The following is a 48489-nucleotide window of genomic DNA, read 5'->3' on the forward strand; positions in this document are numbered from 1 at the left end:
GCGATGGCTTCGGTGACGAGGCGGTCGATCTGTGCCCAGGTCACCGACTCCACGGCGATCGCGAGCTGGTGGTCCACCCAGGCTGCTGCCCGTTGGGTGAGGGGGTGGGTGAGCTCGGCGATCCGCAGCGCCCGCCAGGGGGCGAGGTTGCCGTCGAGGACCGCGGTGTAGAGCTCGGGGAGTCGCCAGGCGCACTCGAGGATCTTGCCGACGTAGAGCCGACCACCGTCGGGTGTGCGGCCCAGCACGGCGATGAGCTCCATCAGCGCGAACTCCGACACCAGGGGTGTGCCGGGGCCGGCGATGGGGATGCCGGTGTCGAGGAAGCCGTCCCGGACCGTGGCTGCTTCGTCGGGCTGGTCGACGGTGTTGGCGTGGGCCCATGCCACGATGTGCTTCCACTCGCGGATCTCGAGGTGGGCTCGGGCCTCGGCATCGTCGGCGATCCACGACAGCAGCGATGCTGTCGAGACCTTCGACGAAGGGCTGGTTCCGAGCTCCATGACGGGATTCTTCCGGAGACCACCGACACTTTGATTCGCCGGAAACCCGCCTGTGGACTGGGGATTCTCCAAGGATCTACGATCCACAGCCCGCCTTCAAGGCCGGTGGTTTCGAGGCTCCTCGCTGGCGCTCGTCGCACCTCAACCACCGGGAGACCGGCGCCCAGAAAGACCAGCCCACGACCGCCTACGCGACCGCGAGCCGAAAGGCGGACCCGACCACCTCCCCAGCCCTCCTCGTCGCTGCCTTTCGGAGCTGTACCGGCTACGCGACCGAAGCCCGCCGACACCGACCGCTCCGCCTACGCGACCGCAGGCCGACAGGCGGCCCCGACCACCCGCCCAGCCTCCTCGTCGTTGCCTTTCGGAGCTGTAGCGGCCGCGCGACCGCTAGCCCACCGGGACCGACCCGCGCTCCTCCTGCGCAACCACTGGCCGACCACCGCAGCGAGCGCTACGCCGCACCCGGCGACCCCCTCCCAACGTGCGCCAGGCCACGGCCGCTGTCCACCAAGGCCTCGCCAAGGAGGCGGGAGGGCGAGGTCGCGGTACGCTTCGCGCAAGAACTCAATCACGTCCCTGGCGGGGGAAGCCGGTCCAAGTCCGGCGCTGACCCGCAACCGTAGGCCGCCCTCGGGTGGCAAGCCGGAGTACCTGCCACGGATGTCCTGACACCAACGCTGTCGTGGAAAGCAGCGGGATGTCACCACGTTGGTGCTCCCGCTCGTGCAGCGGGAAGGAACGAACATGCACCCCATCGCTCGCCGGGCGGCCTCCGCCACCGGAGCGCTCGCGCTCGTCGCCGGGCTCGGCCTCGCGGCCTGCTCGCAGGAGAACGACGGCAAGGCCGCGGACGAGGCGCCCGCGGGCGCGACGAACGGGTCCACGGAGCCGGGCGAGCCGACCGAGGCGGCGCTGGCCGGCGCGGCGTGGCTCGAGGGCGAGCTGCAGGGCGGCCTGCTGCACAACCGCGAGTTCGGGACCGACGACCACAGCACGACGGTCGACCTGGCCTACGCGCTGCGGGCGGTCGACCCGGAGAGCCCGGCGCTGACGACGATCACCGAGGCGCTGGCCGAGGGTGCGGAGGCCTACACCAGCCCGGGCAAGGACGTGTGGTCCGGCTCGACCGGCAAGCTCCTGTCGTTCGCCGTCGACCAGGGTGCCGACCCGCGCGACTTCGGCGGCCTCGACCTGGTCGCGCAGCTCGAGGAGCGTACGGCGGACGAAGGTCCCGCGACCGGCCGGATCAGCGACAAGAGCGAGTTCGGCGACTACGCCAACGGCTTCGGCCAGGCGTGGGCCGTGCGCGGCCTGACGCTCGCCGGGTCGGACGAGGCGGACGCCGCCCGCGGCTTCCTGCTCCAGCAGCAGTGCGACGGCGGCTTCTTCCGGCTCTACTTCCCCGAGGCAGACGCCGAGGAGCAGGCGTGCGCCGACGCGAAGCCGGAGCCCGCGGACACCACCGCACTGACCTACGTGCTGCTCCACGACCTCGCCGAGGACGACGAGGAGCTGGCCGCGGCGCTGGCCGAGGGCATCGACTACATCCTCAGCCAGCAGGCCGAGGACGGCTCGTTCTCCGGTGGCGACGGCCAGCTGGTCCCGAACGCCAACAGCACCGGGATGGCCGGGTGGGCCCTCCTCCTCGCCGGTGAGGACGAGGCGGCGGCGAAGGCCGCGGCCTGGGTCCGCGCGCACCAGCTCGGCGAGTGCGAGGGCAAGGTCGGCGCCGACGCCGGCGCGATCGCCTTCGACGACCTCACCCTGGCTGCGGCGGGCAAGCGCGGCCTGACCGCGAAGACCGAGTACCAGTGGCGCCTGGCCACCGCGCAGTCGGTGCCCGCCCTGCTCGCGCTCGACGAGGACGCCCCGGAGGCGCCGTGCCCGGCCGCCTCCTGAGCCTGCTCCTCGCAGCGCTCGCGCTCCCGTCCCTCGCCGCGGCACCCGCCGGTGCCGCGGCGGGGGGCGCGTGCGCGCCCACCGAGGTCACGGTCGTCGTCGACTTCGCCGAGCTCGGTGGTGGCAGCCGGACCGTGTGTGTCGAGGGCGGCGGCCCGGCGAGCCAGCTCTTCCACGACGCCGGCTTCCCGACCGAGGACTCCCCGGCACCGGGCATGAACGGCTTCGTGTGCCGGGTCGCGGGGAAGCCGGCGAACGGCCCGTGCACCAGGGGCGACGCGTACTGGAGCCTGTGGTGGTCGCCGCCGGGTGACGAGCCGGAGTGGTCCTACGCCAGCCTCGGCGTCACGTCGCTCGACCTCGACCCGGGCTCCTTCCTCGCCTTCGTCTGGCACGAGGGCGACGGCGACGTCACCCCGCCCGGGGAGACCGCCCCGGCGGAGAGCGCACCCACCGCAGCAGAGGTCGAGGCTGCGGCGGACAACGGCCGGGACGACGACGACGACGGCTTCCCGTGGCTGCTCCTCGCCGGTGGCGTGGTGGTCCTCGGCGCCGCCGCGGTCGTGCCGATCAGGCGGGCGCGGTCGTGAGGATCGCCCGCGACCTGCACCCCGTCGCCTGGTGGGCCTGGGCCCTCGGGCTCGCGGTCGGGACGTCGTTCACGACCAACCCGTTCCTGCTCGGCCTGCTGCTGGCCGGGATCACGCTGACGGTGCTGTCCTGCCGCTCCGACCAGCCGTGGGCCCGCTCCTTCCGGCTCTACGTGTGGCTGGGCGTCGTCGTGGTCGCCGTGCGCGTCCTGTTCCGCATCCTGCTCGGCGGCAACACCCCGGGCCACGTGCTGTTCAGCCTGCCGACGATCGCACTGCCCGACTGGGTGGCCGGCATCGACCTGCTCGGCCCGTTCACCCGCGAGGAGCTGCTCGCGTCGACCTACGAGGGCCTGCGCCTGGCCACCCTGCTCATCGCGGTCGGGGCCGCCAACGCACTGGCGAACCCGAAGCGGTTGATGAAGTCGCTGCCGCCGGCGCTCTACGAGATCGGCACGGCGATGACCGTGGCGATCAACATCCTGCCCCAGCTCGCGGACAGCGCTGCCCGCGTGCGTGCTGCCCAGCAGCTGCGCGGCGGCCCCGAGGGACGCTTCCACCGGGTCCGGGGCCTGCGCCGCCTCCTGGTCCCCGTGCTCGAGGACGCCTTCGAGCGCTCGCTCGCCCTGGCGGCCGGCATGGMCSCCCGCGGCTACGGCCGGGCCGGCGCCGCGACGCCCGCCCAGCGTCGTACCACCGGCGTGCTCATGGTCACCGGCCTCCTCGGCGTGGTCGTCGGCGTCTACGCGATGCTCGACTCCACCGCGCCGCGCCTGCTCGCCCTGCCGATGCTCGCGGCCGGCATGGCCGTCGCGCTCGCCGGCTTCGTCTCCGCCGGCCGTCGCGTCGAGCGCACCCGCTACCGCCCCGACCGCTGGCGCCTGCCGGAGCTCGTCGTGGTCGCCTCCGGCGTCGTCACCGGCGCCGGACTGTGGGCCCTCGCCCGGTGGGACACCTCCGTCGCCCACCCGGGCGTGCTCGCGGTGCCCGCCGTCACCGTGCCCGCGCTCCTCGCCGTGCTCACCGCCGTCGTCCCGGTGTGGGTCGCCCCGCCGCCGCTGACGACTCGCAACCGCGAGGCCAACCGGGAGGCGGTGGCCGCATGATCGAGCTGCGCGACATCCGCCTCGTGTACGACGACAGCCCGGTCCCGGTGCTCGACGGCGTCGACCTGCGCATCGAGTCGGGCGAGCTGGTCGTCCTCGCCGGTCCCACGGGCGTCGGGAAGTCGACGCTGCTCGGCGTGGTGGCCGGGCTGGTGCCGGGCTTCACCGGCGGCACGCTGAGCGGCGACGTGCTCCTGGACGGGGTCAGCGTGCTCGGCCAGCCGTCGCGCGAGCGGGCGCACGCGATCGGCTACGTGGGCCAGAACCCGCCCGCGTGGTTCGTCACCGACACGGTCGAGGAGGAGCTCGCCTTCGGCATGGAGCAGCTCGGCCTGGCGCCCGCGACGATGCGCCGCCGGGTGGAGGAGACCCTCGACCTGCTCGGCATCGCCGACCTGCGCCACCGCGACCTGCGCACCCTGTCCGGCGGGCAGCAGCAGCGGGTCGCCATCGGGTCGGTGCTGACCACCCATCCGCGCCTGCTGGTGCTCGACGAGCCGACCTCCGCGCTCGACCCCACCGCGGCGGAGGACGTGCTGGCGATCCTCACCCGGCTGGTCCACGACCTCGACGTGTCGGTGCTGCTGGCCGAGCACCGCCTCGAGCGGGTGCTGCCGTTCGCCGACCGGCTCTGCGTCCTCGGTGCCGACCCCGACCGCCCCGGCGCGGTGCGGGTCGGCGACCCCGCCGACCTGCTCCACGACGCCCCGACCGCGCCGCCGCTGGTGGAGCTCGGCCGGCTGGCCGGGTGGGACCCGTTGCCGCTGACCGTCCGCGCCGCCCGGCGGCGCGCCCCCGCGCTGCTCGAGCGGCTGCCGTCCGCTCCGCAGCGGACCGAGGTCCACCGCCTCGTCGTCAGCCACGGCCACCAGCCGGTGCTCCGCGAGGTCGACCTGACGCTGCGTCGTGGCGTGGTGACCGCGCTGATGGGCCGCAACGGCGCCGGGAAGTCGACGCTGCTGTGGACCGTGCAGGGCCGCCACGCGCCGGCTCGCGGCTCGGTCCGCGTGGCCGGCGACGACCCGGCCGGCCTGCGCCCGGAGCAGCGGCGCGCCTCGACGGGGCTGGTGCCGCAGACCCCGGCGGACCTGCTCTACCTCGAGACCGTGGCTGAGGAGTGCGTCGCCGCCGACGCCTCGGCCGGTGCCGCCGCCGGCACCTGCGCCGGCCTGCTGGAGCGGCTCGCCCCCGGCATCGACCCGGCCCGGCACCCGCGTGACCTGTCCGAGGGCCAGCGGCTCGCGCTCGCGGTGGCCATCGTGCTCACCGCGCGCCCGCCGGTGCTGCTGCTCGACGAGCCGACCCGCGGCCTCGACTACCCGGCCAAGCACGCCCTCGCCGAGGTGGTCCGCGAGCTCGCCGCCGAGCCCGGCTCGCCCCGGGCGGTGCTGGTCGCGACCCACGACGTCGAGTTCGTCGCCCAGGTCGCCGACGAGCTCGTCGTGCTCGCCGAGGGCGAGGTCGTCTCCCGCGGCCCGGTCGCCGAGACCGTCGCCGAGTCCCCGGCCTTCGCGCCGCAGGTCGCCAAGGTCCTCGGCAACGGCTGGCTCACCGTCGCCGACGTCGAGCACGCACTCGCCGCCCAGCAGGGGGTGTCGTGACCGGCGTCGCCGTCCCGCTCGCGCCCCGGTCGCGGCTGGTCCTCGCCATCACCTCGGTGATCGGGCTGCTCATGCTCGCCTGGCCGCTGCTGCTCGACATCGACCCCAGCACCGACCGCGTCGACCCGCCGTTCCTCTTCCTCCTCCTGCTGCCGCTCGTGCTCGCCGTCGTCGTGGCCGAGATCAGCGAGGGCGGCATGGATGCCCGCGTCCTCGCGCTGCTCGGGGTGCTGAGCGCGGTGAACGCCGTGCTCCGCCTCGTCAGCGCCGGCACGGCGGGCCTGGAGCTGGTGTTCTTCCTGCTGATCCTCGGCGGGCGGGTGTTCGGCGCCGGCTTCGGCTTCGTGCTCGGCTGCACGTCGCTGTTCGCCTCGGCACTGATGACCGCCGGCGTCGGGCCGTGGCTGCCGTTCCAGATGCTCGTGGCCGCCTGGGTCGGCATGGGCGCCGGCCTGCTCCCGCGCCGGGTCACCGGCCGGGGCGAGGTCGTCATGCTGGTCGTGTACGGCGTGGTGTCGGCCTACCTCTACGGCCTGCTGATGAACCTGCAGGGCTGGCCGTTCATGGCCGGCATCCGGGTGCCCGGCCAGGACTCCAGCGAGCTGTCGTACGTCCCCGGGGCCCCGGTGCTCGAGAACCTGCACCACTTCCTCGTCTACACGGTGCTGACGTCGACCGGAGGCTGGGACACCGGCCGCGCACTGATGAACGCGCTCGCCATCGCCGTGCTCGGCCCGGCGGTGCTGACCACGCTGCGCAGGGCCGCGCGCCGCGCGCGGATCACCCGCGTCGAGGCGCCGGTCGCGGCCGACCAGCCCGACTGACCAGCGCGACTGACCAGCGCGACTAGGGCTCGATCAGCAGGATCCGGTCGTCCTCGGCGGCCGGGGTCCCGCGGCCGTCCTTGTTGCTGGTGGCGAGCCACAGCCGCCCGTCGGCGTCGCGGGCCACGGTGCGCAGGCGGCCGTACTCGCCGCCGTCGTCGCCCTCGAAGTAGGCCGTGGGGTCGCTCGCCTGGCCGGCGGCGACCTTGACCCGCCACAGCCGCTCGCCGCGCAGGCCGGCCATCCACAGGTAGCCAGCGGCGTAGGCGAGGCCCGACGGCGACGCCTCGTCGGTGCCCCAGGTCAGCTGGGGCTGGGCGAACCTCCTCGGCCCGCCGGTGCCCTCGACCCGGGGCCAGCCGTAGTTCTCGCCCGGCAGGATGCGGTTGAGCTCGTCGGCCTTGCTGTCCCCGAACTCCGAGGCCCACAGCGAGCCGTCGGGGTCGAAGGCCAGGCCCTCGACGTTGCGGTGGCCCCACGACCAGACCTCGGTGCCGAACGGGTKGTCGGGCGCCGGCCGGCCGTCCGCCGTGATCCGCAGGATCTTGCCGGCCAGCGACCTCCGGTCCTGGGCCAGGTCGCGGTCGCCGACCTCGCCGGTCGAGACGTAGAGGTAGCCGTCGGGGCCGAAGGCGAGGCGTCCGCCGTCGTGGTTGGTGCCGGCCGGGATGCCGGTCAGCACGGGCTCCGGCTCGCCGAGCCGGTCGTCGCGCAGCTGGGCGCGCACGACCCGGTTGTCCTCGGCGGTGGTGACGTAGAAGTAGACGAGGTTGTCGCTGGCGAAGGTGGGGGAGACGGCGACGCCGAGCAGGCCGGCCTCGCCGCGCGGGGCAGCGGGGAGCTGCCCGGCCTCGACGACCTCGCCCTCCTGCTGGGTCGGTTTGCCGCCCTCGACCTCGGGCGCGGTGACCACCAGCACCCGCGCGGAGTCGCGCTCGGTCACGACTGCCCGGCCGTCGGGGAGGAAGTCGATGCCCCAAGGCACGGCGAGCCCGGAGGCGACGGTGGCGACCACGTCGGGGACGCCGTCGACGGCGACGACGATCTTGCCGTCGCGGACCGTGCCGGTGGGCGCGGCGGTCGCGGTGCCGGAGACGTCGATGTCGACCTCGTTGCCGCCCTGGCCGCACGCCGTGGCGACCAGCGCCAGTGCCGCCAGCGACGCGGCGAGGGGGCGCCTCACCCGAGGTCCTTCGAGAAGTCCAGCAGCAGCTGGTGGACCCGCTCCGGCTGCTCGAGCTGGATGAAGTGCGAGCCGCGGAGCTCGACGTACTCCGTCGGCACCCCACGGTCGGCGAGCCGCCGCGACGCGCTCGCCATGTCGCGGGCGCCCGCGAGGATGTCGAACCGGCCGGAGACGAAGAGCGTGGGCACGTCGATCCGGCTGAGCCGGACCCGCGGGTGGCGCGAGGTGGCGATGGCGAGCCGGGCGTACCAGTCCACGGGCGTGGTCAGGAACTCCTTGAGCCCGACGGCGGCGGCCTCGGGGTCGGCGACCTGGAACATGAAGCCGGTGCGGCCGAGCAGCCTCACCATGCCCGGGGTGACCGGGACCCGGCGCACGACGGGGTTGGCGACGGGCCCGCTGAGCGTCGCGACGCGGCAGAGGCTCACGGTCAGCGCCCGCGCGGCGAGCCGGGGGAGCCGGAAGGGCGCGAGCATGGTGGCGAAGGTGTCGCCCGGGACCCCGGCCATCGCGAAGATGCCGCGCACCCGCTCGGGGTGGCGGTAGGTCATCTCGAAGGCGGTGTTGACGCCCATCGACCAGCCCATGAGCACCGCGCTGTCGATGCCGAAGTGGTCCATGACCGACAGGCCGTCCTGGACGAAGTGCTCGATCTCGATGTGCCTGCGGTCGCGCGGACGGTCCGAGCCGCCGACCCCGCGGTGGTTCCAGGAGACGATCCGTACGCCGCACTCCGGGTCGAGCAGCCACGGCCACAGGTGGGGGTTCGTCCCGAGCCCGTTGCACAGCACCACGGTGGGGCCGTCGATCACGCCGTCGGGGTCGTTGGTCCACGCCCGGACGTGGGTCCCGTCGTCGGAGAGGATGTCGCGGTAGGCCAGCGAGGGCTTCCGGACGACCTGGTCGGGGCGGGGAGCAGGGGTCGCCATGGCCCCGATTCTGCCCGACCCGCGGGCTCAGCCGATGTCAGGCGGCTGGATCGGACGGCGGGTCGCCCGCGTCGCGCCCACGCTGGCGACCACCACGCACCCGATGGCGAGCCACTGGACGGGGGCGAGGTCCTCGCCGACGACCGCGAGGCCGGCGAGCGCCGCGGCGGCCGGCTCGAGGCTCATCAGCACGCCGAAGGTGGCCGCCGGCAGGGTGCGCAGGGCGACGAGCTCCGCGCTGTAGGGCACCACCGAGCTGAGCAGGCCGACGGCGGCCCCGATGAGCAGGACCCGGTCGTCGACGAGGTCGCCGCCGTCGACGGTGAGCAGCAGCGGGGACAGCAGGCCGACGGCGATCAGCGCGGCCACGGCGAGCCCGTCGATGCCCGGCCACCGGGCGCCGGTCGCCGCGCTGGACAGGATGTAGCCGGCCCACCCGGCGCCGGCGAGCAGCGCGAAGGCGACGCCGGCGGGGTCGAGGTGGCCGCGCTCGAAGCCGAGCAGCACGACCCCGACCGCCGCGAGGACGACCCACCCGAGGTCGCGCGGCCGGCGGAAGCCGACGGCGGCGAGCACGAGCGGGCCGATGAACTCGATGGTCACCGCGACACCGATCGGGATCCGTGAGAAGGACTGGTAGATCGCCCAGTTCATCAGCCCCAGGCAGGCGCCGTACCTGGCTGCGACGAGCCAGTCGAGGCGGGTGCGCCCCCGCAGGCGCGGCCGGGCCCAGACCAGCAGCACCAGGGCGCTGGTCGCCAGCCGCAGCCACACGACGCCGTCGGGCTCGAGGTCCTCGAACAGGAGCTTGGCGAAGCCGGCCCCGAGCTGCACCGACGCGATGCTGAGCACGACCAGGCCGATCGCCGCAGGCAGCGCGGGCCGTCGGTGGTCGGTGGCACTCACCCGGTCAACGTAGGGCCTGGTCCGCGGGCGCGCCGAACCGCCGGTCCCCCTCGCGGGGACCGGCGGTGCGACGACGCGGCGGTTACTTGGCGACGACCAGGCCGTCGATCCGGACCTGGCGTCCGGTGGGGCTGACGACCTTGACCTTGAGCGTCCCGCTGCGCACCGAGCCCCAGGTCGTGATCGGGTAGACCTTCTTCTTCGCGGCGGTGCCCTTGAGGCTGATGGTCCGCACGAGGGTGCCGTTCCACCGCACCTCGACCTTGCCGCCGTTCGGCACCCGGTGGGCGACCAGGGCGACCCGCTTCGCCTTGATGCCGGCGCGGGTGAGCGTGCGGCCCTTCGTCGAGGTGGTGGTCAGGGTTCCCTCGAAGTGGCCGGACCCGTTGGCGCGGGTCCATCCCTTGGCGCCGAGCGCCCGGTCGTCGAGCGGGACGCTGGTGCAGCGCAGCGCAGAGCGGGCGCCGAGGTTGGACAAGCCGTCGACGGACTGCGTCTCGAAGCAGTACGTCCGGCCGGGGGCGCCCTTGAAGGCGAACGGGCTGGCCTTCAGGTTGTTGCCGACGACGGTCGCGTCGCCGAAGGCCGCCTGGTTCCACGCGGAGGTGCGGACGATGACATCGGTCGACTGCACGGAGGAGAGGGCGTCGGTGGCGGTCCAGCCGACGGGGAAGGTCCGGCTGAGCGTCTGGGCCTTGAGCGCGCTCGACGGGGCGGAGGTGGGGCCGGTCAGGTCGAGCCAGTCCGCCTGGACGTAGGACGAGCCGCCGTTGGCGACGATGCTGACGCCCACCACGTTGCCCTGGCTGTCGGTGTCTGCGGCACGCTCGCCGTCCGATGCGCCACCGTCGTAGGTCTTGAAGCCCTGCACGGCGCTGGTGCGGTACCGGAACGTGAGACGGCCGTCGCCCTCGTAGACGATCACACGGCGGCTGGTGTCCGACTCGAACGGGATCGGGTGGACCGAGAGGGTGGTGTCGGCGTCGTGCAGCACCGGGGTGCCGAAGTCCCCGACGGCGGGACGGTGGGCGACGTGCAGCTCGTAGCCGCTGCCCGTGGACTGTGCCCAGCTCGCCACGGCCGAGCCCCCGGGGGAGACGTCGATCGCCATCGTGGCGACCTTGGCGCCGGGCAACGAGACGATGTCGGGGTTGCTGACCTGTCCGGTCGCCGAGATGTTGGCGGCGACGACCCGGGCGAGCTCGCCGTCCTGGGCGCGGTAGAGGACCGTGCCGATCCCGTTGTCGGCGACGCCCACCCGGGGGACGCCCGCGTCCTCGGGCCACAGCGCCACGTCCGGGGTGGTCCATCCCGTGGTGGCCGTGCGGCGGCTCGCCTTGACGATGTCCCGCCCCTCGCCGAGACCCTCGAACGCCGTGACCGCGACGCCCGACGGCGTGACGTCCAGCGAGGGGAACCACCCCTGCGGGCTCACCTGAGTGAGGACCGGTGCCGCTCCCTTGGCCCACAGCGCGGCCCGGATCGGGGCCGCGGCCTGGACGCTCGCGGCAATCACGACGTGCACCCGGCCGGCGCCGTCCATCGCGGCCTCGGTCTCCTTGATCCCGGTGGTGTCGGGGCCGCTGAGCGTCGCTGGGCCGTCCCACTTCCCTCCGCCGAGGTAGCGGGCACCCCGCACCCGCTCCTGCCCGTTGATGGTCTGGGTCCACACCGCCGCGACGTCCCCGGCGTCGTTCCCGACGACGTGGAGGTTCTCGATCGCGCTCGCCACGCCGTGCGTGACGTCGACCGGCGCAGCCCAGGCGCCGTCGGTGCCGTGGGCGGCGTAGATCCGCTCGCCGCCCTCGACCGGCTTCACCCACGCGGCGACCGCGTCACCGGGGGTCGTACCGACGACGTCGACCTCGCTGGGCAGTGCGCCGAGCGGGCTGATCCTGCCGCTGTCGATGCCACCAGCGGCCTGAGCAGGGGTGGTGCCGAGGGCGAGGGTGCCGACCGCGAGGGTGGCGGCGGCGAGTCCGAGGAGCTGCGTGCGCATGGAGGGTGCCTTCCTGTGGGGCCAGCGGCCTGTCCGCCGGGTGTCCGTCGGGGGTAGGAGCAGCCGCGGCGCCGGACCTTGCAGAAAACCTGCGGAATCTTCCGATGACTTTTCCCGGCGGGTGGGGTCACAGTGGGAGCAGGCGCGACGGGACCGCGGGACGAGCCCGCGGGACACGGCGCGGGGCTGGAGGCAGGGATGACGACGATCCTCATGGTCGGGACGCGCAAGGGGCTCTGGGTGGGCACCTCGGAGGACCGTGCAGAGTGGTCCTTCACCGGCCCGCACCACGACATGGAGGAGGTCTACTCCGGCCTCGTCGACACCCGCGGTGAACGCCCGCGGCTCTTCGCCGGTGCGTCGTCGAGCTGGCTCGGGCCGCAGCTGCGGTGGTCCGACGACCTCGGCGGGACCTGGCAGGAGACCCCGAACGGCGCCGTCCGCTTCCCGGAGGGCGCGGGCGCCACGGTCGAGCGGATCTGGCAGGTCGTCCCCGGCACCGAGCCCGGGGTGCTCCATGCCGGCACCGAGCCGGGCGCGGTGTTCACCTCGCGCGACGGGGGAGCGACCTTCGCCCTGGAGGAGGGGCTGTGGAACCACCCGCACCGCGCCGAGTGGGGCGAGGGCTTCGGGGGCCAGGCGTTCCACACGGTCCTGCCGCACCCGACCGACCCGCAGTCGATCACCGTCGCCATCTCCACCGGCGGCGTCTACCGCACCACTGACGGCGGCGCGACGTGGGAGCCGCGCAACAAGGGCATCCGGGCCGACTTCCTGCCCGAGGACCAGCGCTACCCCGAGTTCGGGCAGTGCGTGCACAAGGTCGCCCGGCACCCCAGCCGCCCCGAGCGGCTCTACGCCCAGAACCACGGCGGCGTCTACCGCTCCGACGACGAGGGCGGCACGTGGACCTCGATCGGCGACGACCTGCCGAGCGACTTCGGGTTCCCGGTCGTCGTGCACCCGCACCGTCCCGACACGATCTGGGTGTTCCCGCTCGGCGGGGGCGACCGGCGCTACCCGCCCGACGCGAGGGCGCAGGTGTGGCGCTCCGACGACGCGGGGGAGTCGTGGACGGCGTACGGCGAGGGCCTGCCCGACGCCTTCTACGTCGGCGTGATGCGCGACGCGATGTGCGTGGACTCCCACGACCCCGCCGGCCTCTACATCGGGGCCCGCAACGGGTCGGTCTGGGCGTCCGCCGACGACGGCGAGACCTGGCGCCAGGTGGCCGCAGACCTGCCGGACGTGATGTCGGTCAAGGTCGGCGTCGCGTGAGCCACGCTCGGTAGGGTCCGGTCATGCCCGCCTTCTCCCAGACCCACGAGACGACGATCCAGGCGTCCCCGGAGACCGTCCACGCGCTGGTCGACGACTTCCACCAGTGGGTCAAGTGGTCCCCGTGGGAGGGCCTCGACCCCGACCTGCAGCGCACGTACGACGGCGAGGGCGTCGGCGCGACCTACGCCTGGTCGGGCAACAAGAAGGCCGGCCAGGGCCGGATGACCTTCACCTCGATCACGCCCGCGCAGGTGGTCGTCGCGCTGGAGTTCCTCAAGCCGTTCCGCGCGGAGAACACCGTCACCTTCGACCTCACGCCGGTCGACGGTGGCACCCGGGTGGCCTGGACGATGAGCGGCGAGCGCAACGCCGTCATGTCGGCCATGGGCCGGCTGTTCTTCGACAAGGCGATCGGCAAGGACTTCGAGAAGGGCCTCGCCGCGCTGAAGCGCGCTGCCGAGGGGTGAGCGGATGGGGGAGGCTCACGCCCGGAGGCGTAGCCTTGACCCATGCCAACCCTGCGTTCTGCGACGTCCACCTCGGGCCGCAACATGGCCGGCGCACGTGCCCTCTGGCGCGCGACCGGCATGACGGACTCGGACTTCGGCAAGCCGATCATCGCCATCGCGAACTCGTTCACCGAGTTCGTGCCCGGGCACGTCCACCTGCGTGACCTCGGCAAGATCGTCGCCGAGTCGGTCGTCGCCAACGGTGGCGTGGCGAAGGAGTTCAACACCATCGCGGTCGACGACGGCATCGCGATGGGCCACGGCGGGATGCTCTACTCGCTGCCGTCGCGCGAGCTGATCGCCGACGCGGTCGAGTACATGGTCCAGGCGCACTGCGCCGACGCGATCGTGTGCATCTCCAACTGCGACAAGATCACGCCCGGCATGCTGCTCGCCGCCCTGCGACTCAACATCCCGGTCGTGTTCGTCTCCGGCGGCCCGATGGAGGCCGGCAAGACCCAGGCCATCGAGGGCGTCGTGCACTCCAAGCTCGACCTGGTCGACGCCATGTCCGCGTCCGCCAACGACGCGGTCACCGACGAGCAGCTCGACGTCATCGAGCGCTCCGCCTGCCCGACCTGCGGCTCCTGCTCGGGCATGTTCACCGCGAACTCGATGAACTGCCTGACCGAGGCCATCGGCCTCTCGCTGCCGGGCAACGGCTCGACGCTGGCCACGCACGCCAAGCGCCGCGCGCTCTTCGAGGAGGCCGGGCGGGTCGTCATGGACCTGTGCCGTCGCTACTACGACGAGGACGACGAGTCCGTCCTGCCGCGCAACATCGCCAACCGCTCCGCGTTCGAGAACGCCGTCGCGCTCGACGTCGCCATGGGCGGCTCGACCAACACCGTGCTGCACCTGCTGGCCGCTGCCCGCGAGGCCGAGCTCGACTTCGACGTGCACGCGATCGACGAGATCTCCCGCCGCGTGCCGTGCCTGTCGAAGGTCGCGCCGAACTCGCCGATCTACCACATGGAGGACGTCCACCGTGCCGGCGGCATCCCCGCCCTGCTCGGCGAGCTGCGTCGCGGCGGCGCGCTCAGGGAGGACGTGCACTCGGTGCACGCGCCGAACCTCGACGAGTGGCTGGGCAAGTGGGACATCCGCAGCGAGGACCCCTCGCCCGAGGCCCTGGACCTGTTCAGCGCAGCCCCCGGCGGCGTGCGCACCACCGAGCCGTTCTCGACCGAGAACGTCTGGGGCAGCCTGGACACCGACGCGGCCGACGGTTGCATCCGCGACTTCGAGCACGCCTACAGCGCCGACGGCGGCCTGGCGATCCTGACCGGCAACATCGCCGAGGACGGCTGCGTCGTGAAGACCGCCGGTGTCGCCGAGGAGGCGCTGGTCTTCCACGGCACCGCGATCGTCTTCGAGTCGCAGGAGGCGGCCGTCGAGGGCATCCTCGGCAAGAAGGTCGAGGCCGGCCACGTCGTCGTCATCCGCTACGAGGGCCCCAAGGGCGGCCCCGGCATGCAGGAGATGCTCTACCCGACGGCCTTCCTGAAGGGCCGCGGCCTGGGCGCCAAGTGCGCCCTGATCACCGACGGCCGGTTCTCCGGCGGCACGAGCGGCCTGTCCATCGGGCACATCTCGCCCGAGGCGGCCGGCGGCGGCCTGATCGCGCTCGTCGAGGACGGCGACCCGATCTCGATCGACATCCCGAACCGCCGCATCCACCTCGACGTCGACGAGCACACCCTCGCCGAGCGCCGGGTGCTGCAGGAGAAGCGCGACAAGCCCTACACCCCGCTGGACCGCCAGCGCCCGGTGTCGGCCGCGCTGCGGGCCTACGCCTCGATGGCCACCGCCGCCTCCGACGGCGCCTACCGCCGCGTCCCCGACTGACGGGTGCCCGAGGTCAACGCCTTCGGGCAGCAGGTCGGTCCCGAGGTCCCCGGCTGGGCGCCACGGCCGTGGCCGGAGCCGGTCACCATGACCGGGCGGTACGTCGAGGTGCGCCCGCTCACGTCGGCGCACTATGCCGACCTCTTCGCCGCGACGTGCGGCGAGGGTGACGACGACCTGTGGACCTATCGGCCGGTCCCGCGGCCCACGTCGCTGCCGACGCTGTGGATGCACCTCGCGGCGCACCTCGAGTCGCCGGAGCTGGTGACCTTCGCGCTGGTGCCCCTGGAGGGGGAGCGGGCCGGGCGTGCGAGCGGCGTGGCGTCGTACGCGCGCATCGAGCCGGCGCACGGGCAGGTCGAGGTCGCCGGGGTCCTTCTCGGCCGGGCGCTGCAGCGCACGCGGGCGGCCACCGAGGCGATCCACCTGCTCATGCGGCACGCGTTCGACGACCTCGGCTACCGGCGCTTCGAGTGGAAGTGCGACAGCCTCAACGAGCCGTCGCGCCGGGCGGCGCTGCGCCTGGGCTTCGTGGAGGAGGGGCGCTTCCGCAACCACATGGTCACCCAGGGGCGCAGCCGCGACACCGACTGGTTCTCCGTCACCGACGGCGAGTGGCCGGCGGTCCGCGCCGCGCATGAGTCGTGGCTGGACCCGGGCAACTTCGACGAGGACGGCCGGCAGCGCACCGCCCTCAGCGCGGCGACGGCCCGCGCCTAGCGGCCGACCTGCTGCAGCACGGCCCGGGCCTGCGGGGGTGACGTCGTCGCACCCGCGGGCGGCGAACCCGGCCCGGGCAATCTCCGGCCCGGGTGTCGTACGGGCGCCGGGCCCTTCGTGGAGGAGGTGAGGGGCGGCCGAGGAGCCGCCACACCACTGCACCGAGAGGAACGGACATGTCCGTCATCACCAGCACCACCGCCAGCACCGCCAGCACCAGCACCGCCAGCGCCGCCCGTACGCCGCGCCGTGTCCCGCTCGTCGTCGCCGCCAGCGGCGCCGTCGTCGCCGGCGCCGCCGCCACCACTGCCTTCGAGCTGCTCGCCCGGGCCGTCGGGGTCGACATCGCACTCGCCTTCGGGACCGCGCCGGAGCCGATGCCGGTCGGCGGCTTCTTCACCGCCGTCGTGGCCCTCGGGCTCGTCGGCGTCGTGATCGCCGCCGTGCTGTCCCGCTTCGCCCGCCGCCCGCGCCGCACGTGGACGCGCGCCGCCTGGGCGCTGACCGTCGTCTCGCTCGTCCCGCCGATGCTGGTCTCCACGCCCGGTGCTGCGACCAACGCGGTCCTCGTGCTCGCGCACGTCGTCCCGGCCGTCGTCATCGTCCCGCTGGTCGCCCGGCGCCTCGCGCCGGTCAACCCGCGGCGGGCCTGACCGGGGCTGACGGTCCCGACGAGGAGTGGCAGGGTGGCGTCCGTGGACCAGCGGATCAGCTTCATCACCCTGGCTGTCGCCGACATCGACGCCACCCGCCGCTTCTACGTCGAGGGCCTCGGCTGGACCCCCGAGCTCGACGTGCCGGGGGAGGTCATCATGATCCGCACCGGCCAGCAGCTGCTGCTCTCGCTGTGGGAGCGCAGCCACTTCGAGACCGAGGTGGGAGCGGTGAAGTCCGGTCCCGGCGTCGCACCACTCACCATCGCGCACAACGTCGCCACCCCGGAGGAGGTCGACGCAGTGCTCGCCACAGCCCGCGCCGCGGGCTCGCCGCACGTCGAGGACGCGGTCCAGCGGGACTGGGGCGGCTACACCGGCTACTTCGCCGATCCGGACGGCTTCCGCTGGGAGATCGCGTTCAATCCCGACCCCCGGTTGAGCGCCATCGTGCTGGCCACACCCTGAGACGTCTGTCTTGGTATGTGGGACGAGGGCGGTAGGCTATTCGACGGCACGCCGGGGTTCGGCGTACGGTGGGCCCATGCTTCACCAGCTTCTCGTACGCCCCGGACGCGCCGCCTGACCACGTCAGACGACGCGTCCCACCCCTCGTTGCCTCAGCAACTGAGGGGTTTTTGTTTGCACGGCGAACCACATCCCTCCCGGCGCACCTCCGGGGCAGCACAGACAGGAAACACGGATGACTGAGCAGCAGGGCTCGGGCGACACGATCACCGGCGCACAGAGCCTGGTCCGCTCGCTGGAGGCAGCGGGCGTCACCGACATCTTCGGCATCCCGGGTGGCGCGATCCTCCCGGCGTACGACCCGCTGATGGACAGCAGCATCCGCCACATCCTCGTGCGTCACGAGCAGGGCGCCGGCCACGCTGCGCAGGGCTACGCCTCGGCGTCGGGCCGCGTGGGCGTGTGCATGGCGACGTCCGGCCCGGGCGCGACCAACCTGGTCACCCCGCTCGCCGACGCCCACATGGACTCGGTGCCGATGGTCGCGATCACCGGCCAGGTCGGCGCGTCGATGATCGGCACGGACGCCTTCCAGGAGGCGGACATCCGCGGCATCACGATGCCGATCACCAAGCACAACTTCCTGGTCACCGACCCCGCCGAGATCCCGACGAAGATCGCCGAGGCGTTCCACATCGCCTCCACCGGCCGCCCCGGCCCGGTGCTCGTCGACGTCACCAAGTCGGCGCTGCAGGCGCAGACCGGCTTCGCCTGGCCCCACGAGATCAGCCTGCCCGGCTACCGCCCGGTCACCCGGCCGCACGCCAAGCAGATCCGCGAGGCGACCCGGCTGATCCTCGAGTCCCGCAAGCCGGTCCTCTACGTCGGCGGCGGCMCCATCCGCTCCGGCGCTGCGAAGGAGCTGGCGACCCTCGCCGAGCTCACCGGCATCCCGGTGGTCACCACGCTGATGGCGCGCGGCGCGTTCCCGGACAGCCACCCGCAGCACCTCGGCATGCCGGGCATGCACGGCACCGTCGCCGCGGTGGCCGCGCTGCAGAAGAGCGACCTGATCATCAGCCTCGGCGCCCGCTTCGACGACCGCGTCACCGGCAACCTCGACTCGTTCGCACCCGGCGCGAAGGTCATCCACGCCGACATCGACCCGGCGGAGATCGGCAAGAACCGCTTCGCCGACGTCCCGATCGTCGGCGACGTGCGCGAGGTCCTGCTCGACCTGGTCACCGCGCTGCGCACCGAGGCCGAGGCCGGCCGGACCGGCGACTACGAGGGCTGGGTCGCGTTCTGCGCCGGGGTGAAGAAGAAGTACCCGCTCGGCTACGACAAGCCCGCCGACAACGGCCTCGCGCCGCAGTACGTCATCGAGCGGCTCGGCGCCATCTCCGGCCCGGACTCGATCTACACCGCCGGCGTCGGCCAGCACCAGATGTGGGCGGCCCAGTTCGTCGGCTACGAGCGCCCCAACACGTGGATCAACTCCGGCGGCCTCGGTACCATGGGCTTCGCGGTCCCCGGCGCGATGGGCGCCAAGGTCGCGATGCCCGACCAGACGGTGTGGGCGGTCGACGGCGACGGCTGCTTCCAGATGACCAACCAGGAGCTCGCCACCTGCGCGATCAACAACATCCCGATCAAGGTCGCGGTCATCAACAACGAGTCGCTCGGGATGGTCCGGCAGTGGCAGACGCTGTTCTACAACTCTCGCTACTCCAACACCGACCTGCAGTCGAAGCGGATCCCCGACTTCGTGAAGCTCGCCGAGGCCTACGGCBGCGBCGGCCTCGCCTGCGAGTCGCCCGACGACGTCGACGCCACGATCGCCAAGGCGATGGAGATCAACGACGTCCCCGTCGTGGTCGACTTCCGCGTCCACCGCGACGCGATGGTGTGGCCGATGGTCGCGGCCGGCACCAGCAACGACGACATCAAGTACGCGCGCGACCTCGCGCCCCAGTTCGACGAGGACGATCTCTGATGGCCCAGCACACCCTGTCCGTCCTGGTCGAGGACAAGCCCGGCGTCCTGGCCCGGATCTCGGCGCTGTTCAGCCGCCGCGGGTTCAACATCACCTCGCTGGCGGTCGGTCCGACCGAGCACCCGGAGATCTCGCGGATGACGATCGTCGTCAACGTGGAGTCCTCGCCGCTCGAGCAGGTCACCAAGCAGCTCAACAAGCTGGTCGAGGTCATCAAGATCGTCGAGCTCGACCCGGCCGCGTCGGTCAACCGCGAGCTCGTCCTGGTCAAGGTCGGCGCCACGGCGGAGAACCGCAGCCAGGTGCTCGACGTCGTCCAGCTCTTCCGCGCCAAGGTCATCGACGTGGCCTCCGACGCGATCACCATGCAGGTGGTCGGCAACGCCGACAAGATCGCCGACTTCCTGCGCGTGCTCGAGCCCTTCGGCATCCGCGAGCTCGTCCAGTCCGGCATGGTGGCCATCGGCCGCGGGTCGCGCTCGATCTCCGAGCGCAGCAAGCCCGTCGCCGTCCCGGTCCCGCCGGCCGCGAACGCCTGATTTCCCAACCCCAACCCAGCAAGGAGAAGCCCCAGTGGCTGAGATTTTCTACGACGACGACGCCGACCTGTCCCTCATCCAGGGCAAGCACGTCGCGGTCATCGGTTACGGCAGCCAGGGCCACGCGCACGCGCTCAACCTGCGCGACTCGGGCGTCGACGTGCGGGTCGGCCTGAAGGAGGGCTCGAAGAGCCGCCCGAAGGCGGAGGAGCAGGGCCTGCGCGTGCTCACCCCGCGCGAGGCGGCGGAGGAGGCCGACGTCATCGTCATCCTCGCCCCCGACCAGCACCAGCGGAAGCTCTACGCCGAGGACATCGCCCCCGCGCTGACCGCCGGCGACACCCTGGTCTTCGGCCACGGCTTCAACATCCGCTTCGGCTACATCAAGGCTCCCGAGGGTGTCGACGTCATCATGGTCGCCCCGAAGGCCCCGGGCCACACGGTGCGCCGCGAGTACGTCGCCGGCCGCGGTATCCCGGACATCATCGCCGTCGAGCAGGACGCCTCCGGCAGCGCGTGGGACCTCGCCAAGTCCTACGCGAAGGCCATCGGCGGCACCCGCGCCGGCGTCATCAAGACCACCTTCACCGAGGAGACCGAGACCGACCTGTTCGGTGAGCAGGCCGTCCTCTGCGGTGGCGTCTCGCACCTGGTCCAGGCCGGCTTCGAGGTCCTGACCGAGGCCGGCTACCAGCCGGAGATCGCCTACTTCGAGGTGCTCCACGAGCTGAAGCTCATCGTCGACCTCATGTGGGAGGGCGGCATCGCCAAGCAGCGCTGGTCGGTCTCCGACACCGCCGAGTACGGCGACTACGTCTCCGGCCCGCGCGTCGTGACCCCGGCCGTCAAGGACTCGATGAAGGCGGTCCTCGCCGACATCCAGAGCGGTGCCTTCGCCGAGCGTTTCATCGGCGACCAGGACAACGGTGGCGCCGAGTTCCTCAAGCTCCGCGAGGAGGAGGCCGCCCACCCGATCGAGGCGACCGGCAAGGCGCTGCGCGCCCACTTCTCGTGGAAGCAGACCGACGACGACTACACCGAGGGCTCGGCCGCCCGCTGACCAGCGGCCCTCAGCAGCACCAGCGTCGAACGCCCCCGGGACCCACGTGGCCCCGGGGGCGTTCGCGCGTCCCGGCCCGGGTGCGCCGCCCCGGCACCTCAGCCGCTGACGACCAGCAGCACCGCACCGGCGCCGACCAGGCCGACCCCGGCCCACTGCAGCAGCGACAGCCGCTCGCCGAGCAGGGTGACGCCGAAGACCGCGACCAGCACGACGCTCAGCTTGTCCACCGGAGCGACCAGTGACGCGTCACCGACCTTGAGGGCGCGGAAGTAGCAGATTCACGACGCCCCGGTCGCGAGGCCCGACAGCACGAGGAAGAACCACGTGCGGCCGCTGACGTCGCCGGGGGAGTGGAGCTTGCCGAGCGCCACCAGGATCAGCCCGAGGGTCACCAGGATGACGATCGTCCGCACGAAGGTCGCCACGTCGGAGTCGATCTCCTTCACGCCGACCTTGGCGAAGATCGCCGTCAGGGCCGCGAACACCGCGGACAACAACGCCCAGAACCACCAGGTCGAGGTGAGGTCCATGCCTCGGATCCTCGCGCCCTGGTGGCCCCGGGTCACGCCGCTCGGCTCACTTCACCTCGGAGCGCAGCACCAGCCGGAGGCCGAGGAGCATCGGCAGGACGACCCAGGCGAGGGACGCGACGCCGAGCTGGGCCCACTCCTCGCCGGTCAGCGTCGAGTCGAAGAGGAGGAAGCGGGTCTGGTTGAGGTCGAACCAGCCGCCGTTGTCGGCCCACCAGTCCTGGGCGACGGCGAGGGCGCTGGACAGGCCGGGCAGCACGAGGGCGAACACGAAGTAGCCGACGATGGCGGCGGGGGAGTTGCGGAACAGCAGCCCCAGCACGACGCCCACGAGCATGCCGAGCTCGTTGGCGAGCACGATCTGGGCGAAGGTCGAGGCCGCGATGTCCCACACCGCGTCGTTGCCGGTGATCGCCGAGGCCACGATGTTGCCGAGCGCGCCGACCCCCAGGGCGACGAGCATGGCCACGGCGCCCACGGCGAGCACGTCGAGCAGCTTGGCCGCGAGCACCCGGGGTCGGCTCGGCACGAGGGTGAAGGTGGTCAGCGCCGTGCGCTGGCTCCACTCGCTGGTCACGGCGAGCACGCCGATCATGGGCAGCACGACCGACATCGGGCTGCCGACGGCGGACGCGAACGACTCGAAGGTGAGCGAGTCGCGGTCGCCGAGCAGGACGGTCAGCGTCGTCGCGACCACCGAGGCGATCACGATGCTGGCCATCAGCCAGAACCCGGAGCGGGTGTCGAACATCTTGCGCAGCTCGACGTGCAGCACGCGGCGGAACGGGGTGGGCGCCGGCGCGGTGCGCGCCGGGCGGGCGGCGGCCATGGGGGCCGCTGCCGGGGTGGGCTCGAGGGTGGCGGTCATGCCGCAGCTCCTTCGGTGGTCGAGGTGTGGTCGGTGGCGTCGCGCTGGGTCTCGGCGGTCAGCGCGAGGAACATCTCCTCCAGGCCTGCGCCGTCGGCGGCCCGGAGCTCGGTGACGGCGATGCCGGCGGTGAACGCAGCCCGCCCGACCCGGGAGAGGTCGGCCTCCGCGAGCACCGCGCCGCCGGAGGTCGGGCGGGCGGCGATCCCGGCGGCCTGCAGGGCCGTCGCCAGCGCGGCGCCGTCGGCGGCCCGCACGAGCGTGCCCGCACCGGCCAGCAGCTCGTCCTTGGTGCCCTGGGCGACGATCCGGCCGTTGCCGATGACGACGATGTCGTCGGCGATGACCTCGATCTCGTGCAGCAGGTGCGACGACAGCAGCACGGTGCCGCCCTCGTCGGCGAACCCGCGGAGCAGGTCCCGCATCCAGCGGATGCCGGCCGGGTCGAGGCCGTTGGCGGGCTCGTCGAGGATGAGCACCTCCGGGTCGCCCATGAGCGCCGTCGCGATGCCGAGGCGCTGCCGCATGCCGAGGGAGTAGTTGCGCACCCGGCGGCTGGCCTCGTCGGGGGTGAGGCTGACCCGCTCGAGCATCTCGTCGACGCGGGTGCGGGGAAGGCCCATGGTCAGGGCGGCGATGGTGAGGACCTCGCGGCCGGTGCGCCCGGCGTGCTGGGCGGAGGCGTCCAGCAGGACGCCGACCTCGCGGCCCGGGTCCGGCAGGTCCCGGAACCGGCGGCCCAGGACGCGGACCTCGCCGCTGCCCGGGTCGGTCAGCCCGACCATGACGCGCATGGTCGTGGACTTGCCGGCGCCGTTCGGGCCGAGGAACCCGGTGACCCGGCCCGGCGCCGCGGTGAACGACACGTTGTCGACGGCGGTGAAGCCGCCGTAGCTCTTGGTGAGTGACTCGACGGTGATCATGGGAAGGAGCCTCGCCCGCCGTGGCCTCCCGCCGCTTCCGGCAGATCCCCGGACCCGTCCCTGACCCGACCCTGAGGGGAGTCGGGGTCGGCCCCGGAGAACGGACCGGGGCGGACGACCGGCACCATGTTTGGTTCCGGTGGGGCGGGACAGGCTGCCGTACGCCGGAAGACGCGACAACCGCGGAGGAGGTGTCGGACGTGGGCATGATGTTGCCTGACGAGCTGGTCTGGATCCTGGACAAGCTGGGGTACGAGTGGCCGGACGTCGACGAGGACGAGGTCCGTCGAGGGGCGACTCTCGTCCGCCAGCTCGGGTCCGACCTCGAGGCCTGTATCCAGGCCGTCGACCGGAAGGTCAACAGCGACCTGGCCGCGTCGATGCGAGGCAAGTCCGGTCCCGCCTACGTCGCCGCCTGGAACACCAACCGTTCGCAGAACCTGCAGCAGCTCCTCGACTTCATGGACCCGGCCGCGACGGGCATGGAGGTCGCGGCAGACCTGGTCGTCGGCCTCAAGGTCAAGGTCATCGCCGAGCTGACCATCACCCTCGCCCAGCTCATCCCGTTGCTGGCCGCTGGCCCCTTCGGCGCCGGCGGCGCGGCCCTGCTCGTCATCGCGAAGAAGAAGCTGATGGATGCGCTGGTCAACATCGCCATCGAGCAGGCGCTCGAGCAGGTCATCCCGATGGTGGCTGAGCCGCTCATGGAGCAACTTCCGGCGGTCATCGACGCGGTCCTCGACGCCCCCATGGTTGAGGGAGTCGTCGGCGACACCGACGAGTACTTCGCCGACCTCGAGGCCCTGGAGCAGGCCTCCTCGGACCTCGAGCTGGCCGGAGCGGACCTCGACTCGATCACGTCCCAGTTCGTCGCCGACTGGGGGAACCTGGACTTCGGAGGGGACGCCTGATGGGCCGGATGAAGCCGGTGGTCAAGGCCCTGCGGGACGCAGGAGACTCGCTCGGGAACCAGGCGCGACGTCTTCGTGGCGTCGCCGACAACCACCGCACCCACCTCGAGACGGGTCGCAGTCGGCGTCTGGACACCGATCGTGACGCTGCCCGCGGCGCAGGTGCTGGAGCGCCCACCCCACGGGAGCGGATCCCCAAGGCCGGCAAGTACAGCCGGCCCTCGGGCTACCGCAAGGGCGTCCGCGACAAGGTGTGGGAGGCCGCGAAGGGGCCCGACGGCGTCGTGAAGGACCCGGTCACCGGTCAGATCATCAAGCAGACCGACAAGTGGGACATGGGCCACCTGCCAGGGATGGAGTTCCGCAAGGCGGCGGACTACGCGGAGGCCCACGGCTGGACGCGCAAGCAGTTCCTCGACTGGCACAACGACCCGTCCCACTACCGGCCGGAGCTGCCTTCCAGCAACCGCAGCCACCGCGGTGAGGACATGTCCGACCTGTTCGGCTTCGGCGGGTAGGGTCCTCGGCATGGCGATCGACGGCAAGACCATCGCGCAGCACGAGGCGCGGGCGTTCGGGGGGAAGCCCAAGGTCTTCCAGTACTGGAACGACGAGGAGACCCACGCGGTCAACCTGCTCTCCTGCGTCGACGGCCCTGAGTCCGGCGTGACGTCCTACGGCACCGTGGACCTCAGCCAGTACGACAACCAGCTCTCCACCCCGGACGGCAAGCCGATCCGGGTGGAGATCCTGGGAGCCTGCGCATCCGGCGTGGAGGCGTTCGCGAACGTCATGTCGACCTGCGCCCTCAACGTCGCGACGGGCGAGTACAGCCTCAGCCCCGGAAACATCCACCCGCGGGTCGTCGAGCTCTACGAGCCCGAGGCCACGATGAAGCACGTCCTGTTCGTGCCGCCGTTCCTGTGGGGCGACGACGCCTTCCCCACCATGGAGGACGACGACATGGCCGTCGCCTTCCTCCAGGCGGTCCCGATCTCCGACGCGGAGTTCGAGCTCGCCCGGTCCGAGGGCGTGGACGCGCTCGAGGACCGACTGGCCGAGGAACAGGTGGACATCCTGGACCTCAACCGTGCATCGGTCGTCTGAGCTGGTCAGTCTCGGTGCGTCATGACCCACTCGGGGGGCTGACGGATGCCTGAGACCGTGGTGGTGCGTTCGGCGGGCGGCGGGCGGGAGCTGCGCACGCGCTGCGTCCCCGAGGTCGCCACCCTGGCCGAGGGGCTTCTCGCGGAGCTCGAGAAGCACGCGGAGCAGTGGCGCGACGGCTACGGGCTCCAGCCCGGCTGGGGGCCGCTCGTGCTGCGTGAGGAGGGCGACGGCTTCGTGGTCACGGCGCCGGACTACGCCGGCAACCCGCGCTCCGAGCTGACCGACGACATCACCCTGGCCATCTGGATGTCGGTGAGCCTGACGGCAGCGCCCAGGGCGGCACGCCTGGAGCCGCGCGACATCGCCTGGGACGACGACGTCATCTGCGCGATCGGCTGGGAGCAGGCCGACCGGCTCCAGCTCTCCAGGATCGAGACGACCACGCCCGGGGACTCGGGGTGGTTCATCGATGCCTTCCCGTCGGTGAAGGAGGGAGAGCTCGAGGCGCACGAGATGGTGCGCCTGCCGGCCTGGCGGATCCTCCAGCTCCGTCGGGCAGCGGCGCGCGCCATGGCGCTGCCGCCGACGGTCAAGGTCGTCGTGGACGGTGACCGGATCCAGGCGATCGTGCGCACCAGCGACGGCGCCGTGCTCAACGAGGCGCCTCTGTGAGCCTGCGGGAGTGGGCCGTCCCGCCGCTGCCCGGGGAGGACCTGGTCGAGCGCGAGGTGACGGTCGGCGGGACCACCGCGAGCATCGCGGCCCACGACCGGTTCGTGGACGCCCTCGACATGGTGGTCGAGCAGGTCGGTGCGCTCGGCGACCTCGCCGAGGGGACCGAGCTCGCCCGGACGTGGGGCGTGATCCGGTTCGAGGAGCGCGACGGCGTGCTGCGAGCGACGACCCAGGACTCGCGGTCCGTGCTGGAGATCGCCTCCAAGCGGGTGACCGACCTGTCGCAGCTGCTGTGGGTCGAGGAGTCCTGGCGGGCTGTGGCTTCGAGGCGGACGTCGACGTCCACTTCCGGCGCACCAAGATCTGGGTCACCCGGCAGATGCTCGACCGGCGCGAGCCCGCGGAGCTGCGGCACGAGGCGGGCAAGGCCGCCTGGTTCCTCGGTGAACAGCCCTTCGACGAGCGTCTCAGCACGAACCTCGCCGGCAGCATGAAGTTCGCCGGCAACGTGTTCGCCTCCCGCCCGGAGGTGATCCCGGCGATGGCCGTCCCGGTCGGCTGGAAGGCCCTCGTCGACCACGACCGCGGCATCTACGAGATCCGCGACGGGGACGACCGGGTCGTCCACGCCGAGTAGCCACGGGAAGCAAACGGCGCGGTCCGCGGTTGGGCCCGGCATGCGCATCGAGATCTGGGCCGACGTCGTGTGTCCGTGGTGCTACATCGGCAAGCGGCGCCTGGAGAAGGCCCTCGCCGGGTTCGAGCACCGCGACGAGGTGGAGGTCGTCTACCGCTCCTTCGAGCTCGACCCGTTCGCCCCGGAGGTGGGCACCGAGACCACGGTGACCGTGCTCGGCCGCAAGTTCGGCGCCGACGAGGCGGCCACCCGGGAGATGATGGCGCGCGCCGACGAGGTCGCCGCCGCCGAGGGCCTGACGATGGCCCACGCCGACGCCCTGCACGCGCGCACGCTCACCGCGCACCGGCTGATCCACCTCGCCCGCACCGAGGGCAGGCAGGCCGCGATGGTGGAGGAGTTGCTGGCGGCGTACTTCACGCGCGGGGAGACGCTCGGCGACCACGACGTGCTGCGCGCGGCAGCGGCCGCGGCCGGCCTCGACGGCGCACGGGTCGAGGAGGTGCTGGCCAGCGACGAGTTCCGCGACGACGTCACGGCGGACGTGAACCAGGCCCGCGCGTACGGCTCGACCGGCGTGCCCTTCTTCGTGCTCGACGGCCGGTTCGGGATCTCCGGAGCCCAGCCCACCGAGCTGTTCAGCCAGGCCCTCGAGCAGGCCTGGTTCTCCCGCGAAGGCTGAGCCCCGGTCGGTCCGGGCGGGAGGGTCAGGGCAGGAGCAGGACGACCGTCTCGGCGACGCAGGCGGGCTTCGCCTCGTCCTCGATCTCGATCGTGTGCTGGAAGGTCAGCTGCTTGCCCGCGGGGATGTCGGCGACCTCGAGCATCTTCACGTGCAGGCGGATCCGCTTGCCGACCAGCAGCGGGTTCGGGAAGCGGACCTTGTTGACGCCGTAGTTGAGCTTCGCGCCCGGGGTCTGCAGGGTGAAGACCTGGCTGCCGAGCCACGGGACGAGGGAGAGGGTCAGGTAGCCGTGCGCGATGGTGCCGCCGAAGGGGCCCTCCTTGGCGCGCTCCAGGTCGACGTGGATCCACTGGTGGTCGCCGGTCGCGTCGGCGAACTGGTTCACCCGTCGCTGGTCGATGGTCACCCAGTCGGTCGTGCCGAGGTCGGTGCCGGCCGCGGCAGCGACCTCCTCGAACGTCGTGAACACCCGCATGACTGACTCCTTCGGCCGTGAGGTTCCGGTGTGCGCCCGACCCTAGTGGGCCTGCCGACCGGCCGGTCGACAGGGCGACCACTCCTTGTTCACAAGTTAGAAACAACCCCCGGCTAGCGGTACTGTGGCGGGCGCGCACAGCGTCGTGCACGTCTACACCCGCACGACCGCAAGGACCCGCTGTGACTGCACGCCCTGTCGTCCTCATCGCCGAAGAGCTCAGCCCCGCGACCGTCGAGGCACTGGGCCCGGACTTCGAGATCCGCACCTGCAACGGCGCGGACCGTGCAGAGCTGCTGGCGGCGATCGTCGACGTCGACGCGATCCTCGTGCGCTCGGCGACCAAGGTCGACGCCGAGGCGCTGGCCGCAGCCACCCGGCTCAAGGTCGTCGCCCGGGCCGGGGTCGGCCTGGACAACGTGGACGTGCGGGCCGCCACCCAGTCCGGCGTCATGGTCGTGAACGCACCGACCTCCAACATCGTCTCGGCCGCCGAGCTCGCCGTGGCCCTCATGCTCGCCGCGGCCCGCCACGTCTCCCCGGCGCACGCCGCGCTGCGCAACGGGGAGTGGAAGCGCTCGAGGTACACCGGCATCGAGCTGTTCGAGAAGACCGTCGGCATCGTCGGCCTCGGTCGCATCGGCGTCCTCGTCGCCCAGCGCCTGGCCGCGTTCGGCATGTCCGTCATCGCCTACGACCCCTACGTCCAGCCCGGCCGCGCGGCCCAGATGGGCGTGCGCCTGGTCGACCTCGACACGCTCATGGCCGAGTCCGACTTCATGTCGGTGCACCTGCCGAAGACGGCCGAGACGGTCGGCCTGATCGGGGCCGAGCAGCTCGCGAAGGCCAAACCGTCCCTGGTGCTGGTCAACGCTGCCCGTGGCGGCATCGTCGACGAGGAGGCGCTCTACGACGCCCTCAAGACCGGCCGCGTCGGTGCCGCCGGCCTCGACGTGTTCGCGCAGGAGCCGTGCACCGACAGCCCGCTCTTCGAGCTCGAGAACGTCGTCGCCACGCCGCACCTGGGCGCGTCCACCGACGAGGCGCAGGAGAAGGCCGGCATCGCGGTCGCGAAGTCGGTCCGCCTCGCCCTGTCCGGAGAGCTCGTGCCGGACGCGGTCAACGTCCAGGGCGGCGTCATCGCCGAGGACGTGCGCCCGGGCATCCCGCTCACCGAGAAGCTCGGCCAGATCTTCACCGGCGTCGCCGGCGAGGTCGCGCAGAGCCTCGACGTCGAGGTCCGCGGCGAGATCGCCGAGCACGACGTCAAGGTGCTCGAGCTCGCCGCCCTCAAGGGCGTCTTCAGCAGCGTCGTCGAGGACCAGGTCTCCTACGTCAACGCTCCGCTGCTGTCGGCCGAGCGCGGCGTCGCCGTACGCCTCGTCACCGAGAGCGACAGCCCCGACCACCGCAACCTGATCACGCTGCGCGGCACCCTCGCCGACGGCACCCAGGTCTCGGTCAGCGGCACCCTGGTCGGCATCCACCAGCGCGAGCGCCTGGTCGAGGTCAACGGCTACGCCATCGACATCGAGCCGACCGACCACCTCGCGTTCTTCACCTACGTCGACCGGCCGGGCATGGTCGGCACCGTCGGCCAGATCCTCGGCCAGGCCAACGTGAACATCGCCGGCATGCAGGTGTCCCGCGAGACCAAGGGCGGCGAGGCGCTGGTCGCCCTCTCCGTGGACTCCGCCATCCCGGCCGAGACCCTCGCCGACATCGAGACCGCGATCGAGGCCACCTCGATCCACGCCGTCGACATCGTCTGACGCCTCCCCTCCATCACGTCGAGACGTCACTTCCGGCGGGTCGAAGCGTCAGAAACGGCATGTCGAGTGGTCACTTGTGGCGCGTTGAGGCGTCACAAAGCGCCGGTTGAGTGGTCACCGCAGCCGGAACTGACCACTCAACCGGCCGGAAGTGACCACTCAACGTGTCACGAGTGACGCCTCGACGGGCCACAGGTGACGCCTCGACGGGCCACAGGTGACGTCTCGACGGGTCAGGCGACGAGGACGGGGTCGGAGCCGGAGGTGGGGGCGGGGGAGCCGCCGCGGCCGGAGTTGACCACGGCCCACGCGGCGGCGATCCGGTCGACCGCCTCGACCAGCTCGGACGTCGCGGCGGCGTAGGGGAGTCGCACGTAGCGGTCCAGCCCGCCCTCGGGGGCGAACGACGGGCCGGGGGCGAGCAGCACCCCGTGCCGCTCGGCCTCGGTCGACAGCGCGGTCGCGCCCGGCACGGGCAGGTGGCACCACAGCGCCATCCCGCCCGCGGGCACGGTGAAGGACCAGTCCGGCAGCCGCTCGCGCAGCGCGCCGACGAGGGCGTCGCGCTGCTCGCGCAGGCGGGCGCGCTGGGTCGCGAGCACGTCGTCGACGGGGCCGGCCAGCAGTCGGGCGAGGACGAGCTGCTCGAGCACCGGCGCACCGAGGTCGAGCCCGACGCGGGCCCGGGTCAGCCGGTCGACGAGGACGTGCGGCGCGCGGATCCAGCCGAGCCGCAGGCCGCCCCACACGCTCTTGCTGGCGCTGCCGACGCAGATCGCGTCCGCGCTGTACGACGCGAAGGGGCGTCGCGCCTCCGCAGCAGGGTCCCCGTCCAGCCGGAGCAGGTGGTGGGCCTCGTCGACGACGGCCGTCGCGTCGTGCTCGGCCAGCAGCCGCGCGTAGGCGGACCGGTCGGCCTCGGACATGACCAGGCCCGTCGGGTTGTGGAAGTCCGGCATCACGTGCACCAGGCGTGGCCGGTGCCGCGCCACCGCGGCGCCGATCTCCTCCAGGTCCCAGCCGGAGGGGTCGAGCGCGATCGTGGCCAGCCGTCCGCCGCCGCTGCGCAGCGCCTGCACGGCGTTGGGATAGGTCGGCGACTCGATCAGGACGCGGTCGCGCGGGCCGGCCAGCGCCGTGCCGATCACGGCCGTGGCGGTCAGTGCCCCGGGCGTGACGATCACCTGGTCGGGGTCGGTCGGCAGGCCGCGGGCGTCGTAGGTCGCGGCGATCGCGGCCTGGAGGGCGGGCATGCCGGCCGGGAAGTACCCGTGGCCGCCGAGGTGCGCCGGCAGCTCGGCGGCCGCCTCGGCGTACAGCCCGCCGATCCCGGGCGGCGCCGTCGCGGCCGCGCAGACGAGGTCGATCACGCCGCTGCCGACGTCGCTGGGCCACAGCGCCCGGTCCAGCGCGCGGGTGCGTCCGCCCGGGAGCCGGGTGAAGGTGCCCGAGCCCTGCCGTGCCTCGGCGTAGGCGGAGTCGCGCAGGCGGGCGTAGGCGCGGGTGACGGTCGTGCGGGAGACGCCGAGTGCCTCGGTCAGGTCGCGCTCGCTGGGCAGCCGGGTGCCGTAGGCGATCCGGCCGTCGCCGATCAGCTCCCGCAGCGCGTCGGCGAGGCCGACGTAGGCGGGGGAGCGGTCGAAGCCCTCGACCAAGGTGGCGAGGCGGGTCGCGGACAGCGTCGCCGGAGTGGACTGCACCATGCAGTCCAGTAGATCACGATTGGCTATTTGGGAACAGGCCAATCAGCGGCAGGCTGAGGGCATGTCCAGCGCCGTCCCGCTCACCGCCTCGCTCACCGACGCAGGCCCGATCGCGCAGCTCCGCGCCGGCCGCCTCCCGCGGCGGCTCGTGCACCTCTACCTCGGCCTGTGGCTGTACGGCGTCAGCCTCGCCCTCATGGTGCTCGGCGACATCGGGCTGGCCCCGTGGGACGTGCTGCACTCCGGCTTCATCCAGCACGTGCCGATCACGCTGGGCCAGGCCGTGGTGCTCTTCAGCTTCGTGGTGCTCGTGCTCTGGATCCCGCTGCGCGAGAAGCCCGGCCTGGGGACGATCTCGAACGCCTTCGTCGTGGGGCTGTCCGCGGACGCCACGCTCGCGGTGCTCGACGCGCCCGCAGGGCTCGCGCCCCGGATCGTGCTGATGGTCGGCGGCATCGTGCTGTGCGGCCTGGCGACCGCGCTCTACATCGGGGCGCAGCTCGGCCGCGGCCCACGGGACGGGCTGATGACCGGCCTGGCCCGGCGTACCGGCCTGTCGTTGCGGCTCGTGCGCACCGGCATCGAGGTGAGCGTCGTGGTGGTCGGGCTGGTGCTCGGCGGGACCCTCGGGCTCGGCACGGTGGCCTACGCCCTGCTGATCGGTCCGATCGCGCAGTGGATGATGCCGTGGTTCCTCATCGACCTGCCGCCCGCCGACGCGGTCGGTGGCATCCCTGAACCCGACCCTGAACTTCTGCGCTGACCCTGCATGAAGGTCGGGTGGGCTGGATAGGCTCGGGGCATGACCACCGACGGTTCCCAGGCAGCAGCTCCCGAGCCCAGCCCGCTCGCACCCCCCGAGCCCGCGATCACCCTGACGGCGCCCGAGCCGGTCGCGCCGGTCGTGGAGACCCAGGCCCCGAAGATGGCACCGCAGGTCGAGCCGGGCATGGTCCCCGAGCTCGACGCGAAGGTCGACAACTTCCTGAGCTCGCTGACCTCGACGAAGGCCGGCAGCCCCGAGTTCGCGGCGCAGGCCGAGAACGTCCGCACGATGGGCGACGCCGACATCCGCAAGGCGGCCGAGACCTCGAACCGGATGCTCGACAAGCCGGTGACCGCCCTGCGCTCCGGTGGGCTCGCCGAGGGCTCGACCGTCGGCAAGACGCTGCTCGACCTGCGCCGCACCGTCGAGGACCTCGACCCGGCGCAGGCGACGGGTGCGAAGAAGTGGTGGAACAAGCTGCCCTTCAACGACAAGATCGAGGACTACTTCCGCAAGTACCAGTCGGCGCAGACGCAGCTCAACGGCATCCTGCACTCGCTGCGCAGCGGGCAGGACGAGCTGCAGAAGGACAACGTCGCGCTCAACCTGGAGAAGACGAACCTCTGGTCGGTCATGGGCCGGCTCAACCAGTACATCTACGTCGCGGAGAAGCTGGACGCGAAGCTGTCGGCGAAGATCGCCGAGCTCGAGCTCAGCGACCCGGAGACCGCCAAGACGCTGTCGCAGGACGTGCTCTTCTACGTCCGGCAGAAGCACCAGGACCTGCTGACCCAGCTGGCGGTGTCGATCCAGGCCTACCTGGCCATCGACATCATCATCAAGAACAACATCGAGCTCATCAAGGGCGTCGACCGTGCGACCACGACGACGATCTCCGCCCTGCGCACCGCCGTCATCGTCGCCCAGGCGCTGAGCAACCAGAAGCTGGTCCTCGACCAGATCACGGCCCTCAACACCACGACGTCGGCGATGATCCAGCGGACCTCGGAGATGCTCAAGGACAACTCCGCGCGCATCCAGGAGCAGGCCGCGTCCTCGACCATCGGCATCGAGCAGCTGCAGGCCGCGTTCGCCAACATCTACGCGACCATGGACTCCATCGACGAGTTCAAGCTCAAGGCCCTCGACAACATGTCGACGACCATCGGCGTGCTCGAGCACGAGGTCCAGAAGTCCAAGGCGTACCTCGACCGGGTCCAGCAGCACGACGCGCGCAACGCCGCCGGCACGCTGGACATCGGCTGACCAGGCCCCGGGGACGGGAACGAGCTCAGGTGGGGCTGAAGTCGTGGTGGCGGTCGCGGGGCCAGAAGGCTGAGGAGCAGCCGTACGCCGCCCCGCCGCCGCCGACCGAGCAGGACATCCTCGCGGCGCTGAACCGCATCAACGCCATGCTGCGCGAGGGCAACGCGCCGCCGGTCGTGGTCTCGCGCGTGGTGCGCATCGCGCGCACCATCCACCAGACGCTGCCGCGCCTGCAGCAGATGGGCCTGGGCAGCCTCGAGGCGTTCTCGGTCGTCGCGACCGCCACCGACTACCTGCCGGAGGCGGTCGACGGCTACCTCCGCCTCCCGCGGGACTGGGCGGACACCCGGCCGATCGACGGGCAGAAGACGGCGCTGATGATCCTGATCGAACAACTCGAGCTGCTCGGAGCCACGATGGACAAGATCTTCGACGCGGCCAACCGCGCCGACGCGCAGGCGCTCGTCGCGCACGGCCAGTTCCTCGACGCGAAGTTCGGCCACTCCTCCACCGGGGGAGACCTCGGCCTGGGGGCGCAGTGAGCACCCCGGGCGGCCTGGCGGAGGCGATCGACGCCCTCGTCGCCGTCGCCCGCACCGCAGGCGTCGACGAGGGCGCCGCGCGGGCCGAGGGCGAGGCGGTCGCGGCCACCGTGTCCGAGCGGTCCCGCGGTGCGTTCGTGGACTGGTCGGAGCAGACCGGCCGCGCGACCTCCGCGGAGGACCACCAGCTCGCAGCGAAGCGCGGCAACCGGTTCCGTGCCGGCCCGACGCCGATCATGTCCCAGCTGCTGCTGGAGAAGTCCGCGCACGCCGCCGACTACGCCGGCGCCCTCGCCGACGTCGCGCTCGCCGGCTCCCGGCTGGGCCAGCCCGGCCCGGACGCCGTGGGCGCCGCCACCACCGTGACCACCGCACAGCTCGGCGGCGGCAGTGCCGGCCTCGCGCCGACCACCGCCGCCCCCGGGCCGGCCGCTCCCGACCCGTCTGCTCCCGACCCGTCTGCTCCGGGCGCCTTCCCGCTGCCGGAGCGGCAGCCCGTGCCCGGCCTCGCCGACGGCATGCTGGAGCAGGTGCGCCGGGTCGGTGAGCAGGTACGCCGCCAGCTCGGTGCGCTCGACAGCACGACCCGCGACCTCGGCGTGCCCCCCGGGCCCGAGGCGGAGCCGTTGCCGACCGGCGACGCCCAGGTGCAGGCCGCCGAGCCCGAGGCACCCGTCGAGGAGCCGGCCGAGGAGCCCGAGCCGACCAAGACCGTCGAGGAGCTGCTCGCCGAGCTCGACGCGCTGGTCGGGTTGAAGACGGTCAAGGGCGAGATCCACCGCCAGGCAGCGGTGCTGCGCGTCGAGGGACTGCGCAAGAAGGCGGGCCTCGACACCCCGACGATCACCCGCCACCTGGTCTTCAACGGCAACCCGGGCACCGGCAAGACGACCGTGGCCCGCCTCGTCGCGGGGATCTACCGCGCCCTCGGCCTGCTCTCGAAGGGCCAGCTCGTCGAGGTCGACCGCTCCGAGCTGGTCGCCGGCTACCTCGGCCAGACCGCCGCGAAGACCGCCGAGGTGGTGAAGTCCGCCGAGGGCGGCGTGCTCTTCATCGACGAGGCCTACTCGCTGTCGGGCGACCAGTACGGCAAGGAGGCCATCGACACGCTGGTCAAGGAGATGGAGGACAAGCGCGACGACCTCGTCGTCATCGTCGCCGGCTACCCCCTGCCGATGGCGGTCTTCATCTCCGAGAACCCCGGCCTGGAGAGCCGCTTCCGCACGACCATCGACTTCGCGAACTACACCGATGACGAACTGGTCGAGATCTTCTCCAAGATGGTCAGCGGCTCCGACTACGACGCGGGGCAGGACGTGCTCGACCGGCTCCGCGAGATCCTCGCCGACACCCCGCGCGGCCCCTCCTTCGGCAACGCCCGCTTCGTGCGCAACCTGTTGGAGGCCGCGATCGGCCACCACGCGTGGCGCCTGCGCGACGTCGAGGAGCCGACCATCGAGCAGCTGCGCACCCTCGAGCCCGAGGACCTCGTCGTGGACCCGAACGACACCGGCGAGGACCACACCGGCGAGGTCGTGCCGCCCGAGGACGCGCCGCCGGCCGAGCCGGTCGACCCGTTCGCCGGGGGCCCTGAGGAGCCGCAGCTGGCGGAGGAGCAGGAGGAGGCATGAGCCAGGCCGCGCCCCAGACCGCGCCCCAGGCCGCGCCGCCTGCCCCGGCACCGGCCCCCGCGCCCGTACCCGCCCCGGCGCCCGCCTCGAAGCCGGACGCAGTCGTCGACACCCCGGCCCTGCTCAACCGCTGGCAGCTCATCGGGATGAGCGTCGCGATCGTCTTCGGCGTGCTCAGCGCCCTCGTGCAGTTCCTCGGCTGGCAGGCCGACGGCCGTGCGGCGGCCGACACCGAGCAGCTGGTGCGGGTGCAGAAGATCCAGTCCTCCCTGCTCAACGCCGACGCGCTCGCGACGAACTCCTTCCTCGTCGGCGGCCTCGAGGACCCCGACCAGCGCGCACAGTACGACGACGCGGTCGACGAGGTGCTGACGCTGGTCACGCAGGCGGCCGACGCGCAGCCGGCCGACCAGCAGGTGCTGGCCGAGCTCAACGTCGCCGTCAACGACTACGCCACCGCGGTGGCCCAGGCCCGCGCCAACAACCGGCTCGGCTACCCGATCGGGGCGGAGTACCTCAGCGCCGCCAGCAGCGAGCTCGACGAGCGGGCCATGCCGATCCTCGATGCCCTGGTGGAGGCGAACACCGAGCGCGCGGAGGGTGCGATGAACGGCCAGCACCCGTTCTGGCTGCTCCTCATCGGCGTCGCCGCGCTCGCCGTGCTCGTCTGGCTCAACCAGCAGCTCGCCGAGGCCTTCCGCCGCCGGATCAACAAGGGGCTGGTCGTCGCCGGGGTGATCGTCCTGGTGGTCACCGCCGTGGCCGTGTTCGGCGCCTTCCTGCGCGACTCCTCCAACGACTCCCTGCAGGAGGAGGAGTTCGCGGCCGCGGTCGAGCTCGCCGACACCCGGACGGCAGCCAACGCGGCCAAGGCGACCGAGAGCCTCCGCCTGATCAAGCGGGGCGGCGGCGCCACCTTCGAGCAGCAGTGGCAGGAGTCCGTCGACGAGGTCGAGGACGGCCTCTCCCGCGCCGAGGTCGTCGCCCTCTGGGACACCTACAAGGAGCGGCACGCCGAGATCGTGCGGCTCGACGACGCCGGCCGCTGGGACGCCGCCCGCACCCTCGCGACCCGAACCGACGAGCAAGGCTCCACGGCCCCGTTCGCCGCCTTCGACGGCTTCCTCGCCGAGGACACCGACGCCAACGCGGCTGCGGCGACCGACGAGCTGCGCAGCGGCCGCGCGGTCGCCCTCGTCACCAGCATCCTGACCGTGCTGCTCGGCGTCGCCGCCGCAGTGGCCGTGGCTCGCGGCATCGGCGAGCGGCGGAGGGAGTTCTCATGAGGTCGGTCCTGCGTCCCCGCCGGCTCGCGGCGTTGCTCGCTGCGGGTGTCCTCGTCCTCGGCGCCTGCGGGTACGACGACACCGTCGTCCCCTCCGCTGAGGAGGAGGCCACGGCGGGCGGAGGTGGCTCCGGCCCGTCGCCGGTCGAGTGCGACAACCCGACCCAGTCCTACGCCCCGAGCGAGGACCGCGCCGCGGCCCGGGCCCAGCTTGTCAACCCCGGCCAGCTCGTCGTCGGCGTCTCCGCCGACACCCTCAAGCTGGGGTCGGCCGACCCGGAGGACGGCTTCGCGATCAAGGGCTTCGACATCGACGTCGCCCAGGCCGTCGCCGACGCCCTCGGGGTGACCCTGCGGCTGCGCGTGATCAGCGCCGCCGACCGGATCGACCTGCTCGGCGGCGACGACGACGGCGACGGCGAGGCGCCGGAGCCCGAGATCGACCTCGTCGTGCGGAACATGACGATGAACTGCACCCGCTGGTCCCAGATCGGCTTCTCCGCGGTCTACTACAACGCCACCCAGAAGGTGCTGGTGCGCGAGGACGACGTGCCGGCGTTCGAGAAGGACGGCCTGGAGTCCCTCGACGGCAAGCGGGTCTGCGCGCCGGCCGGGTCGACCAGCATCGACAACATCACCGAGAAGCAGCCGGACGCCGTCCCCGTCGCGGCCGCCAACCACACCGGGTGCCTGGTGAAGTTCCAGCAGGGCGAGGTCGACGCCATCACCGGCGACGACACCGTGCTCGCGGGCCTCGCGGCGCAGGACCCCTATGCCGTCGTGCCCGACCAGGAGAAGCTCACCGACGAGCCCTACGGCGTGGGTGCGAACAAAGACGACGTCGCGCTCATCAGGTTCGTCAACAGCGTCCTGGAGCAGCGCCGCAGCAACGGCGAGTGGCAGCGGTCCTACGACCGGTGGCTGAAGCCCTACCTGGGCGACGCACGGCCCCCGGCCCCGAGCTACGGCCGGTGACCGTGCAGGACACCACGGCGACCGCTCCCACCGCGCCCGGGCGGCTCGGTGACGCGCTCGAGCCTGCCGTCATCCAGGCGTACCTGACCGACCTCGACACCTGGCTGCGGGTGCGTCGCTCCGAGCTCGACGAGCTGGACCGTGCCGCGATCGCCGCCGGCCGCGGGGGCGAGCTCGCCGGCGACATGTCGCTCGCCCTCGCGCTCTGGAAGGCCACCGCCGACCGCTACCAGCTGGTCTTCGCGACCTGGGACGGCGGACGCGTGCTCCGGCAGGAGCGGGAGCGGATCTCCGCCCTCATCTGGGGCCGCCTCGACTCCGCGACCGACCTGCCCGGCGGGCTCGCCGTGTCGCTGCCCGAGGCCTGCCGCCTGTGCGACGCACTCACCGGCCAGCTGCGCACCCGCCTCGCGCTCGCCCCTGACGCGCACCGCTCGGCGGCACGCATCCGCGACCTGCGGGCGCAGCTGGAGCGGATCCGCGACCAGGTCGGCCTCGAGCCGGCCACCACCCGCGACGCCTCCGTCGCCCGGCTCGCCGAGCTGATGTCCCGGCTCGAGGTCGTCGTCGAGAAGGCGAAGCGCGGGGGAGATGTCGGCGGCCTGCTCGGGCCGCTGGAGACCGAGGCCAGCACGTTCGAGCGCGACCTGATCGTCGGCAACGCCCGGCGGCGCGACGCGCGCGACAAGGTGCTCACCGCCCGGGAGCTGCGGGCCGACCTCGAGGCGCGCGAGGCCGCGCTCGCCAAGCTCGCCGAGACCTGCGTCGCCACCGTCGACCCCGCCCCGCGCTACGCCGTGCCAGACGTCGAGCTGCTCGGCCCGGTGCCGGTCACCACGGACCAGATCGAGCCCTACCTGCAGCGGCTGGACCGGGTGGCGCAGGCGATGGAGGTCGCCCAGCGCGCCTACGCCGACGCGCTCGACGAGCACGCGCAGCTCGTCGGCCTGCTCGACGGCTACGTGGCGAAGGCCCGCGCGAACGGCCTGGCCGACCACCCCGACCTCGTCGAGAGCGAACGTGCCGCCCGGGCCCTGCTCGACCGCCGTCCGTGCCCGATGGTCGTGGCCCGGCAGCTCGTGACGACGTACCAGACCTGGCTTGCAAAGGAGACGCCGTGAGCACCGCTTCCTGCACCCAGCCCGGCTGCACCGGATCGATCGTCGACGGCTACTGCGACATCTGCGGCATGGCCGGCGCGCCCGCCGCGCAGCCGGCGGCTGCGGCCCCGGCACCGGCCCGGGCGGAGGAGCCGGCCGGCGTTGCCGCGTCGGGCACGACCAAGCGCCCGCCCGCCGCCAACGGCGACCCCTGCCCGCAGCCCAGCTGCACCGGGTCGATCCTCGACGGCTACTGCGACGTCTGCGGATCGCCCGCCCTGCCGGGCGCGCGGGTGGCCGAGGCCGCCGCGCTCGCGCAGGAGACCCAGCCGCTGTCCGGCCGCGAGGGCACCTCGGCAACCGCCGCCAGCCGCGTGCAGTCCGCGGCGATCGGCTCCCGCCGTGCCGGTACGACGGGCAGCTACGCCACCCGCCGGATGCGCACCGGCTCGCAGCGGATGCGCTCGGCCCGGCTCGGCGCCGGCCTCACCGTCGTCCCGCCCGCCCCGCCGGTCGACGCGGCGAAGGCGATCATGGCCGACCCGCAGGTGCCGGAGGAGAAGCGCAACTGCTCCAAGTGCGGCAACCCCGTGGGCCGCAGCATCGACGGCCGCCCCGGGCGCAGCGAGGGCTTCTGTCCCAACTGCGGGCAGCAGTTCTCGTTCACCCCGAAGCTGCAGCCGGGCGACTTGGTCGCCGGGCAGTACGAGGTCGCCGGCGCGCTCGCGCACGGCGGCCTCGGCTGGATCTACCTCGCCCGCGACCGCAACGTCTCCAACCGGTGGGTCGTGCTCAAGGGCCTGCTCAACTCCGGTGACCCCGACGCCCTGGCGGCCGCCATCGCCGAGCAGCAGTTCCTCGCGCAGGTCGAGCACCCGCTGATCGTCGAGATCTACAACTTCGTCACGCACGAGGGCGCCGGCTACATCGTGATGGAGTACGTCGGCGGCAAGTCGCTCAAGCAGATCCTCAAGCAGCGGATGGCCGCCAACAACGGTGTCTACGACCCGCTCCCGGTGGACCAGGCGCTGGCCTACATCCTCGAGCTGCTGCCGGCGTTCCAGTACCTCCACGACCTCGGCCTGGTCTACTGCGACTTCAAGCCCGACAACATGATCCAGGTCGGCGACGCGATGAAGCTGATCGACCTCGGCGGCGTGCGCCGGATCGACGACGAGGAGTCGGCGATCTACGGCACGGTTGGCTACCAGGCGCCGGAGGTCGCGGAGATCGGGCCGTCGGTGGCGTCGGACATCTACACGATCGGGCGCACCCTCGTGGTGCTCACGATGGAGTTCCGCGGCTACCAGGGCACCTACCTGCACAGCCTGCCGCCGGTCGACGCGACGCCGCTGTTCCAGGACCACGACTCGCTCTACCACCTCGTCGCGAAGTGCTGCGCACCCGACCCGGCCGACCGGTTCGCCTCGGTCGACGAGCTGCGCTCGCAGGTGCTCGGCGTGCTGCGTGAGGTCGTCGCCCGCAAGCGGCAGGGGACCGCCACCACGTCGGCGGCGTCGGTGCTCTTCGAGTCGCCCGCGACCGCCCGCGCGATCAGCGAGTGGAGCCAGCTGCCGCGGTTGCGCGAGGACACCACGGACCCGCAGTACAGCTGGCTGTCGACGATCAGCTCCGACGACCCGCGCAAGCGGCTCGCCGACCTCCAGCAGGCGCCCGAGGACAGCGCCGAGGTGTGGCTGGCCCGGGCCCGTGCGGCTCTCGAGCTCAAGGACCCGGCCGGCGCGCGGGCCCACGCGCAGGCGCTGCTCACGGCAGACCCGTGGGAGTGGCGGGCGCTGTGGGTCGAGGGCCTCGCCGCGGTGCAGTCGCAGGACTGGGAGACCGCTAAGGCGTCGTTCAACGCCGTCTACCAGCAAGTCCCCGGCGAGCTCGCACCCAAGCTGGCGCTGGCGTTCGCGTGCGAGCGCGGCGGGTTGCCCGAGGTGGCCGAAGGCCTCTACGAGGTCTGCCTGTCGACCGACGCGGCCTACGTGCCGCCCGCAGCCTTCGGCATGGCCCGGGTGCGCGCCGAGCGCGGCGACACCCTCGGCGCCGTCGGCGCCCTGGACCTCGTGCCGACCACCAGTCGCGGCTACACCGAAAGCCGCCAGCTGCGCGCCGAGGTGCTGCTGTCCGGAGGCGCACGCGACCTCGCGGTGCTCGACCAGGCGATGCGCACCATCGAGACCGCCAGCGTGGACACCCGCACCCGCCAGCACTACACCGTGCGGATCCTCACCGAGGCGCTCACGGTCGTCACCGGCAACGGTGCGGTGCCCGAGGGCGCGCGGATCGGGTCGGTCGCGGCCACCGAGGTCGGCGTGCGCGACGGCCTGGAGAACGCCCTGCGCTCGCTCGCCCGGGACGCCATCGACCTCGAGGAGCGCGTCAGCCTGGTCAACCAGGCCAACGCCGTGCGGAACTGGAGCCTGACGTGACCTGCCCGTCCTGCGGCTCGGCCGTGTCCGAGGGGGCCCGCTTCTGCGAGGAGTGCGGCACCCCGCTCGGTACGACGGCCGCGACCGCCGTACCGGCCGCGGCGCCTGCCGCGCCGCCCCCGCCGCCGCCCGCCGGCGACCCGCTGCGCGACGCGCCGATCAGCGCCCCCACCCGCCGGCCCGCCGCCGCACTGCCGGACCCGCCCCCGCCGCCGGGCCGCCGGCCGTGCGCGGAGTGCGGGGGAGAGGTCGGGCCGGACCTCTACTGCACCGCCTGCGGCACCAAGGCCCCCAGCGAGCGTGACCACTTCGAGGAGCGGCCCGCGTCGTGGGTGGCCGGGGTGTGCGACAAGGCGGTCAGCAAGAACCGCAACGAGGACGCGATGGCGCTGCTCGCCGGCCCCGAGCCGGGGTCGCGGGCCGTGCTGGTCGTGCTCGACGGGGTGTCCAGCTCCGTCGACTCCGACGTGGCGTCGCTGGCCGGCGCCCGGGCGGCCCGCGACGTGCTGCGCGTCCCGCTGCCGTCGGGGATGGGGACCCCGCAGAGCCGGGACGCCGCCGTGGCGCAGGTGTTCGCCAAGGCCGCTGCGGCCGCCAACACCGCGATCGTCGCGGTGACCGACCCCGACTCGCCCAACCCCGCGTCGGCGACGTTCACCGCCGCGGTGCTCGAGGGCCGCCGGATCAGCTGGGCCAACATCGGCGACTCCCGCACCTACTGGATCCCCGACGAGGGCCCGGCGGTGCAGCTGTCGGTCGACGACTCCGTCGCCCAGGCGCACATGGCCGCCGGCGTACCCCGCGAGGTCGCCGAGAACGGCCCGCAGGCGCACGCGATCACCAAGTGGCTCGGCCGCGACTCCGAGGACCTCACCCCGACCGTCGGGAGCATGGAGGTCGAGGGGCCGGGCTGGCTGCTCGCCTGCTCCGACGGGTTGTGGAACTACGCCTCGGACGCCGACGACCTCGCCGCCCGGGTGCGGGGCGCGGGCACCTCGGACCCGCTCGAGCTCGCCACCGCCCTGGTCGCCTTCGCGAACGCGTCGGGCGGCCAGGACAACGTCACCGCAGCGCTGGCCCGGGTCGACCACCCGGTGCTCGGGCAGAATGACCAGACGCCGACCCCAGGAGGAGAGCCGAGCGATGGCTGAGTTCACCGCCGCCGTCTACCAGAACGAGTTCCTGCCCGACGGCGGGACGGACGTCAACGCGATCGTCACGATCACCTGCACCGGCGCCGGCACGGCCGGGCAGTCGGGCTCCGGTGATGCCGGCGAGATCATCATCGTCGACACCTCCGGCTCGATGGGCCCCGCGACCATGGCCGCCGCGCGGGAGGCCGCGCAGGCCGCGCTCGCCGAGATCGTCGACGGCACCTACTTCGCCGTCGTCGCCGGCGCCGACCGCGCGATGCTCGCCTACCCGCTGGTCTCCAGCGGACCGGGCATGGTGCGGATGGACGCCGCCGCGCGCCGCGGGGCCGCCCAGGCGATCGACCGCCTCGTCGGCAGCGGTGGTACGGCGATCAGCACCTGGCTCGACCTCGCCGGCCAGCTCTTCGCCTCGGTGCCGGCGGTCACCCAGCGCCACGTCCTGCTGCTCACCGACGGCGAGAACCGGGAGCGCCCCGGCCGCCTCGACGAGGCGATCAACCGGGCGACCGGCTACTTCCAGGCCGACTGCCGCGGCGCCGGGACCGACTGGCAGGTCGCCGAGATCCGCCGCATCGCGCAGGCGCTGCTCGGCACCGTCGACATCATCCCGAGCCCGGGGGAGATGAAGGCGCAGTTCCAGGAGATCATGCGCAAGGCCATGTCGCGCGGCGTCGCCGACGCCTCGCTGCGGGTGTGGACGCCGCAGGGTGCCGAGGTGCTCTTCGTGCGACAGGTCTCGCCGACGGTCGAGGACCTCACCCACCGTCGTACCCCCGTCAACCCGTTGACCGGCGACTACCCGACCGGTGCCTGGTCCGACGAGTCCCGGGACTACCACATCGCGGTCCGGGTGCCGGCGAAGGCGATCGGCCAGGAGCAGCTGGCGGCGCGCGTGCAGCTCGCGATGGGCGACGACATCGTCACCCAGGGCCTGGTCAAGGCGACCTGGTCCAACAACTCCGAGCTGACCACCCGCATCGACCAGCAGGTCGCCCACTACACCGGGCAGGAGGAGCTGGCCCGGATGATCCAGGAGGGCCTGGCCGCGAAGGCCGCCGGTGACGAGGCGACCGCGACCACCAAGCTCGGCCGTGCGGTCCAGCTCGCCGCGGAGACCGGCAACGACGAGGCCACCAGCAAGCTGCGCAAGGTGGTCGACGTGGAGAGCGAGGAGACCGGTACCGTCCGGCTCAAGCGCGCCGTCGACAAGGCCGACGAGATGGCGCTCGACACCGCCTCCACCAAGACCACGAGGATCCGCAAGGAGACGACGTGACCTCCACCTGCCCGTCCGGGCACGAGTCGGACGCCGACGACTACTGCGACGTCTGCGGCCTGCCGATCCCCGCCGGCGGGGGAGCCCCGGCGCCGACGCCCGAGCCGGCGGCGCCCGTCGAGCCGGCGCCGGAGCCCGAGCCGACGAGCAGTGCCTGCCCGAACTGCCAGGCCGCCAACCCGCCCAACGCGCTGTTCTGCGAGGCCTGCGGCTACGACTTCACCACCGGCTCGATGCCGCGGCCCGTCACGCCGCCGTCGCCGCTCGACCTGGACACCCCGGTGCCCGCTCCGGCGGCTCCGGAGCCCCCGGCTGCCCCGGAGCCGCCCGCACCGGCCCCCTCGGTCGCACCGCGGCTGGCCGAGGCGTGGGTGGCGGAGGTCTGGATCGACCCGGATTGGTACGCCGACCAGGACTCCAGCGACCCGCTGCCCTCGGCGGGGGTGCCGGTCGTCGTACCCCTGCGGTCGACGTCGGTGCTCGTGGGGCGCACCTCGCGCAGCCGGGGCATCCATCCCGACATCGACCTGGGCACCGACAACGGCATCAGCCGCCGGCACTGCCAGCTGACCACCGACGGCACCCGCTGGTGGGTCGAGGACCTCGGCTCCTCCAACGGCACCTACCTCGGCTCCGCGATCGGCCCGCTGCCGACGGAGCCGGTGCCGGTGGGGGAGAAGCGTGAGGTCGGTCCGGACGAGCGGATCTACCTCGGCGCCTGGACCCGGATCGTCCTCCGGCGGGCGCAGCCCGGCGAGGCCTGAGGCATACCAGCCGGGAGGGCGGGTAGGCGCAGCTGCATGAGCGAGCTGCGCCGTGACGACCCCACCCGCCGCCAGGACCGCCTCGAGGAGCGCGTCGCGCGGCTCGAGCAGTGGGCGGTGCAGGCCGTCGCCTGGGTGGCCGGCTCGGCGCTGGTGCTCGGGGCCCTGCTGCCGTACCTGCCCGTCAGCGACACCCCGGCCGAGCTCGAGGGCGAGGAGACCGGCGACCACCTCAACTCGCTGCTGACTGCCGGCTTCCAGCTCGTCGGCTGGCGCAACCGGGACGGCGACGGTGACGGGTTCGCCGTCACGGTCGGGATCGGCTTCCTCGGGCTGATGGTGGTCACCGCCGTCGCGCTCGTGCAGCTCTACGTGATCGGCAGCCACCCGGGCGAGCGCACCCTCCTGGTCGCGAAGACCTGCGGGGTGATGATGCTGATCGGCGTGGTCGTCGCGGGCATCCTGGTGCTGATGTTCAACGGCAGCGAGGAGCGTGACGGCCTCGACCCCGGCTGGGGTCCTGCGGTCTACCTGCTCGGTGTGGCGAGCTACTGGGTCCTGCTCTCCTCGCGGATGCGCGAGTGGTGGGAGCCGGACGTGCGGCCGTAGGTGACGCCGCGGTCGAGGTAGCCGGTCAGCGGCGGGTGGCGATGAGGGCGGAGGCGTCCGGCGCCACCATCACCTCGACGGCGGTGAACCGCTCGTCGGTGAGCCACTCCTCGCGCAGCGTGTCGACCCGGCCACCGGTGATCGGCGGCCACATCTCGCACGGCACGAAGTCGTCGAGCACGACGATCCCGCCCGGCTCCACGAGGTCGGCCAGCTTGTCCACCCGCACCGCCTCCGCGTCCCCGGAGTCGAGGAAGAGCAGCGAGAACGGCCCCTTGTCCATCAGCGTGGACCAGTCCGCCTCGAGCACGTCGACCAACGGGTCGTCCTCGAAGATCTCGCTCGCCGCCGCGGCCAGGCGCGGCTCGAGCTCGGCGGTGAGGATGCGCGCCTTGTCGTTGCGCACGCCGGAGCGCAGCCACGCCGTGCCGACGCCGCAGCCGGTGCCGAACTCCGCCATCGTCCCCTCGCGGGTCGCGGCGAGGGCAGCGAGCAGCCGGCCGGTCTCGTTGCGGCAGAACGACACGTAGCCCGCGCGCCGGGAGACGTCGAAAGCGCGGTTGACCACGTCGGGCAAGTCGGGAGGCGCGCTCATGCATCGAGTCTCGCTGCCCGATCAAGGGGTGGGACGGCAATCTCGGATCGTGGGCGTGGCGGGCGCTGTCCGCATCGTGAACACTCCGGCGAGTTCCTGCGACAGCGGGTTCGCGGGTCCGCTAGAGTGCACCCATCATGCGGACCGCCCTTCTCGTAATTCGGCGCCGCGGCGAGGCCTGAGAGAGGCCACCTCGCCGCGGTGACTGCGGCGTTCCCGTCCACCGGACACATCCCCGCACGGGGCTTCTCATCCAACTGAAGTCCTGTGCATCTCCTCGACGCACCGCGGCGGSCCCMCCGGCCGGCAATCGCGCGATCCGTTCCCCCGTCGCAGTCGAGCTCACGTGAGACCCACGAGCTGACGCCCACCCGCCGCGGTGGGAGAGGCCAGGACCGACCCGCCAGCACGTCAGCCAGCACAGCTCACGGAGACCACGATGTTCACCACCGCCACCGCCCGTCCCGCCCGCTACCTGGACTCGCAGGAGTGGGGCCCCGCCAAGCACGACCCCGAGCACCCCTTCCACGTCGAGCGGCTCGAGACGCCGGCGTACGGGACTGCCCTGCGAGACGGTGACGACGCGTACCCCGAGGACAACTAGGTTTTCCCGACATGACCGACAGCACCCCCGCCACGCCCGCGACCGGACAGGTCGACCTCGCCGTCATCCCCGGTGACGGCATCGGTCCGGAGGTCACCGCCGAGGCCCTCAAGGTCCTCGAGGTCGCCGCCCCCGCGGAGCTGAAGTTCTCCCGGACGCAGTACGACCTGGGCGCCGAGCGCTACCTCGCCACCGGTGAGGTGCTCCCGGACAGCGTGCTGGAGGAGATCCGCGGCCAGGACGCGATCCTGCTCGGCGCCGTCGGCGGCAAGCCGAACGACCCGAACCTGCCGCCGGGCATCCTCGAGCGGGGCCTGCTGCTCAAGCTGCGCTTCGAGCTCGACCACTACGTCAACCTCCGCCCCTCGCGCCTCTTCCCGGGCTCGACCTCGCCGCTCTCCGACGCGGTGCTGGGCAAGGGCGACGTCGACTTCGTGGTCGTCCGCGAGGGCACCGAGGGCCCGTACACCGGCAACGGCGGCGCGCTGCGCGTCGGCACCCCGGCCGAGGTCGCCACCGAGGTGTCGGTCAACACCGCCTTCGGCGTCGAGCGGGTGGTCCGCGACGCCTTCGCCCGCGCGCAGAAGCGCCCGCGCAAGAAGCTCACCCTCGTCCACAAGACCAACGTGCTGGTCAACGCCGGCTCCGTGTGGTGGCGGCTCTTCGAGGAGGTGGCGAAGGAGTACCCCGACGTCACCACCGACTACTGCCACATCGACGCGGTCATGATCTACCTGACCACCGACCCGCAGCGCTTCGACGTGATCGTCACCGACAACCTGTTCGGCGACATCATCACCGACCTCGCCGCCGCGATCACCGGTGGCATCGGCCTGGCGGCCTCTGGCAACGTGAACCCCGACCGCACCGCCCCGTCGATGTTCGAGCCCGTCCACGGTTCGGCCCCCGACATCGCGGGCCAGCAGGTCGCCGACCCCACCGCCGCGATCCTCTCCGGCGCCCTCCTGCTCGACCACCTCGGCCACCCCGACGCGGCCGCCACGATCGAGGCTGCCGTGCTGGCCGACCTCGAGGCGCGCGACCCGTCGACACAGCGTCGTACCCCCGAGGTCGGCGACGCGATCGCTGCGCGAGTAGCCGGCTGAGCACGTCCTCCGGGGCGTGCTCGACGGCCACTCACACCAGCGACCCCGAGAGGACTAGATTGATGAACATGCAGATCACCACCACGCTCTCTGCGAACCCCACCGACGACGCCCGGCTGGCAGAGATCCTGGCCAACCCGGGCTTCGGCACGCATTTCTCCGACCACATGCTCACGATCGAGTGGACGCCGGAGAAGGGCTGGAACGACGCCCGCATCACGCCGTACGGCCCGATCACCCTCGACCCCGCCGCGGCGGTCCTGCACTACGCGCAGGAGATCTTCGAGGGGATGAAGGCCTACCGCCACGACGACGACTCGATCTGGCTGTTCCGGCCCGAGGCCAACGCCGAGCGGATGAAGCGCTCCAGCGAGCGGCTCGCCCTGCCCGTGCTCGACGTGCCCGACTTCCTCGAGGCCGTCGAGGAGCTCGTGAAGGTGGACGCCCGCTGGGTGCCCGGCAACCCCGACGGTGGCGAGAAGAGCCTCTACATCCGGCCCTTCATGTTCGCCTCGGAGAAGTTCCTCGGCGTCCGCCCGGCCCAGCACGTCACCTTCATGGTGATCACCAGCCCCGCCGGCGCCTACTTCAAGGGCGGCATCAAGCCGGTCAGCCTGTGGCTCACCGAGGAGTACACCCGCGCCGGGCGCGGCGGCATGGGCGCGGCCAAGACCGGCGGCAACTACGCCAGCTCCCTCGTCGCCCAGCAGGAGGCCTCCGGCCACGGCTGCGACCAGGTCGTCTTCCTCGACGCCCAGGAGGGCAAGTACGTCGAGGAGCTCGGCGGGATGAACATGTACTTCGTCTACGACGACGGCTCCATCGTCACCCCCGCGACCGGCACCATCCTCGAGGGCATCACCCGCTCCTCGATCATCGAGCTCGCCGGCGAGATGGGCCACCAGGTCACGGAGCGGAAGTTCGCCATCGAGGAGTGGAAGGAAGGCGTCGCCAGCGGCAAGATCACCGAGATCTTCGCCTGCGGCACCGCCGCCGTCGTCACCCCCGTCGGCTCGCTGAAGTACGCCGGCGGCGAGACCTCCGCCCCCGCCAGCCAGGACCTCACCATGCGCATCCGCGACGCCCTCGTCAGCGTCCAGCTGGGCAAGGCCGAGGACACCTTCGGCTGGATGCGCCGCGTGGTCTGAGCCGGCGCAGCGCCGCGCTGCCGCGCACGCGGTTGCCTCCGCTGGATGGCTGAGTCCGGCTGGCGGCAAGCCGTCTCCCGGTGGTTGAGGTGCGACGAGCGCCAGCGAGGAGCCTCGAAACCTCCGGGCCTTGATGGCGGGCTGTGGTGGGCACAGTCCGGTGTGCCGGGGCCACTGGTTTCGAGGCTCGGCCGTGGGCGGCCTCGCACCTCAACCAGCGGCGGTCTGGCGGTAGGCCTCGGGGTTTGCTTCGTCGTACTCCCGGTGGTTGAGGTGTGACGAGCGGCAGCGAGGAGCCTCGAAGCCTCCGGGCCTGCG

The 48489-nt window shown here is 72.6% G+C and carries 45 protein-coding genes, 2 pseudogenes and 1 riboswitch; of the genes and pseudogenes, 36 read left to right on the top strand and 11 right to left on the bottom strand.

The genetic code is table 11. The features are described 5' to 3' along the window. Window positions 1–503, bottom strand: a pseudogene (locus L615_RS11515) (hypothetical protein); the annotation flags it as partial. A gap of 529 nt (window positions 504–1032) precedes the next feature. Next, a riboswitch (cobalamin riboswitch) is annotated at window positions 1033–1180 on the top strand. 70 nt (window positions 1181–1250) lie between these two features. Between L615_RS11515 and L615_RS11520 the strand changes: the two are divergent. Genes L615_RS11520 through L615_RS11540 form a run of 5 tightly spaced genes read left to right on the top strand, consistent with a single transcriptional unit; the run spans window position 1251 to window position 6526 of the window. Continuing rightward, complete coding sequence (locus L615_RS11520; RefSeq protein WP_145725151.1) at window positions 1251–2405, top strand: hypothetical protein; 1155 nt, start codon at window positions 1251–1253, stop codon at window positions 2403–2405. Next, window positions 2387–2995 carry a hypothetical protein gene (locus L615_RS11525; RefSeq protein ID WP_145725152.1) on the top strand — a complete coding sequence of 203 codons (609 nt, stop codon included), beginning with the start codon at window positions 2387–2389 and terminating at the stop codon, window positions 2993–2995. Before L615_RS11520 ends, L615_RS11525 begins: the two co-directional genes overlap by 19 nt. Continuing rightward, window positions 2992–4101, top strand: a complete 1110-nt coding sequence (locus L615_RS11530; protein WP_145725153.1) for an energy-coupling factor transporter transmembrane protein EcfT — start codon at window positions 2992–2994, stop codon at window positions 4099–4101. Before L615_RS11525 ends, L615_RS11530 begins: the two co-directional genes overlap by 4 nt. Beyond that, window positions 4098–5702 (top strand): ABC transporter ATP-binding protein, encoded by a 1605-nt coding sequence (locus L615_RS11535; RefSeq protein ID WP_145725154.1) that lies wholly within the window; start codon window positions 4098–4100, stop codon window positions 5700–5702. The genes L615_RS11530 and L615_RS11535 overlap by 4 nt, the downstream gene beginning before the upstream one ends. Beyond that, window positions 5699–6526 carry an ECF transporter S component gene (locus L615_RS11540; protein ID WP_036516606.1) on the top strand — a complete coding sequence of 276 codons (828 nt, stop codon included), beginning with the start codon at window positions 5699–5701 and terminating at the stop codon, window positions 6524–6526. Before L615_RS11535 ends, L615_RS11540 begins: the two co-directional genes overlap by 4 nt. 22 nt (window positions 6527–6548) lie before the next feature. Here L615_RS11540 and L615_RS11545 read toward each other — a convergent pair whose 3' ends face one another. The 4 genes from L615_RS11545 to L615_RS11560 all read right to left on the bottom strand — a co-directional run bounded on the left by L615_RS11545 (window position 6549) and on the right by L615_RS11560 (window position 11546). Next, complete coding sequence (locus L615_RS11545) at window positions 6549–7709, bottom strand: sorbosone dehydrogenase family protein (protein ID WP_145725155.1); 1161 nt, start codon at window positions 7707–7709, stop codon at window positions 6549–6551. Further along, window positions 7706–8641, bottom strand: coding sequence for an alpha/beta fold hydrolase (locus tag L615_RS11550; protein ID WP_145725156.1), 936 nt, complete (start codon window positions 8639–8641; stop codon window positions 7706–7708). The genes L615_RS11545 and L615_RS11550 overlap by 4 nt, the downstream gene beginning before the upstream one ends. 27 nt (window positions 8642–8668) lie before the next feature. Next, window positions 8669–9547, bottom strand: a complete 879-nt coding sequence (locus L615_RS11555; RefSeq protein WP_232221655.1) for a DMT family transporter — start codon at window positions 9545–9547, stop codon at window positions 8669–8671. An 82-nt stretch (window positions 9548–9629) separates the two neighbouring features. Further along, window positions 9630–11546: a hypothetical protein gene (locus L615_RS11560; RefSeq protein ID WP_036516608.1), complete on the bottom strand. Its 1917-nt coding sequence runs from the start codon at window positions 11544–11546 to the stop codon at window positions 9630–9632. 198 nt (window positions 11547–11744) lie between these two features. On the opposite strand from L615_RS11560, the gene L615_RS11565 reads away from it, so the two are divergent. The 9 genes from L615_RS11565 to ilvC all read left to right on the top strand — a co-directional run bounded on the left by L615_RS11565 (window position 11745) and on the right by ilvC (window position 20620). Beyond that, window positions 11745–12824 (top strand): glycosyl hydrolase, encoded by a 1080-nt coding sequence (locus L615_RS11565; RefSeq protein ID WP_036516609.1) that lies wholly within the window; start codon window positions 11745–11747, stop codon window positions 12822–12824. Window positions 12825–12847: 23 nt separating this feature from the next. Further along, the gene (locus L615_RS11570) at window positions 12848–13294 is read left to right on the top strand and encodes an SRPBCC family protein (RefSeq protein ID WP_028654224.1); all 447 of its coding nucleotides are present in this window, start codon (window positions 12848–12850) and stop codon (window positions 13292–13294) included. Window positions 13295–13336: 42 nt separating this feature from the next. Beyond that, the gene (ilvD, locus tag L615_RS11575; protein WP_028654225.1) at window positions 13337–15184 is read left to right on the top strand and encodes a dihydroxy-acid dehydratase; all 1848 of its coding nucleotides are present in this window, start codon (window positions 13337–13339) and stop codon (window positions 15182–15184) included. A gap of 3 nt (window positions 15185–15187) precedes the next feature. Continuing rightward, window positions 15188–15904: a GNAT family N-acetyltransferase gene (locus L615_RS11580; RefSeq protein WP_261376650.1), complete on the top strand. Its 717-nt coding sequence runs from the start codon at window positions 15188–15190 to the stop codon at window positions 15902–15904. A 176-nt stretch (window positions 15905–16080) separates the two neighbouring features. After that, complete coding sequence (locus tag L615_RS11585; protein WP_145725157.1) at window positions 16081–16557, top strand: DUF6069 family protein; 477 nt, start codon at window positions 16081–16083, stop codon at window positions 16555–16557. 33 nt (window positions 16558–16590) lie between these two features. Next, complete coding sequence (locus L615_RS11590; protein ID WP_261376651.1) at window positions 16591–17025, top strand: VOC family protein; 435 nt, start codon at window positions 16591–16593, stop codon at window positions 17023–17025. A gap of 235 nt (window positions 17026–17260) precedes the next feature. Continuing rightward, entirely contained in the window at window positions 17261–19021 is a 1761-nt protein-coding gene (locus tag L615_RS11595; RefSeq protein ID WP_145725158.1) for an acetolactate synthase large subunit, read from the top strand. Further along, a complete protein-coding gene (gene ilvN / locus L615_RS11600) occupies window positions 19021–19560 on the top strand; it encodes an acetolactate synthase small subunit (RefSeq protein WP_036516611.1) in 540 nt (179 codons plus the stop codon). Before L615_RS11595 ends, ilvN begins: the two co-directional genes overlap by 1 nt. 34 nt (window positions 19561–19594) lie before the next feature. Then, window positions 19595–20620 carry a ketol-acid reductoisomerase gene (ilvC, locus tag L615_RS11605; protein WP_028654230.1) on the top strand — a complete coding sequence of 342 codons (1026 nt, stop codon included), beginning with the start codon at window positions 19595–19597 and terminating at the stop codon, window positions 20618–20620. A 98-nt stretch (window positions 20621–20718) separates the two neighbouring features. On the opposite strand, the pseudogene L615_RS11610 reads toward ilvC, so the two are convergent. From L615_RS11610 to L615_RS11620, 3 genes and pseudogenes are all read right to left on the bottom strand, one after another. Then, window positions 20719–21153: pseudogene (locus L615_RS11610) on the bottom strand (EamA family transporter). A gap of 46 nt (window positions 21154–21199) precedes the next feature. After that, window positions 21200–22021 (bottom strand): ABC transporter permease subunit, encoded by an 822-nt coding sequence (locus L615_RS11615; RefSeq protein ID WP_145725159.1) that lies wholly within the window; start codon window positions 22019–22021, stop codon window positions 21200–21202. Continuing rightward, on the bottom strand, window positions 22018–22944 hold the full coding sequence (locus L615_RS11620) for an ABC transporter ATP-binding protein (RefSeq protein WP_028654233.1): 927 nt from the start codon (window positions 22942–22944) through the stop codon (window positions 22018–22020). Before L615_RS11620 ends, L615_RS11615 begins: the two co-directional genes overlap by 4 nt. 200 nt (window positions 22945–23144) lie before the next feature. Here L615_RS11620 and L615_RS11625 point away from each other — a divergent pair, with 200 nt between their 5' ends. From L615_RS11625 to L615_RS11650, 6 genes are all read left to right on the top strand, one after another. After that, window positions 23145–23855 (top strand): hypothetical protein, encoded by a 711-nt coding sequence (locus tag L615_RS11625; protein ID WP_198020075.1) that lies wholly within the window; start codon window positions 23145–23147, stop codon window positions 23853–23855. Then, window positions 23855–24373 carry an HNH/ENDO VII family nuclease gene (locus L615_RS11630; protein WP_145725160.1) on the top strand — a complete coding sequence of 173 codons (519 nt, stop codon included), beginning with the start codon at window positions 23855–23857 and terminating at the stop codon, window positions 24371–24373. Before L615_RS11625 ends, L615_RS11630 begins: the two co-directional genes overlap by 1 nt. Before the next feature lie 10 nt (window positions 24374–24383). Continuing rightward, window positions 24384–24962 (top strand): suppressor of fused domain protein, encoded by a 579-nt coding sequence (locus L615_RS11635; protein WP_028654236.1) that lies wholly within the window; start codon window positions 24384–24386, stop codon window positions 24960–24962. A 45-nt stretch (window positions 24963–25007) separates the two neighbouring features. Next, entirely contained in the window at window positions 25008–25637 is a 630-nt protein-coding gene (locus tag L615_RS11640; RefSeq protein ID WP_028654237.1) for a hypothetical protein, read from the top strand. Between the two features lie 295 nt (window positions 25638–25932). Beyond that, the gene (locus L615_RS11645; protein WP_145725161.1) at window positions 25933–26277 is read left to right on the top strand and encodes a hypothetical protein; all 345 of its coding nucleotides are present in this window, start codon (window positions 25933–25935) and stop codon (window positions 26275–26277) included. A 40-nt stretch (window positions 26278–26317) separates the two neighbouring features. After that, complete coding sequence (locus L615_RS11650; protein ID WP_036516613.1) at window positions 26318–26959, top strand: DsbA family oxidoreductase; 642 nt, start codon at window positions 26318–26320, stop codon at window positions 26957–26959. Between the two features lie 25 nt (window positions 26960–26984). Here the strand turns inward: L615_RS11650 and L615_RS11655 are convergent, their stop codons facing one another. Further along, window positions 26985–27437: a MaoC family dehydratase gene (locus L615_RS11655; protein WP_028654239.1), complete on the bottom strand. Its 453-nt coding sequence runs from the start codon at window positions 27435–27437 to the stop codon at window positions 26985–26987. A gap of 182 nt (window positions 27438–27619) precedes the next feature. On the opposite strand from L615_RS11655, the gene serA reads away from it, so the two are divergent. Next, window positions 27620–29209, top strand: a complete 1590-nt coding sequence (gene serA / locus L615_RS11660) for a phosphoglycerate dehydrogenase (RefSeq protein ID WP_145725162.1) — start codon at window positions 27620–27622, stop codon at window positions 29207–29209. 233 nt (window positions 29210–29442) lie between these two features. Here serA and L615_RS11665 read toward each other — a convergent pair whose 3' ends face one another. Then, the gene (locus L615_RS11665) at window positions 29443–30912 is read right to left on the bottom strand and encodes a PLP-dependent aminotransferase family protein (RefSeq protein WP_145725163.1); all 1470 of its coding nucleotides are present in this window, start codon (window positions 30910–30912) and stop codon (window positions 29443–29445) included. Window positions 30913–30973: 61 nt separating this feature from the next. Between L615_RS11665 and L615_RS11670 the strand changes: the two genes are divergently transcribed. Genes L615_RS11670 through L615_RS11725 form a run of 12 tightly spaced genes read left to right on the top strand, consistent with a single transcriptional unit; the run spans window position 30974 to window position 44718 of the window. Next, window positions 30974–31675, top strand: coding sequence for a YitT family protein (locus L615_RS11670; protein ID WP_145725164.1), 702 nt, complete (start codon window positions 30974–30976; stop codon window positions 31673–31675). 39 nt (window positions 31676–31714) lie between these two features. Further along, the gene (locus tag L615_RS11675; protein WP_028654241.1) at window positions 31715–32944 is read left to right on the top strand and encodes a toxic anion resistance protein; all 1230 of its coding nucleotides are present in this window, start codon (window positions 31715–31717) and stop codon (window positions 32942–32944) included. 29 nt (window positions 32945–32973) lie between these two features. Further along, entirely contained in the window at window positions 32974–33486 is a 513-nt protein-coding gene (locus L615_RS11680) for a hypothetical protein (protein ID WP_051485399.1), read from the top strand. After that, entirely contained in the window at window positions 33483–35117 is a 1635-nt protein-coding gene (locus tag L615_RS11685) for an AAA family ATPase (RefSeq protein WP_232221657.1), read from the top strand. Before L615_RS11680 ends, L615_RS11685 begins: the two co-directional genes overlap by 4 nt. After that, window positions 35114–36403, top strand: a complete 1290-nt coding sequence (locus tag L615_RS11690; protein WP_145725165.1) for a hypothetical protein — start codon at window positions 35114–35116, stop codon at window positions 36401–36403. Before L615_RS11685 ends, L615_RS11690 begins: the two co-directional genes overlap by 4 nt. Next, window positions 36400–37377: a transporter substrate-binding domain-containing protein gene (locus L615_RS11695; protein WP_261376652.1), complete on the top strand. Its 978-nt coding sequence runs from the start codon at window positions 36400–36402 to the stop codon at window positions 37375–37377. The genes L615_RS11690 and L615_RS11695 overlap by 4 nt, the downstream gene beginning before the upstream one ends. Beyond that, window positions 37374–38498 (top strand): hypothetical protein, encoded by a 1125-nt coding sequence (locus tag L615_RS11700; RefSeq protein WP_145725166.1) that lies wholly within the window; start codon window positions 37374–37376, stop codon window positions 38496–38498. Before L615_RS11695 ends, L615_RS11700 begins: the two co-directional genes overlap by 4 nt. After that, complete coding sequence (locus L615_RS11705) at window positions 38495–40915, top strand: serine/threonine-protein kinase (protein WP_261376653.1); 2421 nt, start codon at window positions 38495–38497, stop codon at window positions 40913–40915. The genes L615_RS11700 and L615_RS11705 overlap by 4 nt, the downstream gene beginning before the upstream one ends. After that, the gene (locus tag L615_RS11710) at window positions 40912–42066 is read left to right on the top strand and encodes a PP2C family serine/threonine-protein phosphatase (RefSeq protein ID WP_145725167.1); all 1155 of its coding nucleotides are present in this window, start codon (window positions 40912–40914) and stop codon (window positions 42064–42066) included. The genes L615_RS11705 and L615_RS11710 overlap by 4 nt, the downstream gene beginning before the upstream one ends. Further along, window positions 42059–43345 (top strand): VWA domain-containing protein, encoded by a 1287-nt coding sequence (locus L615_RS11715; protein WP_145725168.1) that lies wholly within the window; start codon window positions 42059–42061, stop codon window positions 43343–43345. The genes L615_RS11710 and L615_RS11715 overlap by 8 nt, the downstream gene beginning before the upstream one ends. Next, the gene (locus L615_RS11720) at window positions 43342–44109 is read left to right on the top strand and encodes an FHA domain-containing protein (RefSeq protein WP_145725169.1); all 768 of its coding nucleotides are present in this window, start codon (window positions 43342–43344) and stop codon (window positions 44107–44109) included. The genes L615_RS11715 and L615_RS11720 overlap by 4 nt, the downstream gene beginning before the upstream one ends. A 36-nt stretch (window positions 44110–44145) precedes the next feature. After that, window positions 44146–44718 carry a hypothetical protein gene (locus tag L615_RS11725; protein ID WP_145725170.1) on the top strand — a complete coding sequence of 191 codons (573 nt, stop codon included), beginning with the start codon at window positions 44146–44148 and terminating at the stop codon, window positions 44716–44718. Window positions 44719–44743: 25 nt separating this feature from the next. On the opposite strand, the gene L615_RS11730 is transcribed toward L615_RS11725, so the two are convergent. Further along, window positions 44744–45313 carry an O-methyltransferase gene (locus L615_RS11730; protein ID WP_145725171.1) on the bottom strand — a complete coding sequence of 190 codons (570 nt, stop codon included), beginning with the start codon at window positions 45311–45313 and terminating at the stop codon, window positions 44744–44746. Between the two features lie 439 nt (window positions 45314–45752). Here L615_RS11730 and L615_RS23305 point away from each other — a divergent pair, with 439 nt between their 5' ends. From L615_RS23305 to L615_RS11740, 3 genes are all read left to right on the top strand, one after another. Beyond that, on the top strand, window positions 45753–45917 hold the full coding sequence (locus L615_RS23305) for a hypothetical protein (RefSeq protein WP_157514774.1): 165 nt from the start codon (window positions 45753–45755) through the stop codon (window positions 45915–45917). Between the two features lie 11 nt (window positions 45918–45928). Further along, window positions 45929–47023, top strand: a complete 1095-nt coding sequence (locus tag L615_RS11735; RefSeq protein WP_145725172.1) for a 3-isopropylmalate dehydrogenase — start codon at window positions 45929–45931, stop codon at window positions 47021–47023. A gap of 68 nt (window positions 47024–47091) precedes the next feature. After that, window positions 47092–48171 (top strand): branched-chain amino acid aminotransferase, encoded by a 1080-nt coding sequence (locus tag L615_RS11740; RefSeq protein ID WP_222430529.1) that lies wholly within the window; start codon window positions 47092–47094, stop codon window positions 48169–48171. Window positions 48172–48489 lie beyond the last annotated feature (318 nt).

It is taken from the genome of Nocardioides sp. J9 (assembly GCF_007829375.1).
Lineage (GTDB): Bacteria > Actinomycetota > Actinomycetes > Propionibacteriales > Nocardioidaceae > Nocardioides.

Coding starts and splice junctions, on each gene's coding strand:
- L615_RS11520 (WP_145725151.1), top strand. CDS start 1,251: ATGCACCCCATCGCTCGCCGGGCGGCCTCCGCCACCGGAGCGCTCGCG.
- L615_RS11535 (WP_145725154.1), top strand. CDS start 4,098: ATGATCGAGCTGCGCGACATCCGCCTCGTGTACGACGACAGCCCGGTC.
- L615_RS11550 (WP_145725156.1), bottom strand. CDS start 8,641: ATGGCGACCCCTGCTCCCCGCCCCGACCAGGTCGTCCGGAAGCCCTCG.
- L615_RS11560 (WP_036516608.1), bottom strand. CDS start 11,546: ATGCGCACGCAGCTCCTCGGACTCGCCGCCGCCACCCTCGCGGTCGGC.
- L615_RS11565 (WP_036516609.1), top strand. CDS start 11,745: ATGACGACGATCCTCATGGTCGGGACGCGCAAGGGGCTCTGGGTGGGC.
- L615_RS11570 (WP_028654224.1), top strand. CDS start 12,848: ATGCCCGCCTTCTCCCAGACCCACGAGACGACGATCCAGGCGTCCCCG.
- ilvD (WP_028654225.1), top strand. CDS start 13,337: ATGCCAACCCTGCGTTCTGCGACGTCCACCTCGGGCCGCAACATGGCC.
- L615_RS11585 (WP_145725157.1), top strand. CDS start 16,081: ATGTCCGTCATCACCAGCACCACCGCCAGCACCGCCAGCACCAGCACC.
- ilvN (WP_036516611.1), top strand. CDS start 19,021: ATGGCCCAGCACACCCTGTCCGTCCTGGTCGAGGACAAGCCCGGCGTC.
- L615_RS11615 (WP_145725159.1), bottom strand. CDS start 22,021: ATGACCGCCACCCTCGAGCCCACCCCGGCAGCGGCCCCCATGGCCGCC.
- L615_RS11620 (WP_028654233.1), bottom strand. CDS start 22,944: ATGATCACCGTCGAGTCACTCACCAAGAGCTACGGCGGCTTCACCGCC.
- L615_RS11630 (WP_145725160.1), top strand. CDS start 23,855: ATGGGCCGGATGAAGCCGGTGGTCAAGGCCCTGCGGGACGCAGGAGAC.
- L615_RS11635 (WP_028654236.1), top strand. CDS start 24,384: ATGGCGATCGACGGCAAGACCATCGCGCAGCACGAGGCGCGGGCGTTC.
- L615_RS11640 (WP_028654237.1), top strand. CDS start 25,008: ATGCCTGAGACCGTGGTGGTGCGTTCGGCGGGCGGCGGGCGGGAGCTG.
- L615_RS11650 (WP_036516613.1), top strand. CDS start 26,318: ATGCGCATCGAGATCTGGGCCGACGTCGTGTGTCCGTGGTGCTACATC.
- L615_RS11655 (WP_028654239.1), bottom strand. CDS start 27,437: ATGCGGGTGTTCACGACGTTCGAGGAGGTCGCTGCCGCGGCCGGCACC.
- L615_RS11665 (WP_145725163.1), bottom strand. CDS start 30,912: ATGGTGCAGTCCACTCCGGCGACGCTGTCCGCGACCCGCCTCGCCACC.
- L615_RS11670 (WP_145725164.1), top strand. CDS start 30,974: ATGTCCAGCGCCGTCCCGCTCACCGCCTCGCTCACCGACGCAGGCCCG.
- L615_RS11675 (WP_028654241.1), top strand. CDS start 31,715: ATGACCACCGACGGTTCCCAGGCAGCAGCTCCCGAGCCCAGCCCGCTC.
- L615_RS11690 (WP_145725165.1), top strand. CDS start 35,114: ATGAGCCAGGCCGCGCCCCAGACCGCGCCCCAGGCCGCGCCGCCTGCC.
- L615_RS11695 (WP_261376652.1), top strand. CDS start 36,400: ATGAGGTCGGTCCTGCGTCCCCGCCGGCTCGCGGCGTTGCTCGCTGCG.
- L615_RS11715 (WP_145725168.1), top strand. CDS start 42,059: ATGGCTGAGTTCACCGCCGCCGTCTACCAGAACGAGTTCCTGCCCGAC.
- L615_RS11725 (WP_145725170.1), top strand. CDS start 44,146: ATGAGCGAGCTGCGCCGTGACGACCCCACCCGCCGCCAGGACCGCCTC.
- L615_RS11730 (WP_145725171.1), bottom strand. CDS start 45,313: ATGAGCGCGCCTCCCGACTTGCCCGACGTGGTCAACCGCGCTTTCGAC.
- L615_RS23305 (WP_157514774.1), top strand. CDS start 45,753: ATGTTCACCACCGCCACCGCCCGTCCCGCCCGCTACCTGGACTCGCAG.
- L615_RS11735 (WP_145725172.1), top strand. CDS start 45,929: ATGACCGACAGCACCCCCGCCACGCCCGCGACCGGACAGGTCGACCTC.
- L615_RS11740 (WP_222430529.1), top strand. CDS start 47,092: ATGCAGATCACCACCACGCTCTCTGCGAACCCCACCGACGACGCCCGG.